General features: G+C 36.0%; 57 protein-coding genes and 4 pseudogenes. 52 read left to right on the top strand and 9 right to left on the bottom strand.

What is annotated here, in order from left to right:
- Window positions 1-803: 803 nt before the first annotated feature.
- Both ACHABW_RS15855 and ACHABW_RS15850 read left to right on the top strand, forming a co-directional pair.
- Window positions 804-1,604, top strand: coding sequence for a hypothetical protein (locus tag ACHABW_RS15855; protein WP_435756557.1), 801 nt, complete (start codon window positions 804-806; stop codon window positions 1,602-1,604).
- A 38-nt stretch (window positions 1,605-1,642) separates the two neighbouring features.
- Window positions 1,643-1,858, top strand: coding sequence for a hypothetical protein (locus tag ACHABW_RS15850; protein ID WP_435756555.1), 216 nt, complete (start codon window positions 1,643-1,645; stop codon window positions 1,856-1,858).
- Here the strand turns inward: ACHABW_RS15850 and ACHABW_RS15845 are convergent.
- On the bottom strand, window positions 1,855-2,037 hold the full coding sequence (locus ACHABW_RS15845; RefSeq protein ID WP_435756553.1) for a hypothetical protein: 183 nt from the start codon (window positions 2,035-2,037) through the stop codon (window positions 1,855-1,857). The genes ACHABW_RS15850 and ACHABW_RS15845 overlap by 4 nt on opposite strands.
- Before the next feature lie 581 nt (window positions 2,038-2,618).
- Between ACHABW_RS15845 and ACHABW_RS15840 the strand changes: the two genes are divergently transcribed.
- Both ACHABW_RS15840 and ACHABW_RS15835 read left to right on the top strand, forming a co-directional pair.
- The gene (locus tag ACHABW_RS15840) at window positions 2,619-3,077 is read left to right on the top strand and encodes a hypothetical protein (RefSeq protein WP_435756551.1); all 459 of its coding nucleotides are present in this window, start codon (window positions 2,619-2,621) and stop codon (window positions 3,075-3,077) included.
- 218 nt (window positions 3,078-3,295) lie between these two features.
- Complete coding sequence (locus tag ACHABW_RS15835) at window positions 3,296-3,445, top strand: hypothetical protein (RefSeq protein ID WP_435756549.1); 150 nt, start codon at window positions 3,296-3,298, stop codon at window positions 3,443-3,445.
- Window positions 3,446-3,813: 368 nt separating this feature from the next.
- Here ACHABW_RS15835 and ACHABW_RS15830 read toward each other — a convergent pair whose 3' ends face one another.
- Together ACHABW_RS15830 and ACHABW_RS15825 are read right to left on the bottom strand one after the other, a co-directional pair.
- Window positions 3,814-4,890 carry a YeeE/YedE thiosulfate transporter family protein gene (locus tag ACHABW_RS15830; protein ID WP_435756547.1) on the bottom strand — a complete coding sequence of 359 codons (1,077 nt, stop codon included), beginning with the start codon at window positions 4,888-4,890 and terminating at the stop codon, window positions 3,814-3,816.
- 524 nt (window positions 4,891-5,414) lie between these two features.
- Entirely contained in the window at window positions 5,415-5,711 is a 297-nt protein-coding gene (locus ACHABW_RS15825; RefSeq protein WP_435756545.1) for a YrhK family protein, read from the bottom strand.
- 380 nt (window positions 5,712-6,091) lie between these two features.
- On the opposite strand from ACHABW_RS15825, the gene ACHABW_RS15820 reads away from it, so the two are divergent.
- From ACHABW_RS15820 to ACHABW_RS15705, 24 genes and pseudogenes are all read left to right on the top strand, one after another.
- Window positions 6,092-6,223: a hypothetical protein gene (locus tag ACHABW_RS15820; RefSeq protein ID WP_435756543.1), complete on the top strand. Its 132-nt coding sequence runs from the start codon at window positions 6,092-6,094 to the stop codon at window positions 6,221-6,223.
- A 96-nt stretch (window positions 6,224-6,319) separates the two neighbouring features.
- Window positions 6,320-7,081, top strand: coding sequence for a PAS domain S-box protein (locus ACHABW_RS15815; RefSeq protein WP_435756541.1), 762 nt, complete (start codon window positions 6,320-6,322; stop codon window positions 7,079-7,081).
- Window positions 7,082-7,802: 721 nt separating this feature from the next.
- On the top strand, window positions 7,803-8,711 hold the full coding sequence (locus ACHABW_RS15810; protein WP_435756539.1) for an NAD(P)-dependent alcohol dehydrogenase: 909 nt from the start codon (window positions 7,803-7,805) through the stop codon (window positions 8,709-8,711).
- 131 nt (window positions 8,712-8,842) lie between these two features.
- Window positions 8,843-9,703: pseudogene (locus ACHABW_RS15805) on the top strand (Rpn family recombination-promoting nuclease/putative transposase).
- Between the two features lie 1,219 nt (window positions 9,704-10,922).
- Entirely contained in the window at window positions 10,923-11,486 is a 564-nt protein-coding gene (locus ACHABW_RS15800) for an NADPH-dependent FMN reductase (RefSeq protein WP_435756537.1), read from the top strand.
- 18 nt (window positions 11,487-11,504) lie between these two features.
- On the top strand, window positions 11,505-13,064 hold the full coding sequence (locus ACHABW_RS15795; RefSeq protein ID WP_435756535.1) for a BCCT family transporter: 1,560 nt from the start codon (window positions 11,505-11,507) through the stop codon (window positions 13,062-13,064).
- Between the two features lie 16 nt (window positions 13,065-13,080).
- Complete coding sequence (locus tag ACHABW_RS15790; RefSeq protein WP_435756533.1) at window positions 13,081-14,526, top strand: NAD-dependent succinate-semialdehyde dehydrogenase; 1,446 nt, start codon at window positions 13,081-13,083, stop codon at window positions 14,524-14,526.
- Between the two features lie 76 nt (window positions 14,527-14,602).
- Complete coding sequence (locus ACHABW_RS15785) at window positions 14,603-15,580, top strand: quinone oxidoreductase family protein (protein ID WP_435756531.1); 978 nt, start codon at window positions 14,603-14,605, stop codon at window positions 15,578-15,580.
- A gap of 27 nt (window positions 15,581-15,607) precedes the next feature.
- Complete coding sequence (locus ACHABW_RS15780) at window positions 15,608-16,300, top strand: GntR family transcriptional regulator (protein WP_435756529.1); 693 nt, start codon at window positions 15,608-15,610, stop codon at window positions 16,298-16,300.
- A 6-nt stretch (window positions 16,301-16,306) separates the two neighbouring features.
- Window positions 16,307-17,458, top strand: coding sequence for an LLM class flavin-dependent oxidoreductase (locus ACHABW_RS15775; RefSeq protein ID WP_435756527.1), 1,152 nt, complete (start codon window positions 16,307-16,309; stop codon window positions 17,456-17,458).
- 18 nt (window positions 17,459-17,476) lie between these two features.
- Window positions 17,477-18,055, top strand: a complete 579-nt coding sequence (locus ACHABW_RS15770; RefSeq protein ID WP_435756525.1) for an amino acid synthesis family protein — start codon at window positions 17,477-17,479, stop codon at window positions 18,053-18,055.
- 1 nt (window position 18,056) lies between these two features.
- Window positions 18,057-18,851, top strand: coding sequence for an alpha/beta fold hydrolase (locus ACHABW_RS15765; RefSeq protein ID WP_435756523.1), 795 nt, complete (start codon window positions 18,057-18,059; stop codon window positions 18,849-18,851).
- Window positions 18,852-18,872: 21 nt separating this feature from the next.
- Window positions 18,873-20,357, top strand: a complete 1,485-nt coding sequence (locus ACHABW_RS15760; RefSeq protein WP_435756521.1) for an aldehyde dehydrogenase — start codon at window positions 18,873-18,875, stop codon at window positions 20,355-20,357.
- Between the two features lie 43 nt (window positions 20,358-20,400).
- On the top strand, window positions 20,401-21,387 hold the full coding sequence (locus ACHABW_RS15755) for a 3,4-dihydroxy-2-butanone-4-phosphate synthase (protein WP_435756519.1): 987 nt from the start codon (window positions 20,401-20,403) through the stop codon (window positions 21,385-21,387).
- An 8-nt stretch (window positions 21,388-21,395) separates the two neighbouring features.
- Window positions 21,396-21,677: a hypothetical protein gene (locus ACHABW_RS15750; RefSeq protein WP_435756517.1), complete on the top strand. Its 282-nt coding sequence runs from the start codon at window positions 21,396-21,398 to the stop codon at window positions 21,675-21,677.
- A 911-nt stretch (window positions 21,678-22,588) separates the two neighbouring features.
- The gene (locus ACHABW_RS15745; protein ID WP_435756515.1) at window positions 22,589-23,092 is read left to right on the top strand and encodes a hypothetical protein; all 504 of its coding nucleotides are present in this window, start codon (window positions 22,589-22,591) and stop codon (window positions 23,090-23,092) included.
- 196 nt (window positions 23,093-23,288) lie between these two features.
- Complete coding sequence (locus ACHABW_RS15740; protein ID WP_435756513.1) at window positions 23,289-23,627, top strand: hypothetical protein; 339 nt, start codon at window positions 23,289-23,291, stop codon at window positions 23,625-23,627.
- Between the two features lie 372 nt (window positions 23,628-23,999).
- Window positions 24,000-24,491 carry a DUF2975 domain-containing protein gene (locus tag ACHABW_RS15735; protein ID WP_110935814.1) on the top strand — a complete coding sequence of 164 codons (492 nt, stop codon included), beginning with the start codon at window positions 24,000-24,002 and terminating at the stop codon, window positions 24,489-24,491.
- 9 nt (window positions 24,492-24,500) lie between these two features.
- On the top strand, window positions 24,501-24,722 hold the full coding sequence (locus ACHABW_RS15730; RefSeq protein ID WP_110935815.1) for a helix-turn-helix domain-containing protein: 222 nt from the start codon (window positions 24,501-24,503) through the stop codon (window positions 24,720-24,722).
- A gap of 59 nt (window positions 24,723-24,781) precedes the next feature.
- Entirely contained in the window at window positions 24,782-25,543 is a 762-nt protein-coding gene (locus ACHABW_RS15725) for an isoprenyl transferase (RefSeq protein ID WP_435756510.1), read from the top strand.
- A 327-nt stretch (window positions 25,544-25,870) separates the two neighbouring features.
- Entirely contained in the window at window positions 25,871-26,137 is a 267-nt protein-coding gene (locus tag ACHABW_RS15720; RefSeq protein WP_435756508.1) for a hypothetical protein, read from the top strand.
- Window positions 26,138-26,345: 208 nt separating this feature from the next.
- Window positions 26,346-26,633 carry a hypothetical protein gene (locus tag ACHABW_RS15715; RefSeq protein ID WP_435756506.1) on the top strand — a complete coding sequence of 96 codons (288 nt, stop codon included), beginning with the start codon at window positions 26,346-26,348 and terminating at the stop codon, window positions 26,631-26,633.
- 132 nt (window positions 26,634-26,765) lie between these two features.
- Window positions 26,766-26,948, top strand: a complete 183-nt coding sequence (locus tag ACHABW_RS15710; RefSeq protein WP_435756504.1) for a hypothetical protein — start codon at window positions 26,766-26,768, stop codon at window positions 26,946-26,948.
- Between the two features lie 120 nt (window positions 26,949-27,068).
- Window positions 27,069-27,314 carry a hypothetical protein gene (locus ACHABW_RS15705; protein WP_435756502.1) on the top strand — a complete coding sequence of 82 codons (246 nt, stop codon included), beginning with the start codon at window positions 27,069-27,071 and terminating at the stop codon, window positions 27,312-27,314.
- A gap of 183 nt (window positions 27,315-27,497) precedes the next feature.
- Here the strand turns inward: ACHABW_RS15705 and ACHABW_RS15700 are convergent, their stop codons facing one another.
- The gene (locus tag ACHABW_RS15700) at window positions 27,498-28,112 is read right to left on the bottom strand and encodes a DUF6944 family repetitive protein (RefSeq protein WP_435756500.1); all 615 of its coding nucleotides are present in this window, start codon (window positions 28,110-28,112) and stop codon (window positions 27,498-27,500) included.
- Window positions 28,113-28,857: 745 nt separating this feature from the next.
- On the opposite strand from ACHABW_RS15700, the gene ACHABW_RS15695 reads away from it, so the two are divergent.
- The 7 genes and pseudogenes from ACHABW_RS15695 (at window position 28,858) to ACHABW_RS15665 (ending at window position 34,229) form a co-directional block, all read left to right on the top strand.
- Entirely contained in the window at window positions 28,858-29,283 is a 426-nt protein-coding gene (locus tag ACHABW_RS15695) for an RDD family protein (protein ID WP_435756498.1), read from the top strand.
- Between the two features lie 775 nt (window positions 29,284-30,058).
- Complete coding sequence (locus ACHABW_RS15690) at window positions 30,059-30,877, top strand: alpha/beta fold hydrolase (protein ID WP_435756496.1); 819 nt, start codon at window positions 30,059-30,061, stop codon at window positions 30,875-30,877.
- A gap of 438 nt (window positions 30,878-31,315) precedes the next feature.
- Window positions 31,316-31,529, top strand: a pseudogene (locus tag ACHABW_RS15685) (hypothetical protein); the annotation flags it as partial.
- Window positions 31,530-31,634: 105 nt separating this feature from the next.
- Window positions 31,635-32,120: an HIT family protein gene (locus ACHABW_RS15680; protein WP_435756494.1), complete on the top strand. Its 486-nt coding sequence runs from the start codon at window positions 31,635-31,637 to the stop codon at window positions 32,118-32,120.
- A gap of 256 nt (window positions 32,121-32,376) precedes the next feature.
- Entirely contained in the window at window positions 32,377-33,084 is a 708-nt protein-coding gene (locus tag ACHABW_RS15675) for a DNA alkylation repair protein (protein ID WP_435756492.1), read from the top strand.
- Window positions 33,053-33,565: a hypothetical protein gene (locus tag ACHABW_RS15670; RefSeq protein WP_435756490.1), complete on the top strand. Its 513-nt coding sequence runs from the start codon at window positions 33,053-33,055 to the stop codon at window positions 33,563-33,565. Before ACHABW_RS15675 ends, ACHABW_RS15670 begins: the two co-directional genes overlap by 32 nt.
- A 10-nt stretch (window positions 33,566-33,575) precedes the next feature.
- Window positions 33,576-34,229 carry a hypothetical protein gene (locus ACHABW_RS15665; RefSeq protein ID WP_435756488.1) on the top strand — a complete coding sequence of 218 codons (654 nt, stop codon included), beginning with the start codon at window positions 33,576-33,578 and terminating at the stop codon, window positions 34,227-34,229.
- 309 nt (window positions 34,230-34,538) lie between these two features.
- On the opposite strand, the gene ACHABW_RS15660 is transcribed toward ACHABW_RS15665, so the two are convergent.
- Complete coding sequence (locus tag ACHABW_RS15660; protein ID WP_435756486.1) at window positions 34,539-35,183, bottom strand: hypothetical protein; 645 nt, start codon at window positions 35,181-35,183, stop codon at window positions 34,539-34,541.
- 469 nt (window positions 35,184-35,652) lie between these two features.
- Between ACHABW_RS15660 and ACHABW_RS15655 the strand changes: the two genes are divergently transcribed.
- The 9 genes and pseudogenes from ACHABW_RS15655 to ACHABW_RS15615 all read left to right on the top strand — a co-directional run.
- A complete protein-coding gene (locus ACHABW_RS15655) occupies window positions 35,653-36,015 on the top strand; it encodes a VOC family protein (protein ID WP_435756484.1) in 363 nt (120 codons plus the stop codon).
- Between the two features lie 368 nt (window positions 36,016-36,383).
- The gene (locus ACHABW_RS15650) at window positions 36,384-37,064 is read left to right on the top strand and encodes a class I SAM-dependent methyltransferase (protein WP_435756482.1); all 681 of its coding nucleotides are present in this window, start codon (window positions 36,384-36,386) and stop codon (window positions 37,062-37,064) included.
- Window positions 37,065-37,112: 48 nt separating this feature from the next.
- The gene (locus tag ACHABW_RS15645) at window positions 37,113-38,204 is read left to right on the top strand and encodes a flavin monoamine oxidase family protein (RefSeq protein WP_435756480.1); all 1,092 of its coding nucleotides are present in this window, start codon (window positions 37,113-37,115) and stop codon (window positions 38,202-38,204) included.
- 43 nt (window positions 38,205-38,247) lie between these two features.
- Window positions 38,248-39,288: a tetratricopeptide repeat protein gene (locus tag ACHABW_RS15640; RefSeq protein ID WP_435756478.1), complete on the top strand. Its 1,041-nt coding sequence runs from the start codon at window positions 38,248-38,250 to the stop codon at window positions 39,286-39,288.
- Window positions 39,289-39,350: 62 nt separating this feature from the next.
- On the top strand, window positions 39,351-40,736 hold the full coding sequence (locus ACHABW_RS15635; protein WP_435756476.1) for a M20/M25/M40 family metallo-hydrolase: 1,386 nt from the start codon (window positions 39,351-39,353) through the stop codon (window positions 40,734-40,736).
- Window positions 40,737-41,205: 469 nt separating this feature from the next.
- Window positions 41,206-41,499, top strand: coding sequence for a PH domain-containing protein (locus ACHABW_RS15630; RefSeq protein ID WP_435756474.1), 294 nt, complete (start codon window positions 41,206-41,208; stop codon window positions 41,497-41,499).
- 239 nt (window positions 41,500-41,738) lie between these two features.
- On the top strand, window positions 41,739-42,176 hold the full coding sequence (locus tag ACHABW_RS15625) for a DUF6376 family protein (RefSeq protein ID WP_435756472.1): 438 nt from the start codon (window positions 41,739-41,741) through the stop codon (window positions 42,174-42,176).
- An 89-nt stretch (window positions 42,177-42,265) separates the two neighbouring features.
- Window positions 42,266-43,824, top strand: a protein-coding gene (locus tag ACHABW_RS15620; protein WP_435756470.1) for an IS3 family transposase whose coding sequence is annotated in 2 segments (ribosomal slippage) — window positions 42,266-42,902 and window positions 42,902-43,824 — 1,560 coding nt in all. Because the reading frame shifts where the segments join, the coding sequence is not laid out codon by codon here.
- Between the two features lie 810 nt (window positions 43,825-44,634).
- A pseudogene (locus tag ACHABW_RS15615) lies at window positions 44,635-44,847 on the top strand (ATP-binding cassette domain-containing protein); the annotation flags it as partial.
- A gap of 90 nt (window positions 44,848-44,937) precedes the next feature.
- Here ACHABW_RS15615 and ACHABW_RS15610 read toward each other — a convergent pair.
- Window positions 44,938-45,069: a DUF4023 domain-containing protein gene (locus tag ACHABW_RS15610; protein ID WP_435756468.1), complete on the bottom strand. Its 132-nt coding sequence runs from the start codon at window positions 45,067-45,069 to the stop codon at window positions 44,938-44,940.
- A 105-nt stretch (window positions 45,070-45,174) separates the two neighbouring features.
- Between ACHABW_RS15610 and ACHABW_RS15605 the strand changes: the two are divergent.
- Window positions 45,175-45,545 (top strand): annotated as a pseudogene (locus ACHABW_RS15605) (fructose-bisphosphatase class III); the annotation flags it as partial.
- 208 nt (window positions 45,546-45,753) lie between these two features.
- Here the strand turns inward: ACHABW_RS15605 and ACHABW_RS15600 are convergent.
- Window positions 45,754-46,383, bottom strand: coding sequence for a cell wall hydrolase (locus ACHABW_RS15600; RefSeq protein ID WP_435756466.1), 630 nt, complete (start codon window positions 46,381-46,383; stop codon window positions 45,754-45,756).
- Between the two features lie 395 nt (window positions 46,384-46,778).
- Here ACHABW_RS15600 and ACHABW_RS15595 point away from each other — a divergent pair, with 395 nt between their 5' ends.
- On the top strand, window positions 46,779-46,943 hold the full coding sequence (locus ACHABW_RS15595) for a hypothetical protein (protein ID WP_435756464.1): 165 nt from the start codon (window positions 46,779-46,781) through the stop codon (window positions 46,941-46,943).
- 130 nt (window positions 46,944-47,073) lie between these two features.
- Here ACHABW_RS15595 and ACHABW_RS15590 read toward each other — a convergent pair whose 3' ends face one another.
- Window positions 47,074-47,937, bottom strand: coding sequence for an SDR family oxidoreductase (locus ACHABW_RS15590; protein ID WP_435756462.1), 864 nt, complete (start codon window positions 47,935-47,937; stop codon window positions 47,074-47,076).
- A 196-nt stretch (window positions 47,938-48,133) separates the two neighbouring features.
- Between ACHABW_RS15590 and ACHABW_RS15585 the strand changes: the two genes are divergently transcribed.
- Both ACHABW_RS15585 and ACHABW_RS15580 read left to right on the top strand, forming a co-directional pair.
- Window positions 48,134-48,574 (top strand): Rrf2 family transcriptional regulator, encoded by a 441-nt coding sequence (locus ACHABW_RS15585; protein ID WP_435756460.1) that lies wholly within the window; start codon window positions 48,134-48,136, stop codon window positions 48,572-48,574.
- 429 nt (window positions 48,575-49,003) lie between these two features.
- Window positions 49,004-49,981: a DUF3895 domain-containing protein gene (locus tag ACHABW_RS15580; RefSeq protein WP_435756458.1), complete on the top strand. Its 978-nt coding sequence runs from the start codon at window positions 49,004-49,006 to the stop codon at window positions 49,979-49,981.
- 72 nt (window positions 49,982-50,053) lie between these two features.
- Here ACHABW_RS15580 and ACHABW_RS15575 read toward each other — a convergent pair whose 3' ends face one another.
- Window positions 50,054-50,185, bottom strand: coding sequence for a DUF4023 domain-containing protein (locus ACHABW_RS15575; RefSeq protein ID WP_110935852.1), 132 nt, complete (start codon window positions 50,183-50,185; stop codon window positions 50,054-50,056).
- 479 nt (window positions 50,186-50,664) lie between these two features.
- Between ACHABW_RS15575 and ACHABW_RS15570 the strand changes: the two genes are divergently transcribed.
- The 4 genes from ACHABW_RS15570 to ACHABW_RS15555 all read left to right on the top strand — a co-directional run bounded on the left by ACHABW_RS15570 (window position 50,665) and on the right by ACHABW_RS15555 (window position 57,636).
- Window positions 50,665-52,605 carry a fructose-1,6-bisphosphatase gene (locus ACHABW_RS15570; RefSeq protein ID WP_435756456.1) on the top strand — a complete coding sequence of 647 codons (1,941 nt, stop codon included), beginning with the start codon at window positions 50,665-50,667 and terminating at the stop codon, window positions 52,603-52,605.
- 127 nt (window positions 52,606-52,732) lie between these two features.
- Window positions 52,733-53,815, top strand: coding sequence for a Gfo/Idh/MocA family oxidoreductase (locus ACHABW_RS15565; RefSeq protein ID WP_435756454.1), 1,083 nt, complete (start codon window positions 52,733-52,735; stop codon window positions 53,813-53,815).
- 1,343 nt (window positions 53,816-55,158) lie between these two features.
- The gene (locus ACHABW_RS15560; protein ID WP_435756452.1) at window positions 55,159-56,661 is read left to right on the top strand and encodes a malate:quinone oxidoreductase; all 1,503 of its coding nucleotides are present in this window, start codon (window positions 55,159-55,161) and stop codon (window positions 56,659-56,661) included.
- Window positions 56,662-56,793: 132 nt separating this feature from the next.
- Window positions 56,794-57,636, top strand: a complete 843-nt coding sequence (locus tag ACHABW_RS15555; protein ID WP_435756450.1) for an aldo/keto reductase — start codon at window positions 56,794-56,796, stop codon at window positions 57,634-57,636.
- Window positions 57,637-57,671 lie beyond the last annotated feature (35 nt).

Below are 57,671 nucleotides of genomic sequence, written 5' to 3'. Positions count from 1 at the left end.
ATATTCCTACCATAAAAAGACAGAGGTATTGAAATAATGAAAGATGCTCCAAATATTTATACGGATAATACATTAGACTGGATTAACTATTTAGTGCGATCACTAACCCAAACTGCTTAGTATGGTGAATCTTAGAGTTTACGATCGAAAAAGTACTTGAGAAAAAACAAGAACACTTGTTCTTTACCTTTAAAAGTGTTAGAATATTCATGTAATTAAATAAAAATGAAAGAGGTGAATATTTGATATGGCAGTTAAACATGTCCCAACCAATATTATTCATAGTGGCGTTAAGGGTGGAACGACAGGATGTGGCTCTAATACTCGTGAACATAGTAGCCACTGGGTTGAAAGTCATTCTAAAATCGATTGTGACAAAAATGGATGCAAAAATTAAAATTAAGCAATTTAGAACGGAGTGCTTGCAACCAAAGTTCTCCGTTCTTACTCTTAGGTAATTATAAAGTATTTAATAATAATAGACTGAAAAAAAACTAATATATAACAGATAGATCCTCACTGCTTCTCCAATTTAAATCTAAGAGAAATTACTATAAAATCATTGCAAAGGGGAATTTTTCATGTAATAGTGCCAGGTAGAGGATAGCTTTAATAGTGTAAGGAAATTTGAGCTATCAAATAGAAAATAGAAATATTATGATGAGATAAGGCCAAGTACAACAATAGTAACCTAACTAAATACATTAATGGATATATAACCCAAGTACTTTTATTCAGTTTGTTGGTACTACATATTTGTCTAGTTTTCTTCGTTTTATTTTAGAAAAAAGAGGAGCAAAACGATGGTTAAATCAAGGTTCTTTCAAGTGATTTTAAGATTGTTAGACTGGGCTGATAAAAGGAAGAAAGAGCTTCACTTTCTTTCAATGACTTTTTTTATCGTTTTCGCAGCTATGATGGGTGGGAATGTATACTATAAATATAGCAAAAACCCTATGTTTGAAAATCCAAGTACCATAGTTGAGCATTTAGCTATCCCTATATTTATTAGCTTGTTTACAATAGCGTTAGTGTTGTTTTTTGGGATGTTTTTCACATCCTTTGTTATGATGGCCCCTTTTAAAAAATTAAAGCTTTTCAAAATGGAATTAGAATTTGATGATAAATATGCAAAAGAAATAATGATAGCAAATCAATTTACATTTATCTCAACAATGTTGCAAAATAATTCTCAAACTATAAAGGAAATGATAAGTGAAAATTCAACTGAGTTAAACGATGTAGTTGAAAAGTTATCGTTAAATTATAAAAGGTTTGTTAATGAATATAACAGTGGAGCCTGTCTTGAAATTGATGTTTGTAAGGAAGAAGATGTGGTTGCAAAACAAGAACAAAAATTATTAGAGGAAATTAAAAGGTCATCATATATCAGTAATGCTTATGTTAATCGTATTTTGAGTGGGAATAATTTAATGGTAGGATTAGTTGAGGTTTCTAAAGAATTAGATAATGTTGTCATTATTACAAGAAGCAATTATGACTATCCCTTTGATCATTATGACAACGAATCATTAGCTAGTGTAATAGAATACTCCATTATTGATGATAAATATGATAACTTTTTTGCCGGAAGACACAGATGAAAGTACGGATGACAGTGGAAATGAGAAGGAATGATGGTATGAAAATATCATCGCATATGATAAAATATCAATTAAAGGAGGCGGTTTTGATGTGTGCACCTTCAAGAGACAAGGAAAAAAAGGTATACACAAAGGATCAAAAAGCCGTTTTAAATAAGTACGGAAAAATACAAAAAGGTGACAATGATAAAAAAAGTACATCAGCAGATTTCTTTAGGAATTTAGATAAAAGAATAAAAGAAGCAAACCGCTAGTAACCTTGCTTGCGGTTCTTTTTATTTTGCGAAAAGGATCTATCTATTGGATTATTAAAAGGAATGACAAAAATTTCTCCGGTTTGAATATTTATGCCTTGTAATGGTCTAGAAGGTTTCATTGATTTATTTGAAGAATATTTGTTTAGTAAATGCTTTAATACTTCATTATTACTCACTTAGTTCACTCCTTTCATCATATATTATGAATAATGTGTAAAACATATTCTTTTATTAAATAGTTAATGTGAGGCAGGGGACGGTTCTCTGCTTCATTTTGTTGTGACTTTGAAGCCATTAATCAAGTTTTTGACATACTGTAAAATATTGAAAATTGTATTGTGGATGTTAAAAGTTCCGTATATAATAAATGATATAGGAATGTATGTTCGATCAAAAGAGTAGGGTGCCAGTGGCAAACTCTACACCGATGTGACGGCAGGGAAAAAATACCGGATTGCCCCTACGATACGTGGTAGAACAGCTACCTTCTAAATAATCTTTTCCTTTTGCCAAATTCGTAGACTTTCCATTTTTAAAACTAAAAAAATTTGGCATGACTTTATCCGTACACCGAACTCTGTAGTCGCTGCATTGCTGTTGAAAATGGGCTAGAAGTAAATTTTATAGTTGAGATGAGAGGATTTAGGAAAGAAATATAACAGCCATAATTTTATATATAGATGACTTATCTTAAAATTATTCTCAAGAACCTAGTGACTCAAAGTGGACCATTTAACAAAAAGTGAGGTGAAAAAAGATGGGGTATAATCATTCATGGATGTTAAAAACACCATTTACAAAAGGATTTATTGAAGATGTAAAAGAATGCATAGAAGATTATCATGATATACTGGTAAATGTTAATATGTCAGAACAAGAAATAAAGTTTGATGGCTTAGGTGAGGCGGGGTTTGAAACATTTTGGTTTAGGCGAACTGTTGGTGGCTGGTGTAAAACCGATCAAAGAGCATATGATGAACCAATTTGTATGATATTGCTATTAGCAATACATCATTTTGGGGATGACTTTACGCTTGGTTCTTCAGGGTTATCCCAGATTACAAAAGACATGTTTCAACAATATCGGTTAAATGACTATTGGCCAGAAGCTTTAGAAAAAGTGAAAGATCAATTTGGATATAGCTTTAAAATAGTACAGGATGATACTCATCAACAAGATACCTGGTATTATGTTAGTTTAATATCCGGAAACTAGATAAGCTTTTTCCATCTACGAACAATAATAGAACCCGAGAAGTCAGTAATTCGAGTCATAAACGAAAGCCTGTAGAGGTGTAAACTTTCTAGGCTTTTTTCTCTTTAATGCCTTATATTTCGCTTCTAATAAAGTAATAAGGTTTACTTTAGTAAAATAAGGTATATTATATTTGTTGAATAGATTATCTTTAAAGAAAAGAAAAGTAGGTGAACAAAGTGGGGAAATATCAATTGGATTCCAAAAGTAAGGTAGCAGTGACAAAGTTTCAAGAAAAACAGAAGCCTGCCAAATTTGATAAGAAGCAGCAACTTGAAAAAATACGTGCTGAGTATTTGAAAAAGAAGCAAAAACAAACAGAGAAATAATATGAATGAAAACATAGGAAGCCCAAAACCTTCCTATGTTTTTCTTATTCGAAATTATTTTTTTGGTGTCAGTGCTTATCATATGATATTCGATTTTTTTATTGATGAAAGGAGAGAGTGGTTTAGTTCATGGATTGGTAATTGTCGGTTTGGTTATAGAAATTGATTTAGATTAAAGGGTGTTTATGGGGAAAATCATAAAGAGTATCTATCTTTTAATAGAAAAGGTACCGACTTTGATGGGATACGTATAATCATTTATAAAAATAATGACAAACATCCTGTGAGATCATCGATCTGCACAGGATGTTTTTGAATTTTTGATTATCTGTTAGGGTACCGGGGAAAAAATGACATACGATATTGACTTATTTAGAGGCTAGAAAAGGAATTTTCCGGCTGATGATATAGGCTGTATAAACCCCGGTTACTGCCATGCCTGTCCAGATCCAGGCATGCAAACTCATGGATGCAATACCACTGAAATAAGCGCCTACGTTGGCTCCCGATGATATAGTCGCTCCGTAACCCATAAGTAGACCCCCTAACAAGGTAATACCCGCCATTCGAATGGTAATCTTCGCGAAACGAAAAAGACCAGCAAGTGCCATCGTAATGAGTGCACCTGTTATTATTCCAAAATTTAATACACTAATACTACTAGTGAAAACGGAATCGGTTAGTTCGTTAACAGGTTCCTGTTCTCCCCAGTAACTCCATGATACAGGATCAAACCCCATTTGATCAGCGAGCTTTGAGCCCCATAAGGTAAATGCACCTGTTACTTTCCAAGGGCTGCCTTGTACCATAAGCACTGCGGCATTTAATAGGGCGAAGGCTGTAGCACCGACCCAGATTGGCCAGGTTCGAAACAGAATTTCCGTCCGATTTGTTCCACGAGGCATCGGTGGAAGGGGAGGTGGTAGTTTCCGTTTTTGGTGTAAATAGGTTCCGATAATAACGGTGGCAAAGATGACGGTTTGAAGAAGCCATGCGCCTGTAAAACCGAGTGGCGTATCTTCAGCGATTGACACAGCTGGTGTATTTGGCAACGTAGTGTTCCAAAAAGCGAAATGTGGGGCTCCAATGGTGGCCCCGATCAGAAAGCCGGAAGCGGTGAAAAGAAGCGCTGTACGGCCTCCTGTCATTTTTCTCATGGCCTGTGGTGCCAGGTTGCTTCCTATATTCATCCCGAATCCGAACAAAAAGGAACCAATCACTAATCCGGTACTGATAGGGGCAAGTGCTCCTTCCGGGTTTTCGCCGAAGAAGGCAGTTTGTGTGCTTATAATAAGAGCAAACAAGGTGGTTGTAATCAGCAGCTTCTGCATGTGTCCACGAAGCATCTCAGTATTACCGTCCTCAAAAATCTGTTTGTAGACGGAAGCAAATCCATAGTTCGTATGAAATAAAGTATATCCAATAAGAAAACCTAGAAGAAGCAACAAGACAAACTGCCAGCCGGAATGTATGTATGAAAATACCAGCAGAGCTCCGCCAATTGAAAGGATGAACCAGACAATGGGATTCTGCGATGGTGGATAAGAGGGACGAGTAGTTTGTTCTTTAGACACAATAATTATCCTTTCTGTGTGAATATATCACTTTTGCCTCATGAATTTATGCAGATGAATATAGTCTGTTTAATGTATTTAATAAACCAAACTATCACTCTATGTATTTACAAATATAAGAGATTTTAAACTTCCGATTTTTCTTCTAGAAAAATCACTGTAAGAATTTCGATTTAAAGAAAGCGAACCACTAAAAAATAGAAATGAGGATTTAACAAGCGAGGTATTGAAACTCAGAAGAAAATATGCCAATTTACTTGAAGAATCATCAATTGACTAAAAGAAACCTCTATTGAATATTATTCAAAGAGGTTTCTTTTTGCCTAAATTAGCATTATTTTGTGCTTCTGCAGTTTTAAGAAATTCTAAGATTAACGAAGTCATGCATCTGCTGATCAATCAATAATAGATTCTTGTTGCTGAGCTTCGTCCATTTTTTGTTGTTCAACCATTATATTTTCTTTTATGCTTTGAATAGACCGAGCAGCTAATATTAAGCTTCCCGTTAAATAAAGTATGGTCCCAATAATAACAGCAAAGCCTAAGAAGTGAAGGAGACTTCCGAATAAAAAGGAAAACGCGATTAGCACGTCGTTGACTGTTTTCAACAGCCTGCACTGTTTTTTAAAAACAATCCGGGAAGTTCCACATCTTATATCTAACATATCTTCCTTATTCTTGATGCTTAGCATGTCAATTCCTCCTTTATGAAGACATCTTTCGCGACGGAATTACACTATATATGTTGTATTACGCGGAAATTAACTAGTTTAATTTGAATAGAACCTATTATATCTTGAATAGTAATGTTATCTGCTTATATCTTGATAATTACCGAATTTTCTAACGCTAAAACTCTATATAAATGAAATTAATTTAATATTAATAAACAGTAATTCAGTGTAATATTTTCAAAGACATTTGATAAGATGCAGGGGACGGTTCTCTGCTTCATTTTTGTTGTGTGAATGATGTAATATTTCTTGTTTTAGACATACTGTCATATATCGTAAAAAGGATAGCACTTATCATTGCCGATCCTTTGGATGGAGACCATGGTGGAGTGCTTCGAGTGACAAACTTTGATGGGGAAGCAGAGATAGAACTTCTAACAGATTCCCTCGATGGATATTCAATTCATTTTGTTGACACTGTGGTAGTGGCAAAAAACGGTTTGATTCATTTTTCTTTGGCAGTATGTTAATCAACAAAATTGTATAATCCTTTGCCTTATTGAACAAAATTCTTCTTCTTGTGTATAACGACAAAATGATTTACTCTTTGTTTAGGGAGTGATAGCATGAGTGAAAATATTGAAGGTATTAATTACAAAGAAGTAATTGAATATGCGCTTGATCCGCTAATTGTTCATTCGCAATTGAAGATAATATATATAAATGAAGCAGCAGAAAATTTTTTTAGAGCTTCAAAAGACGAGATCATTGGGGCAAGTCCTTTGGATATCTTTAAAAGCACCTCTAAACCCGCGATTATAAAAAGAATATCTGGGGCTTATAGTGAACCAGCAGAGCTTATTGAAGAAACGATCTATAGAATGGATGAGACCTCCGTTGATGTTGAGTTATATTGTCATCCTATCAAGATAGGGGAAACAAAAGCCATTCAAACTTATGTAAAAGATATCACAGAAAGAAAAAAACAAGAAAAAGTACATAATGAAATGAATGTACAAATAAATGAACTAGCCACGAAAATTGTACCACTTTTAGAAGGCATTGCTGTACTTCCATTGTTAGGAGAAATAAATTCGGATAGGGCAAATATACTTTTAGAATTAGTACCGGTCAATGTTCAAGAGCAAAAGGTAAGCTGTTTGATTATCGATTGTTCAGGAATTTATAAAATTGACCATTTAGTTATGAACTTTTTTTCTGAAATTAACAGTGTACTAGAATTACTTGGGGTAAAGTGCGTTTTGACTGGGGTAAGGCCCCAATTAGCTTTAGAAGCAGTTACATTTGGCCTCAACTTAAAAAACGTCATTACTTTTCCCGATGTTAAGAAAGCCTTATACTTTTTAGGGGTAAATAATACAAAGTGAAGTGATTAATCGTGATTTTGCCATCCCGTAAACTCTCGAAAAATCGTTTTTTAGATGTTGTAGGTCTTTAAATAATAAACAATATAAGAATGTATGTTCGATTACAAAGTTTTTTACTTAATAACAAAAAAGTATCCATCATAGCTAGCAGATTTAAAGGTACTTTGGTAACTTTTTATGATATGAGTATGAGAGAAAAGTGATTATATTGATTATAACCACAAGAATGTACCATCTCTACCATGTTTTTTACCAGCAGTTGCCACGAAATTTACCACTTGCTGTCAACACGTTTACCAGTAGAAAAACGCCAAGGATTTTGAAATGAAAAGCCTAATCCTCTACATTTTTAACTGAGGGATTAGGCTTTCACTTTCAGTCTTCCCTTTTGGGTTCTAAGCTCTTCAAGACAGCGATTCTTTCTGAATGGCTGTTTTTTGGTTTAGATAAGTTTCTTGAAAGATTTAGGAAGATCTAGAGGTTTGATTTGAATGTAATCTTTACTTGTGCAAGTCTTAAAATAATAAGGATTTTTAAAAGATTTATAGAAACTAAACTAATGAAACTAGTCAGGGCATACAATTTGATTACGGCCACCGTGCCAACCACGCCATCGTTTTTACCATTGAATTAATTTGAACTGATGTAGGTAGTACATGTATCAAAGGGTGATGGTGTCACGCATTTAATGAAGAAAGATTATGTTCAAGGAGGGGAAAGCATGAGAGCAGTTGTATATACCAAATACGGCTCACCCGATGTTCTTCAGCTGAAAGAGGTAGAAAAACCTTCACCCAAGGACAATGAAATACTGGTGAAGATATTTGCGACTACAGTAACAGCGGGGGATTGGCGCCTGCGAAAGGCCGACCCATTCGCTGCTAGACTTTACAATGGTCTCATCAGGCCAAAAAAAGTAACCATATTAGGGTTTGAGTTAGCTGGGGAAGTTCAAGAAGTAGGTAAAGCTGTGGAACGATTTAAGAAAGGTGATCATGTTTTTGCGTTCTGTGGTATTGGCTTTGGTGCATATGCCGAGTACAAATGTTTGCCTGAAGATGGAGTAGTGGCCATAAAACCGGAAAATATGACTTATGAGGAGGCCGCCGCTGTTCCTACTGGTGGAATAACTGCCTTAAATTTTCTTAGGAAAGGTAAAATTACGAGTGGAATGAAGGTTCTTATTTATGGAGCTTCTGGAAGTGTAGGTACTTATGCGGTGCAGCTTGCCAAATATTATGGTGCGGATGTAACAGGGGTATGCAGTACCACGAATCTTGAAATGGTCAGAGCTATAGGAGCCGATATGGTCATTGATTATAAGAAACAGGATTTCACAGCAAAGGGAGAAAGGTATGATTTAATCTTTAATGCCGTTGGGAAAAAAATATCAAAAATATCAAAATCAACGTGTAAAAAAGTGCTTCGCGCAAATGGAAAATATGTGAGTGTAGACATGTCACATAAACCTCGTGTGGAAGATCTAAACTTCCTCAAAGAGCTCATTGAGGCTAGTAAAATCAAACCGGTCATAGATAGAAGCTATACGTTGGAACAAATTCCCGAAGCTCATAGCTATGTCGAACAAAAACACAAGAAGGGGAACGTAGTCATAACTGTCAGGAAATGATGCCGGGGACGGTTCTCTGCTTCATTTTTGTTTTGTGAATGAAGCAATAAATCAAGGTTTTTAGATGTTGTAAAATTTTGAAAATTAGTATTGTAGATTTTAAAAATCCCGTATATAATAAACGCATGGGAATGTATGTTCGATCAAATAGGAGGGTGTTATTTAAGGAGTTATTGTCCACGTATTTTGAAGAGTTTATGATTGCATTTTTTCCTGACGCTTATGAAGAGATTGATTTCAAAGACGTGAGATTTCTATCAGAAGAAATCTACACCGATGTGACGGCAGGGAAAAAATACCGGATTGACCTTTTAGCAGAGACGAGGTTGAAAGGAGAAGAGGCCCTGATTATCGTTCATATGGAACCTCAAAGCTATGTGCAAAAAGAATTCAGTGAACGGATGTTTAATTATTTTAGCCGATTGTATGAAAAATATCGACGCAAAATCCTCCCAATTGCCATTTTTAGTTTTGAAACGATTCGTGATGAAACTGCCTCCTTTCAGATAAACTTTCCTTTTGCCAATATCCTAGATTTTCAGTGTTTAAAACTGGAACTGAAAAAACAAAATTGGCGCGATTTTATTCGTACGCCAAACCCTGTTGCCGCTGCATAGCTCTCCAAAATGGGCTATACTAAAGATGAACGAGTTGAAGTAAAAATAGAGTTTTTACGAATGATTGTAAAAATGAATATAGATATGGCTAGGCAAACGCTAATCACCGGTTTTTTTGAAACGTATATAAAACTGACGCCCCCAGAAGAAGAAAAATTAATGAAAGAGGTGAAAAAAATGGACAAGAAGGAAGGAGAGAAGGTCATGGAAGTAATGGTTTCATACGAGCGGAAAGGCATGGAGAAAGGAATTGCATAAGAAAAAGTATCTGTAGCAAAGAATATGCTAATAAAAGGAACAGATTTGGAATTCATTGTTGAAGTGACAGGCCTTAAGAAAGAGGGAATTTTGAAATTGAAAGAGGAAATCGATTGAAGCAGGTTTTCTGCTTCTTTTTATGTTGAAGACGCTGGAAGCACCGACCCTATGAAAGTAAAAAAACTTGTATAATGAGGTTTTCTTCATAAAGTATAGCAACTTGCTTGGATGCAATCAACGGACACTAGTAAGTAAAGTAAGTAAAGTAGCTAAATATATACATACTAACTCTTATGATTACTGGATTTCCTTTCAAGAGGAAAATCATTAACTTGTCAGACTAAAAATTATATACATATCATCATTTATCAAACAGAAGATGGTGATACTAAATTAGAAGTTCCTATAAAAAATAAAACCGTTTGGATGACGCAAAAAAACTATTTCGGAATTGTATCAAAAAGTTGTTAAAACGATTAATGAACATATAAAAAAATTCTATAGTGAAGGTGAACTTTATGAAACTTCAACTATTCGGAAACCGAATAGATCAACTGAAGGAAAACAAGAAATTGAGAGAATTAGAGCCTAATGGCTAAATGGATTACTCAAGCTTTTACCGGTTGAAAGTAGGATTCTCTGGCTCTGGTTGTATATGATTGAAGCAAAGAATAGTCCCTGAGATCCATGTGAAAGTGAAACAGTGATTCTAAATGAATTGCTGTTTTTTTCGGTGCAATCAATGTCTCGAAAGGGTAAAAAGGTTGTCGATCAAACACGGTTTTAGAATAAGTAACTTCCCCCCACGTTACGGACATATGTTTGGTGTAGTGTATATACTAAATGATATTTGAAAAAACTATTATTTCAGAAAATAATCAAACGAATAAATAAAAGAAATAAGATTAATTACGAAGGAGAAAAACGATCATACACGATAGAGCTGATTACAAATTTTTTCGAAGTATTTATTTAGCATTTTTCTCGGACATTGTTTATTGATAGGTTGATAATCTATTAACAATTTCAGTGCCTTGGAAAAAATTACTGATGAAACAGAAAGTGAAATTTATAAAAAAACCTAAATATATTGCACAGTATTGCGAGTTCACAGAATAAAATCATATTGGAGTTTTTAGACACTTGATAGAATTATATGAAAAATCATTAGTTTATAAACATTTATTATTCAAAATATATTGACAATATAAAAAGAGTATTGTAAATTAGAATCACTGGTATGGTACATGCAACATGCTGCAATTTGCATGTGAATGAGAGTCATTACTTTTTCTGAGGAATTACGTAGAGACATTAAAAAAGGAGATGGTTATTTATGAGATTACTAGGGATATCTGGAACAATTGTAGGGAGTAAAACAGAAATTGCAGTAAAGAAAACTTTGGATAATGTGAATAATTTTGAGTCGGAGATTGAAACAGAATTTTTAAACCTAAAAGATTACGACTTACAGTTTTGTGATGGGAGAGACCCTTCTAATTACGAAGGGGATACTAAAAAAGTAATTGATAAAATATGCGAAGCGGATTGTTTTGTCATCGGTACTCCTGTTTTTCAAGGTTCACTTACTGGAGCATTAAAAAATCTTTTAGATCTTCTGCCAGCCAGTGCCCTTAGACACAAAGTGGTTGGATTTATAGCAACTGGAGGTACTTTCCAACATTATTTAGTGATTGAGAATCAGTTAAAACCTATAGCTGGTTATTTTAGATCCTATGTAGCTCCAAGTTGTGTTTATCTTAATGATTCTCACTTTAGTGAAAGAAAAGAAATTATAGATGAAGATATTATAAAGAGGTTGGATGAATTGGCCAAAGAACTAATTTTTATGCAAACAAAACTGAAAAAAGAAGATATAGGGCTAGAAGTAAGTAATTAAATTTTAAGGAGGTATAAAGTGAAAAATACAAATTTCAGAAAAAGTGTTGACTGGCCAGTTTTTATTATAAGTGGTGGATTATTGGTTATTTTTGTAATTATGTCTCTAATCACTACTGATGGAGTTGCTAATTTTGTAAACGCTTCCTTTAGTTTATCTATAACATATTTTGGCGCTTACTGGCAGCTGCTATTATTAGGAACCTTCTTTGTAGGTCTAGTTTTAGCGTGCTCGAGGTATGGTAAAGTTCGACTGGGAAATACAGATAAACCTAAAATGAGCTTTTTTAAGTGGTCATCAATAATTGTGGTTTCAGGTTTAGGTGCGGGTGGAGTGTTTTGGGCTGCGGCCGAACCTATGTATTACTTTATGGAGATTCCACCTATGCATGAAGGTATAACGGCGGGAACTCAAGAAGCGGTTGCTGTAGGAATGTCTCAAAGTTTTATGTCCTGGGGGTTTACTGCTTGGGCTGTATACGGAGCAATTAGTGCGATAATCATTATGTATGCTCATTACAATAAAGGGTTAAAACTAAAACCACGAGCATTACTATATCCAATATTTGGTGAAAAGATTGAGAATAATAAATGGGGGGCAGCAACAGATATATTTTGTATTATAGGAGCCGTTGCTGGAACTATAGGTACCGTTGGTTTTTTTGGCTTTCAATTTAGTTATTGGTTAAATGATATTTTTGGAGTGCCAGACGTATTACTGACTCAATTGCTTGCAGTTGGCGGCTTAATAACAATTGTAATTATTTCTACCATTACAGGAATTGAAAAAGGAATTCAATTCTTAAGTAGAGTTAATGTCTGGATGGCAATTTCAGTTGGGGCCTTTATATTAGTAGTGGGTCCAGGTGGTTTCTTAATTGATACTTTTATTTCTTCATATGGAACCTATCTCACTGAATTTATCAATATTAGCACTTTTCGCGGCGATAATGATTGGTCAGGTTACTGGATGTTATTTTTCTTCGGATGGTTTATTGGTTTTGGTCCCTTAATGGCAATTTTGGTTGCAAGAATCTCACAGGGACGTACTATTCGAGAGGTGTTTTTTACTGTTTCTATCGTAACTTCATTGGCATCTCACCTTTGGTTTACCATTTTAGGTGGAAGTGGTATCTTCTACGAGCTAGGTGAAACTGGTTCGATCAGCGGCCCTTTGTTCGAAAATGGACTTCCTGCTGCCATCATTGCTATTGCGAACCAGTTACCTTTAGGCGGGATAATGGTTATAGTTTTTCTTGTGTTAACTGTTTCTTTTGTGGTCACAACTGCTGACTCCATGTCCTATTCCGTATCTATGGCTGTAACGGGGGAAGGAGATCCACCCAAAATAGTGCGAGTATTCTGGGCAGTCATTATAGGTGCGATATCTGTTATTTTAATAAATATTGGAGAAGGAAGTATTAGTGCGTTGCAATCATTTATAGTGGTCACAGCTGTTCCAATTTCTATTATAATGTTACCTTCCTTATGGCATGCTCCAAAAATTGCGAAAATAATGGCAGAAGAACAGGGCATAACAAAGACAAAACAAGATGATTACAAAAAAAAGACTAGTTAATAATGGAGGATCCTATATGTATACAAAAAAAAGTACAATAACAGGAAGAAATTTGATAAATGGAGAATGGAAAAATAATGAATTACAAACATTTAATGTAACCAACCCAGCAAACGGCGAGATAGTAGGAACTGCTCCTAATGCTAGTGAAGAGCATGTAACAGACGCTATTGAAGCAGCACATAAAGCTTTTGGAACCTGGTCAAAAAAGACAGCTTATGAGCGAGGAGAAATCCTTGAGATATATTATAATTTAATTCTAGCAAACAAAGAAACATTAGGTGAGATTATTACATTGGAAATGGGAAAACCTTTGAGAGAAGCTATAGGAGAGGTAGAATATGCAGCGTCTTATATTAAATGGTACGCCGAACAAGGGAAACGTATTTATGGAGAAATAATTCCGCCCCATATTGGAAATAAGAGAATGCAAGTTTGGAAAAGACCTGTTGGTGTCGTAGTAGCTATTACACCTTGGAACTTTCCGGCAGCGATGCTAACAAGAAAAATAGGACCGGCATTAGCAGCAGGGTGTTCTGTTATGATTAAACCGTCTAGTGAAACCCCGTTAACGGCTATAAGATTAGTAGAGTTAGCGGAAGAAGCTGGTTTTCCTCCGGGAGTGGTTAATTTAGTGACCGGTTCTTCTTCCATGATTTCAAATACTGTTTTCAATCATAAAGCAGTAAGTAAAGTTACTTTTACAGGGTCAACAGAAGTAGGTAAAAAATTAATGGTGCAGGCATCAAATCAACTTAAAAAGTTGTCGTTGGAGCTTGGAGGTCATGCTCCGATGATTATTTTAGATGATGCTGATATTGATAATGCAGTAGAGGGGGTCCTTTCCTCGAAATTTCGCAATGCAGGCCAAACTTGTATATGTGGTAATAGAATATACGTACAGTCAGGCATATACGAGGAGTTTATAGAAAAGTTTTCAGCACAAGTGATGAAACTAAAATTGGGCAATGGATTACAAAAGCAAACAGATATAGGGCCATTAATCAACCATTCTGCATTTGAAAAAGTCGAAAGACAAGTGAAAGATGCGGTACAAAAAGGGGCAAATTTAGTGTGTGGAGGAAATGCCCAAGAAGAACTTGGAGAAAATTTTTATCAGCCTACTGTTTTAAGAGACGTCAATCATTCTATGTTAGTGATGAACGAGGAAACCTTTGGTCCAGTGGCTCCAATTCACCCATTTAACTTAGATAGGGAGGCAATTGATTTTGCAAATAATTCACCTTTTGGTTTAGCTGCATATGTCTTCACAGAGAGTGTAAGCCGAGGAACACATGTGATCGAGAACCTGGACTATGGAATCGTAGGTTGGAACGATGGAGCCCCGTCAGCCGCGCAAGCTCCTTTCGGTGGTATGAAAGAGAGTGGACTTGGTAGAGAAGGAGGTCATCAAGGAATTGAAGATTATTTGGAAAGTCAGTATATATCTATCAAAGTATGATTGACTCATACATGAAAAGGAGTTATGATTAAATTAACTTGTATGGTACATGCAAGGTACAGTTAGGAGGGATATCTTGAAGGCAATTGTAGTTTCTGAATTTGGGGACCCGGATACATTAATATTAATAGATAAACCAATTCCAAAAGTGAATGAAAACCAATTATTAATCAAGGTAAAAGCAACAAGTGTAAACTATGCTGATATTAAAATGAGAACAGGGAGTTACCCAGGGGAAAAACAACTACCTTTTACTCCAGGGTTAGATGTAGCTGGCATCGTTAGTGATATAGGAAAGAATGTTGAAAAATCCTTTCTTGGCCAGAACGTCGTAGCTTTTCCTTCTGAGGGATCATATGCAGAATATGTTATTGTCGAAAAAGACATGGCTTTTCCGATTTCATCAAAGATAAATTTCGAACAAGCAGCGGCTTTTACGCTTGCTTCGTTTGTAGCGTATGACCTTGTTTCCAATGTCGGAAAACTAGCCAAAAACGAATCATTGTTAATCCACTCCGGTAGTGGAGGTGTAGGCACATATGCCATACAGTTTGCAAAATTATTAGGTTGCCAGAATATCATTGTGACAGTAGGAAGCTCGCATAAAAAAGACTATGTTAAAAAAATAGGAGCACACCACGCTATACACTACCAAAAAGAAAATGTTAAAGAAAAAGTTTTAGAAATAACTGATGGAAAAGGTATTGATCTTATTTTTAATTCTATTGGAGGTGATACATTTCATACAGATATGAGTTACCTATCATCTTTTGGGCGTATCATTTACTATGGAAATGCCAGTAATGAAAAGGTAAGTATGGATATTGATCAGCTTTACCCTAGTAGTCGATCTGTCATTGGTTATAGTTTTGGAAAAGTTAGAAAAGAGGATCCTAGCAGAGTTGCCAATATAGCTGAAAAGATACTTCCATTATTAGAAAATGAAAGCGTTAAACTATTGACTCCGAAAGTTTTTCCAATAGAAGAAGTCGCAAAAGCCCATTCTTGGATGGAAAGTCGGAATCATATGGGTAAAATTGTCATTACGATGTAATACGTTAGATATTATTAATTGAAGGAGGTGTTTTCCATAAATACTATTTCCACATTAAGCATTACAGGTCAAGTTGTAAATGCTATTCGAACAGCTATTGTGACAGGTGAATATGAACCTGGAAGGAAATTAAGCGAAAGTAATCTATCCAAGTTTTATGGTGTTAGCCGTACTCCAATTAGGGAGTCTTTAAAACAATTAGAGCGTGAAGGTTTAGTAGAAATTATTCCAAGAGTGGGAACTTGCGTATCAAAACCTACAGAGACTGAATTGACTGAATTATTTACTGTTAAAGAGTCTTTGGAAGGTTTAGCTGCAGGTCAATTAGCAAAAAACATCGATCCAAAGATCATTGAAAGATTGGAAAAAATTGTTCAAGATATGGATAGTGCAGTAGAAAATAAAGAAAATAGTTTATATGTTGAAGCAAACCAGAATTTCCACAGTACTATCGTAGAAGGAGCGAACAATTCCAAGTTAACTTATTTACTAAATTTACTTTTAAATCAGTTGCCCTACCAACAATATGTACACTTAAGCATTGAGGTACCTAATAGATTGGAAAAATCGTTAGAAGAACATCATTCAATATTGAAAGCAATAAAAAGCGGAGACTCTGAAAAAGCAGAAAAGGTAATGCGTAAACATGTGAAAGCAAGTGGTGTTCAATTAAAGAAAGGAATCGGAGACAAACTTTTGAACAAAACAAAAGGGGAGTGACTTACATTGAAATTTGGAGTTTTTGCTAATCTAACAGGTAGAGGCCGTCATAACGAATTTAATAAAGTCCTGAATGAAGCACGAGAAGAAGCCGTGTATTGTGACGAAAATGGTTATGAATCAATTTGGTATACAGAGCATCATTTCGGTCATGAGGGGAATGAGTTAATTCCTAATCCTATATTGATGGGGGCTGATATTGCAGCAAGAACTAAGAATATTAGAATAGGTCAGGCGGCAAATGTTATTACCTTTTGGCACCCACTCCGATTAGCGGAAGACATTGCTTTGTTAGATCAACTAAGTAATGGACGTGTAGATGTTGGATTAGCCCGTGGATTATACGGTCGTGAAGCTGCGAACTTAAATACGCTTGCTGATCCGACGAACCAAGAGCAAAATCGGGCTATTTTTGAGGAAACGATTGAAGTTTTACGAAAAGCCTGGTCTAACCAATTTTTCTCACATAAAGGTAAATTCTATGAGTTTCCACCAAAAGGTCTAAAATGGGAGCACCCAATGAGTCCGCCATCAGAGGAATTTATGGATATGGAAAAAAAGGAAATTAATAAAATTTCCGTAATGCCACCTCCGTATCAAAAACCACATCCACCACTGTGGCAAACCATTGATTCACCTCGTTCTATTGTAAGGGCAGCGGAACAAAGAATAAATGGTATATTTTGGATGCCTACTGTTAAGGAATTAAAAAAACGTTTCGAACTTTATCAAGAAACAGCTTCTCAAGTAGAAGGAAAGGATAAACTTCTTGGTGAAGGACTCGCATTAGTAAGGGATGTTTATGTTGCGGATACAATGGAGCAAGCGCGTGAAGATGCTGCAGAAGCTGTTTTAAATAATTATCGTTGGATTTGTCATTGGAGAGGTCTTGGTAACTTAATGGACCCCGGTGAAGAAGTAAAACCTGACCAAGAGTTGAACTATGATTTCTTGCATAGTCGTAATCTATTATTTGGTACACCAGAATATGTGACAGAAAAAATTCAAGAATTGAAAGATGAATTAAATTTAGATCACTTGTTATTATGGGTCGATCACAACGGACTATCTCATGAGAAAAAAATGAAAAGTTTAAAACTCTTTACAGAGAAAGTAATGCCAAATTTTGTTAACGATAATCAAAAAGTAAAAATATAAAGATAGAGGTGGAGCATAATGTTAGAAGTAAGAAAATTATTCACAGCAGTAGAAGAAACTAGAATTGAAGGCGGTAAAAAGGTAGATTCACCAATCAAAATGGCAGCATCAATGGCTGTTATAAAAAATCCATGGGCTGGGCAGGGATTTGTTGAAAACTTGAAACCTAAGATTGATGAATATGCTCCAGAGCTCGGTAAACTATTGGTCCCAGAACTTCTTAAAGTACTTGGCAGTCCAGATGATATAGAAGCATTTGGGAAAGCTGGTGTTGTCGGTGTTGATGGTGAAATGGAACATGCAACTGCGTTTATTCATACCCTTAAGTTTGGTAATGTCTATCGGGACGCAGTTGAAGGGAAAAGTATACTAAGTTTTACGAACAAGCGTGGCGGACCAGGGACTGCAATAACTGTACCAATGGTTCACAAAAATGATGATGGAAAAAGATCTCATTTTTTGACATTTGAAACCAGTATAAATGATGCTCCTCGGGCGGATGAAATTATCGTTGTAATTGGTGGAGCTACCGGTGGTCGCCCACATCCAAGAACAGGTGATCGCAAAACAGATATGAAAGAGATGGGTTTAATATAGTATGCCTATCATCGGCCAAGGGTTTTCGACAACAAAATATGTAGCGCAGGGAAGCGGCCAACCTGTGATATTCATCCATGGCGTGGGTATGGACCACGCCATGTGGGAATATCAACAATTGTTTTTTGCACCGGCTTATCGGGTGATAGCATATGACATGATTTGTCATGGGGAGTCTGACCAACCTACTAAAGATGTTAATATCGTAGATTTTGCTCAACAATTAAAGGATTTAATGGAATTATTGGATATTAAGGATGCTCATATCATCGGTTTTTCCATGGGAGGAATGGTAGCTCAGCAATTTGTTCTTTTATATCCTGAAAAAGTGAAGACGCTTACACTTATGAATGTGGTAGCTGATCGAAATGAAGATGAACATCAGGCAATTCTTAGAAGAGTCCAACAAGTCAAACGAGACGGACATCTTACTACTGTCGATAAAGCAATTGAACGTTGGTTCAATCCGAATTACATCAGTGAGAATCCTAAAGTAATTAATAATGTTAAATCTAGACTTCAGCATAATGAGCACCATTCGTATTTGAAGGCGTATAATGTATTTGCAACATCAGACCAGGAATTGTGGCCGCAATTAAGTCAAATCACAAAACCTGTGTTAATCCTCACAGGAGAGAATGATGTAGGTTCGACAGCTGAGATGGCTAGAAAAATGGATATGCGCTTACCCCAATCAGAATTAGTAATTATTCCTAAGTATAGGCACATGCTGCCAATAGAAGGTGGTCATATCGTAAATGAAGTGTTATCTACATTTTTGGCAAAATACACATAATTTTTAAAGGAGGTAATCACCGTGGCAAATTTAAAACAATACAACATGTACATTAATGGGGAATGGTCTCCCCCTTCAAATGGTAAGTATTTTGAAAGCTACAATCCGGCAACAGAAGAACCATGGTGTCAGGTTGCAGATGGGCAATCGGAGGATATTGACCGAGCGGTAAATGCTGCTTATCAAGCATTTCAAAACCCGGAATGGGCAGGACTTACTTCCACACAAAGAGGTCATCTTCTTCGAAAAGTAGGAGATCTGTTATCTGATAATGTGGAAGAGCTTGCACGTTACGAAACGAGAGATAATGGTAAACTCTTTCGAGAAATGAAAGGACAACTGAGTTACATGCCACAATTTTTCTATTATTACGCAGGACTAGCCGATAAAATTCACGGGGATACTTTGCCTATTGATAAACAGGACATGTTTGTTTTTACAAATAGAGAGCCGCTGGGGGTAGTTGCTGCTATAACACCTTGGAATTCCCCACTATACTTAACGTTCTTAAAACTAGCTCCTGCACTTATTGCTGGAAATACGATTGTTATTAAGCCATCGGAGTATACTTCGGCTTCGATATTAGAATTCATGCGGATTATAGAAAAAGCTGGCTTCCCACCTGGGGTCATCAATGTAGTTACGGGCTTTGGACTAACAGCAGGAAGTCCGTTAACATCACACCGACTCGTAAGTCGTACTGCTTTTACAGGGGGAGTTGAATCTGCTCGTAAAATTGTTCGGAATTCTGCTGAAAATTTGTCAGCGCTATCATTAGAGTTAGGGGGGAAATCCCCCAATATCATTTTTGATGACGCGAACCTTCATAATGCGGTAAAGGGTGTAATTGCTGGTATTTTTGGGGCTACAGGGCAGAGTTGTGTTGCTGGATCACGTTTGTTTGTTCACCAAGATATTTATGATAGTTTCGTAGAAAAACTGGTTGCGCGTGTGAAGGAAATCAAGGTTGGTGATCCTATGAATGAGGAATCTGAAATGGGGCCTGTGGCCACAGCTGCACAATTGGAAACGATTGAAAGTTACGTGTCGTTAGCTACTGAAGAAGGAGCCCGTTTAATTACCGGTGGAAAACGTCTAGGTAATTCCGGAACCGGTTGGTATTATGAGCCAACAATTTTCGAACATATTAACACAAGTGACCGTGTTATGCAGGAGGAAATTTTTGGCCCTGTGCTTAGTATTATATCGTTTGAATCTGAAGAAGAGGTTATTCAAAAGGCAAATGATAGTAATTACGGATTAGCGGCTGGTATATGGACAAAGGATCTTGGAAGGGCACATCGTTTAGTAAAAAAAATTCAAGCAGGAATTGTCTGGGTCAATACGTATCGTAGTATTTCGCCAATGGCGCCCATCGGAGGATCTAAACTAAGTGGTTATGGTCGAGAGGGCGGGATCGAAGCCGTTTATGAATACACACAATCAAAAACAGTCTGGATAAACACATCAGAGGAATCGATGGAAGATCCATTTAAAATAAGATAGATCATTGAACTAAAACATTTTGGACAAAAGGGGGGGAGTAATAATGTCTTCCATTCAAACTTTATCTAAGCAGTTGCAACTTGGTAGGCTTGTCATTGTAACAGATGATTTCAATGAAAACGTGTCTTATTTTGTCGGTGATATTAATACTATAGAAGCAGAGAAGATTAACTTTATGATAAAAAAAGGCAAGGGGCTCATTTATGCATGCATCAGTGAGGAAAAGGCAAAACTGTTGTCGCTACCTATTATGGGAGAAGGTGGTGAAAACAGAAAGAAATTTACAGTTTCTGTGGATCATCAGACAGTAACTACTGGAATCTCGGTACAAGAACGGACAGATACAATAAAAGCTCTTAATAATGATCAAACTCAATCGTATGAATTTAATAGACCAGGTCATGTGTTTCCGCTTATCCATACTAAATATGGACTGTTCAACAACCGAAATATTGCTGAGGCTGCATCTGAATTAGTTCGATTTTACAGGGAGAGTTATGAATCCAATGCTTATATATGTGAGATATTAAATAACCAAGGTGATATTGCAAACGTTGATGAGATAAAGCAGATTGCTTTAGAAGAACGAATGGAACATATAACGATGAGTAAATTATTGAGTTTTAAAAAGCCACAAGTAATAACATCATTTAAGGGCTTAACAAAGTCGATTCCTTATGTGAATAAGACACATGCATTTCCAAATACAAATGTTACGATGAAGAGCCAGGATACTTGTTTACAATGTGGGGTATACGGAATCATCGTAAGAACTCAAAACAATACTCATCAAGGTATCATGCATGTTAATGAAACTGATCATGATGCAGCAAAAAAAGTGTACGATATATGTTTATTAGATTCTCTTAACTCTTTGGACTATGAACAAGTAGAAGTGGAGGTTAAATTTTACTTGCGAGATTTACGAGTATTTGCTTCTTCTTCTATTGATGATTTAGTTGTTCGTTATCGATATGATTATGATCATGCCTTGCGACTTTTTAGAATCATAGAAGAGAAAGTGAGGTGATCTTTATAATGTATGATACTCAAATGAAACTCCCACACTATCCAGATCTACATTTTGTTAATTACTGTTGTAATATATATGGTATCAACCGTGGGGTCTATAATGTTATCGACCAGTGGTTTTTTGATAAAGGTATAGTAACTATTGTTGAGAGAAGAGAAATAATAATTACATTTTTGAAACGCGTGCACTTTGATACTTATCCTGTAAGGTTTGGTCATGGGGGATTGAAAGACGCCTTAGTTAATTTTTATGAAAAATATAATTTTCAGACAGCCAATACAATATGAAAAAAACATACTTATAAGGTTCCAAAAACATCTTGCTGTATTTTTCAGCTAGATGTGACTAAAAACTTAGTCCTGCAATCCTAATTAACGTTGAAATGATTAAGTAAGGAGGAGTTAACCAATGAATACTTACCGTTCAGTTGCTATGAAATGGTTGGTCGAATTAGGGGTTCTTATATACAAAAGTGCATATTAATAATAAGGGTTATATATTGATAAAAATTACGAAGTGAATTTAAAAAACTTTTTCACGCTTTGTGAGGCAGGGGACGGTTCTCTGCTTCATTTTTATTGTGTTAATGAAGCAATAAATCAAGATTTTGAGATGTTGTAAAATTTCGAAAATGGGTATTGTAGATTTTGGAAGTCCCGTATATAATAAATGGTATAGGAATGTATGTTCGATTAAAAGGGAGGTTGCCAGTGGCTATTGACCATGATCGTTTATTTAAGGAATTATTAACCACATACTTAGAAGAGTCATACTATCATTTGTTCATGATGCAATGGAATTAAACAATTATTTTAAGGATATATAATAGATTCCCTTAACCTGATAAGAGATCTAATCCGTGTCAATTCCCTGGGAGATAAACACGAGGATTCTCTTATTACAAAAGTGAAGGGCAAAGTGGGCAGTGGACCAGCTTAATCCCGAGTCTCTCCCAATCTCACATTCTCCTCGCAACTAGAACAACATGCCAAACTAGAACCGTCCCTACTGCATTTATACCTGTTTAAGGATACGAAGAATACTTTTGTCCCATTTGAGAAGAATCAGTTACTAGAAAAAATAGTATCATTCTGTTGAAAAATTCCTATATTTTAACATATCAGATATTGGGGGTGAAATTAACTATAACAGATTTATTTGCTTGATAATTGTAAAAAAATTAAAAGGAGAGTTGCGAATGGGATTAGATATGTATTTATTTTCATTAGCCAGAATTGAAGGGATGGATTATGTTGAAATCCATTCAGTTAACATGCGTTTAAGAGAACTAGAAGAAAAACAAAATGATATTTACCAAAAAGTGAAACCACACATTAAACACTTTGAAGAATTCGACATGTCGTGGAAAAGTTTGATGGAAGAAGTAGCCTACTGGCGAAAAGCAAATCAGATTCACAATTGGTTTGTTGAAAACATTCGTAATGGAGAAGATGACCCTTGTTTTACTGAAATAGTTACAAAACAAAACTTGGAAGACCTTTATAACTTATGTTTAAAGGTTTTAACAAACAAGAAAAATCCTCAAGATTCTTTACCAACAAGGCCTGGCAGTTTCTTTGGTTACTATGGCTATGATGACTTCTATTACATGCAGATTGAAGAAACGAAATCAATAGTAGAAAACCTCCTGGATAACTTCAATTTTAAAACCCACTATTTAATGTATCAATGCTCCTGGTAAAACTACACTTACCCGCATCCACACAATCATTTGCTACCACCTTTTATCATCTCTTTTCAAACAAATCATGTATAAAACAATGTCTCCATAGCATCTTTGGCATTCATTTTTATGAGAAAAAGGGACTCGGTACCGTCGTCTCGCAGGGGTATTAAGGTACCTTTCGTTCCTGACTTTTTGAAAGGAAGGGAGATATATGGAAATTAAAAAAGCAATAGAAATTATCACACTTTTAACAAATGGCGTTGACCCGCAGACTGGAGAAGTATTTCCTCAAGAAAGTACCTACCAAAATTCAGATACTGTAAGAGCTCTATTTTTGGCGGTGAAAGGATTAGAAAAAATGGATAAAAGTGATAAACGGCAGAAAAGGCTGCCTGAAAATGCAGGAAAAGGGTGGGATGAACAAGAGGAAGAATTACTGGTTAATGCCTTTGATAACGGTAAAACCACTAAAGAACTGGCCGAGCTTCACAAAAGAACAAACAGCTCAATAAAAGCCCGATTAGTTAAGGTAGGGAAAATAAAAGAATAATGAGTCTCTGAGGCAGGGGACGGTTCTCTGCTTCATTTTAGTTGCATTAATGAAGCAATAATTCAAGTTTTTGAGATGCAGTAAAATATCGAAAATTGATAAAAGATTGATTTCAATGACGAGAGATTTTTTCGGAAGAACTCTACACCGATGTGACGACAGAGAAAAAATGCCTGATTGACCTTTTAGCAGAGAAAAAGTTGAAAGTTTGTTTAGAGAAAAGAGCATTCTTTTGTAATAAAGAATGCTTTTTTCTGTGCTTAATAATTATCAATTCAATAAAAAAAATTAAATTGTTGATAAAAATTTATTGCGAAACGATAAATAAATTGTTAAAATCAAATTTATAAATAAATAAGTGAGGTGTTTTTTATGAAACAGGGTTCAACCATCTTTTTAAAAATAGCTGTTTTTCTTATTGGAATACCGTTTCTTGCTATATGTATCTTTTTGTTGCCACAAATAGCGATTGAAGCTTTTGGAGAAGCAAAAAATGGTGCAGAGTTGGCTTATGTGGTATTTGGAATCTTAATTGTTATGTATGTATCCATGATCCCGTTTTGCTATGCATTGTACCAATCATTTAAACTTTTAAGTTATATCGATAAGAACAAAGCATTCTCGGACTTATCTGTAACAGCACTAAAGCGTATAAAAATCTGTGCCATCACAATAAGTGGCTTGTTTGTGATAGCCCTGCCACTTATTTATATCATTGCGGAGTGGGACGATGCACCGGGTCTTATATTAATTGGAATGGTGATTATTGGTGCTTCATTGGTTATTGCAGTCTTTGCTGCAGTTCTCCAAAGACTTTTACGGGAAGCTATTCATATAAAATCTGAAAATGATTTAACGGTCTGAGGTGATAAAATGGCGATTATAATCAATATTGATGTGATGCTTGCTAAAAGAAAAATGAGTGTAACAAAACTTTCGGAGAGCGTTGGTATAACAATGGCCAACCTTTCTATTTTGAAAAATGGAAAGGCAAAGGCGGTTCGTCTATCAACTTTAGAGGCGATTTGTAAGGCGTTGGATTGCCAACCAGGGGATATTTTAGAATACAAAAGTGACGAAGAAACACAAGGGTAATATAGTAGGGATAGCGGAGAGTAATTGAAAAAGACAACAATATTTTGAGGGGATAAAAAATGGCAATGAAAATTCCTTTTTTCAATCAAAAAAAACAGGAAGAATCCTTCCATTATTCGGAAGATAATACACCGGAACATATAGCGATAATTATGGACGGAAATGGACGTTGGGCACAAAAGCGTGGAAAGCCAAGAGTTGCTGGCCATAAAGAAGGATTATCTGCTGTCGTAAAAATTGTCAAGGCAGCTGCTAAATGCAAGGTGAAAATTCTGACTCTGTACACATTTTCTACGGAAAACTGGAAACGTCCAAAGTCCGAGATAGACTTTATATTGAGACTTCCCAAGGAGTTTCTACATTTTTATCTCCCAGATATTATCTCCAATAATGTACGCATTAAGGCAATCGGTAGTATGGAAGATCTTCCTGATAATACACGTGAAGCGATACAGTATGCTATCGACTCTACCAAGGATAATGACGGTCTTCAGCTGAATATTGCGCTCAATTATGGAAGCAGACAGGAAATTGTGATTGCTATGAAAGAAATGTTTGCCGATATAAACGATGCAAAATTGTCACTTGATAAAGTAGATGAACAGCAGTTTTCAGGATACCTATATACAGCTGGTATGACAAATCCCGATCTGCTTATTCGAACAGGCGGGGAAAAACGCCTAAGCAATTTCCTGCTCTGGCAGATGGCCTACACGGAGTTCTTGTTTACCGATGTACTGTGGCCGGATTTCTCCGAGAAGGAATTTAAACATGCGCTTGAAGAATACCAGCAACGAAAAAGAAGGTATGGCGGAATATAATGAGGCAGGGGACGGTTCTCTGCTTCATTTTTTGTTGTGTGGATGTAGCAATAAACCAAGTTCAAATTGAGGATGAGTTCAATGTTTTCTCAAATAAAATAAATTCAACGCCACGCCATATTACTTTGATATGGTGTGTTTTTTGTCGGAAGAGATTTTATTAGTTTGCATTTGCTACTTTATCAGAAGTAGAAATTTGGATATATATCCCTTTAGTTAAACAGTTATTTGGAAATTGATGTTAAACTAATGGTGTGATTCCTGTGCTCAAGAAAATGTATTTTTCTTATTGACCGCAGCAGAATTATTTAATAAGAAGTGAGGTGGATGGAAATTTCTAATGAAAATATACTGCTATATATAAATATGGTATTGGGTTCAATTGCGATGGTTATGGTTGCACTAGGTATTATGAGATATTTCTCATTGGTGTATGATTCACAAGGGTATGGACTAACGTTTCTAGGTTTTGTATTTCTTAGTAATTATGTATTCTTTTTAGAAAAGAAAGCTGGAATTGATAACAAAATTATCTGGATAAAGTCAATTATTACTGCTGTAACTTTTGGAATTTTAGCCTACATTTTATACTAATAAAAAATGAAATTATTCACATAAGTTGGCGTTAGCATAAAAAGCTGACGATAATTTTATTAAAATACTGGGAGTTTACTCAATAAAGGATTATAAGCTCAATAACAAAACAAATAAAGTTTAACCTGTTATCTTATAAAAACAGTAGTGAGGTGAATAAAATTGACTACTTAACTACTGTTTAATCTTCGAAGGAGGCGGATGTTTAATGGATTTTAATTTTTCTTGGATGGTGTATAAACTATTAGAGTTATTGCTTATCATTTTATTTTTAATTACGATTACATATTTTGTTAGAAGACAACATTTGAAACGCCCGGTACAATATACGATCATTGCCGGTTTGTTAGTACTATCTCTCGTTTTTATTCTGTCGAGTTTCGGTTATCATTTTAATATCGTCTTAGGCTTTATTGAATGGACTACCAAATTTGTTTTACCTTGGCTTGTTTTGTATTGGTTAGTCAGAGCAGTAAATATATATGAGAAGAAATGATGCAGGGGACAGTTCTCTGCTTCACTTATTATGAAAGCGATCAATCATGTTTTTGCCTACTGCAAACTCTGAAAATCGTATTTTTATAAGTTTTAGGTCCCGTAAAACTGTTTTATTGATAGGGGGGATTTTTTGTATTCTTTAAAGTTTTGGCTTACTTGGGTTGTTGGTGTAATTACAGCTGGGTTTATAATTAGCCTATGGCAAGGCGGAGAAGTAGATTGGGGACATATTGTCACTATGAGTATAGCTGGTCTTATAGGTGTACTTATTGCTTCAGGAATAAAGAAGGTTTTTAAAAAGGATGAAGACTAAAAACTACTGAATATGAAAACTTCTATTGTAGTAAAGGAAGTACATAGTTGAGCTAACGAGCAGAATACCCAAATAATGATTATTAGATTATCTATTACATTTAATAATGGAGGTGTTGGAATGGAAATGAGGAACTTTATACTTCATCGAGATATACTTTCAGTTGAAGTAACAATAGATAAAAAGGATTACATTATTGGTGTTCAGTGGAAAGCACCAGAAAAACCATATGGTGATACTTGGTCATTAAAGTCTTATTCAAATAAGGAAAATGGAAACAAAGATTTATCAAAAGAGCAAATTAATGAGTTTTTAAAAACTATCAATGCTAATTGGAATTGGAATATGGATGATTTTTTAAAATAAGTTGTTAAGTTAACGGAGCGGGTGCGTTAGCGCTGGAAGTCATCGTTTCTGCTATGACGTTAACGGGAGGATAGTGAAATAAAGTAATCATTGAAATGTGCATAATAGATTCTTGATACTAGCTATCAATAGCACTGAATATTAATAACTTTTGTGTAAATCTCTGTATATAAAAGACGTTTTCTAATTATTTAACACATAAGTTTTTCGTTGCTCATACTCTTCTGTAACACTAATAGCCACTAAAGTTGTTCCAATCGACTGTAACCATCCGCCTAAGACAGCTAGCAGTTGAGCTATTTCCTCCTGAGAGTATAATTTCTTGTATTCTCCGATTGCTTCTATTAACGCGCCAACGGATTGTACCTTGAGACCTAATACCTTTTTAGGATGTTCTTTCTCTATTGCGATTAAATAGGCACCGATTGACTGCATTGCATTTCCAATAATAGCAATCTGCCTATTTTCAATATCTTTTAAATCTTTTTGTTGTAAGTTTTCAAAAAGATTTTTTGGATTAAGAATATCTTTTTTAAATTCTTTAGGAAGTTCCCTTGCATTTATATAAGCAACTGTACTTGCTCCACTTGCAATTAACCAGTTTCCAACCTCCGCCTGTGGATTGTCTTCTAAAATAGCTACAAGAGCACTCCCTACGCCTTGACCACCTTTTCCAATTACTGATAATTGTTGCCCTATATAATGATTTTCAAATAATTTGTTTGTTTGTCCGATTGCACCAATAGTAGCACTAACAGCCCCAATCCAATTGCTAATGACTTCTAATGAATTTGCCACAGTTATCTACCGCCTTTTAGAAAAACTCTTTATAATGGTTTATGCGAATCATTATTAAAAAGATTGTACTATTGATGCAGGGGACGGTTCTCTGCTTCATTTTGGCTGTTATTATGAAGCGATCAATCGTGTTTTTACCTAACTGTAAACGCTCGAAAATTCGTTATTTAGATATTGTAGGTACGTAAATTGTAAACAATATAAAAATGTATGTTCGCTTATATAAAGTAAGAAGTGTTTAGTGGAACGAGCTTTACAAGCTGTTGTGTCACAATCGGGGGACATTTCTTTAACAAGGAATGCTTTTTTTATCCAATAAAAAGGAAATTAATGTTAAAATTAAAGGTAAGATAAGAAAGTGTCCTTCATCAAGAATTGGTGAGGTTTTTAATATAGAAAACTATCTATATTTAGCTATAAAAGGGGGATTCCTTTGAGTGTTGAAGAAAGAAACATTAACTTTTTGAAAGAGTATCATGGATAAAGAAAATTCTGGTTCTCAAATCATTATTCTAGGAAAAGGTACATTTACAATAGTTTTACAAGAAGACGATTGTTGCAGATGCAGCAGCTAATCCAGAGTTGAAAGTAATGATTCGAGAAAGTGTGAAAGATTACATTGAAGGAAGAACCATAACGACAAAAGTGTTAAGATAATCACTATCTTCAAAGAATTTCTACGAGTGAAATCCAATCAGGTATGAAGCGGAGAACCGTCCCTGCTTCACGAGAGGAGAGTGTCAATATGGAAGTTACTAATCCAGCAGGTTTTCAGAACAGATTTTTAGCGAGTTTTTTAGATTTTATCATTATATTTTTGGTGACAGGAATTATCTCATATTTTCTCTATGGAATATTCTATAATAGTGACAAAAATTACCCTTCTGACATATTAGGATTCTTCTATACTTTGTTTTTGCCTGTTTTATGGTCTGGGTACACAATAGGAAGAAAAATGGCAGGAAATCGTATAGTTAGAATGGATGGGAAAAAGGTTGGGATCGGCACAATGATATTAAGAGTTATCGTAGCAACAATTGCCTATACTCTCACACTAGGAATTGGGCTGATTGTAAGTGCCTTTATGGTAGGGATACGAGAAGATAAACGTGCGATTCATGACTTTATTGCACAAACTTATGTGACAACAAACCCACCTACGAAAAACTAAATAGTGGAAGATGCCAGTTAAACAAACGGGGAAATCTTTAGTTTAGCAAGCATTTTAAAATAACTATAAAAAATGGGTTAGTTCTTTTACATGCCATTTTATTTTTGCAAACCAAAAGCACCACAATTGTGGTGCAAATAGAGATATACTTTCACCACATTACCAAGTGTAAAAATCCATTTCGGGATACATAACGAAACTCATGAGAGTTATTTTTTAGAAACTTTTCTTCGGGAACAACCATCACATACCGCTATATCCTTTTCTTGATTTCTTTCTAACACTCTTTTACATTTCATACAACGCTGTAATTGATTTACTTTTTCTTGTTCTCTAATTAGTTTACTATAACCGATATATATCATCTCCTTTATTTATCTTATTCAATAACCGGAAGTTGAATTCCTTTAAATTATATATGCAGGGGACGGTTCTCTGCTTCATTTTTTTGTTGTCATGAAATCCAATCGTATTTAAACTGTTGAAAGTCCCTTAAAATGATCACAGCCATTGAAATGTAACATACTAGATAATTTTCTACTTAATGAAAAAAAGTATTAATGGATGAAAAACTGATTACTATTTCTTAATGAATAAAGCTAAACCCATGGTTTGTAATTAAAAACATTATATTGTTTTGCCAAATCGATTGGTTCTCAATACGAGCAATTTATCCGGAATAGGGCAAGATAGTGAAGTAAGGCTCTGGAACTAACAAGGTATTTTTGTGTTAAAATGATGTACTTATTAAGCATAGTGAAAGGTGGTAAGATTCATGGAACAACATAAACTAACCAAGAGCTTTTCCTCAACATATGGAAAAATAAATTATGATATAAAAGGTGATGGACCCTCCGTTGTGCTCGTACATGGAACCCCTTGGTCTTCTTTTAATTGGAGACATATTATTCCTGCACTTAGTCAGTGGTTTACTGTGTACTACTACGACCTTCTTGGATATGGTTATTCTGAGAAGGGTGATATAGATGTCTCATTAGGAGTTCAAAATAAAGTACTTTCTGAACTACTTGAATTCTGGGAATTAAAAAACCCAATGATGATTGGACATGACTTTGGTGGGACAACTGTCTTAAGAACTCATCTTTTAGAAGAACATAATTTTGAAAAAATAATACTCATTGATCCAGTAGCAATAGCACCTTGGGGGTCACCTTTCTTCGCCCACGTAAACAAGTACGAATCCGCGTTTCAAGGGATACCTGAATATATACATGATGCAATGGTTTCGACGTATGTTCGGGGAGCAATGTATAAAGAGATGGACAATGAAACCTTAAATGGGATAAAAGATCCCTGGTTAGGCTCTATTGGACAGCAAGCTTTTTATCGTCAAATAGCACAAGCGAGTCAAAAGTATACTGATGAAATTGAACCTGTTTACAGCACGATAAACAAGCCAGTATTAATTATATGGGGAGAAGAGGATACTTGGGTACCCATTGAAAAAGGTCAAAAATTACATGGAAAAATTAAAACCTCAAGTTTTGTTTCTATACCAAGAGCGGGCCACTTAGTTCAAGAAGACCAACCAAGTATTCTGTTATCTTATATTTTGAAGTTTCTTGTTAAGTAGGTACCATGCAAAGTTTTAAAAAACGGGAATCTATAAGGAAAAATCAGCACGTAGACTTTATTAGACAATGAACGTTTCAAAGATTAATCAATTAGAGGGCGCAACTTTGGACTAAGAATTGCGTTCTTTTTTGTGTATAGAGGAACGTTCTTATGTATTTCATTTAATTGACATTGTGAAAATTTTCACTTAACTTGCTGTATTCATCGAACAAATAAAAAGCAACTATGAAAAAACACAATATTCCAACTACAGAACGTTTGTTCGTGTTACAATGTTAGTATGTAATTTATTAACATTTGAGGTGGTTACTATGAAATTAAAAATATCAACATTGAGGAACGAATGGAACATTATCGTGTAAATGGTTTAAGTATTGCATTGATTGAAAACGGCCAAATTAGTGGAACTGAAAACTACGGATTACTTAGAAGTCATTCTATAGATTATTATTTAGATGCATTATCACAAGTCAGAGAAAATACATTAACCTATTTGAAATCGAAAAAAGATAGTTGGTTATTTTGAAGAGAATAAATGGGTTAATGGTGTTTCTTATAATAATTACTATTTATGGTTTCACGTAATGGAGGACGAAATTAGCCATCGTGGACAGATTAGAACAATTAAAAAACTGCTGGAAAAAAGCTAAACTTAGATCAGTTAAAGAGGAGCAAGAGCTGAACAGGTATTTTATTAAACTATTTTCTTATGATCAGTAGCTATAGTGACGTACATAGAATAGGAGGAGAAGTATGTGCGAGAAATAACCTTGTCTAATGCTAAAACAGTAGAAGTAGAGTGTTTAAGTTGTGCGTTAACAAGTGGACTAATCGAACCAGATGGTAATGTGGTCCTAGAAACTGAGTATTTCCACGCGCATCAAGATGTTGCATATCCCATAAAAGGGCTAATTATATTAGCTTCTAAACGGCATGTCAAATGTATTGATGAATTAACAGAAGATGAAAAGATAGATTATATTAAGGTTTTATCAAGGATTAGGAAGGCTCAAAGAGATATTTTAGGAATTGATTATGTTTATTATTTTTATAACGAAGATACATCTCATCATTTCCATACTTGGATGGTACCAAGATATGATTGGATGTATGAATTTGGTCGCTCTGTCGAATCAGTAAGGCCTGTTCTACTCCACGCTCGTAATGAAATGAATAGCGAAGAAAATATTCAAGAGGTAATGGAAGCAATTAAGTCTTTAAGGAAAGAGTTAAATACATAAGTTTGTATGCCAAGAAAGAGTGTAATTCTGAAGTGAGGAATTGTGCTCTTTCTTTGTGTATAGGGTCATTTATTGGAATTAAACTTCCAAATATACTGGATATTTATGTTAGAATTGGTGTAAGGTTTTATAGAATGTCTTTTGTTAAAGTGGCAAAATACTAAGATTCGATAATGATAAAATATCGGTGTATGAGACTTAATACATAAACTAGTTGGTTACAATTAAAAAGGAATAAGGAAGGAAGTCTAAAACTATGGATTTCGAAACAGTTATGCAGGAGCTAGAATCTCTTGGTAAGGAACGAACGAAAAAAATGTACCTATCCAATGGTGCTCACGAGCCTCTTTTTGGCGTTGCTACAGGTGCTATGAAACCAATCGATAAGAAAATAAAAATAAATCAACGTTTAGCTGAAGAACTTTATGCTACAGGTAACTATGATGCCATGTATTTTGCAGGTATTATTGCAGATCCAAAAGCTATGACTGAGTCGGATTTTGAGCGTTGGATGGATGAAGCGTATTTTTATGTGCTATCTGATTATGTAGTGGCAGTAACGTTATCAGAGACAGATATTGCACAAGACGTTGCTGATAAATGGATTGCAAGTGGTGACGAGCTAAGAATGTCAGCGGGTTGGAGTTGCTACTGCTGGCTTTTAGGGAACCGCCAGGACAATGAATTTGCCGAAAACAAGATTTCCGCTATGCTTGATAGTGTGAAACATTCTATTCATGATTCGCCGGAAAGAACGAAAGTGTCTATGAATAATTTTATTTACACCGTGGCGACTTCCTATTTACCACTGCATGAAAAAGCTGTTGTGACCGCTAGGGAAGTAGGTATAGTAGAAGTCAAAAGGGATAATAAAAAACCTAGTTCCCTAAATTCATATGAAAATATTCAAAAACAAATAGATAAAAAGAGGCTTGGTTTCAAACGCAAGCATGTTAGATGTTAAGTTACACTTATTATCTCAAGAGTTGATACCTAATATTAACGATCTAGATAATGAGCCAAAGCAAGTTGTTTTAAATCATGTTAATACTTGTACAGAATGTCAACGTTTGTATTCACGAGTAGTTGATTTTAAAGAGAATTTCCCGGAATCTTCTATTGCTGAAGATGTTCAGACCAAACCACTTAAAAAGTTAGTCCAATTCAACAAAGGACTTAAATTACTACTTGTAGCTGTTCGATTCATCATTCTCTTTTACATCATTTTCACTAGTATCGATTTCTATGTGTGGGAATCATCACCGATGGCAGCTATCCAATATATTCAATCAGGTATATTCTTATTTTATTTACCAGCAATCATATTTTTACTAGTTTTCACCGCAACATTCTTTAATAGAAGATGGTTCTGGTTTTCTTTAGCTACAGATACAATGGTTATATTATTTTTTGTTTATGTATTAAAGTTATTTACATCTTTATAGGGGGATTTTTATGTATCAGATCATGTTATTTGGTATCTATTCTGGATTAATTATTTTCATATTTACGTTTATAGCATCGAAAAAAACCGGTAGATTTTACTTAGCACCGTTAACTACTTTTTTTGCTGCAGTCGCTGTTACCGTTTACGGTTTTACAGTCGTAGGAGGATTTGGGGGAATGGGGTATGGATTTTTGGGATTGAGCATTCTCTCTGTTGCAGTCGGAGGAACGTTGATTTTAAAATTATTAGTACGTAAGGTTGATAAAAAAAGGTTGAACAAAATAGATAAGGGAAGTCTTGTCGTGTTACCAATCATACTGTTGACATCCATTGCCTTAATCATTTATTTAGAAGACAATTATTGGATTATTGAGAAGGGAGAAACCCCTTTTGTTGAAGATGAAACGATGGCAAAAAACTATTATAGAGTTTCTACAATTTCCGAGGGAAGCAAACAAATTTTTCTATCATTAAACAATGAATATCTAGGTAAAGAAATCGAGGTGGAAAAAGTAAGTAAATGGGGGGCAACTGAAATCACGGTACAAATTGTCGACGGTGATAATCAAAATCACCGACCTTATATTATGATAGGAGTCGATGAGATAATTGAACCTTTAAAGGTCCAAACAACGGATGGGGTTATTTTTGATTCCAATTAAATATAACAGATATAAAATCATAATAAAATTCTCTACCCTGATAACGGCCATCGGAATGTATATATCTGTTATTATTTTACCAACGATGGCATCAAGATTACCGCTTGATACCACCGCATTTACCAATGAGATAACATCAAGGACGTGCGGATATACACTTTTGTGAATTATGAAGCATCAAATTCCTCCAAACTTTTCGTGAGAAAAATTTACATTTTCTTCAGTTAACACAGCACCCCCTTTCTCTACCTATTAATCTACTTTTTAGAAGCTAGATCCTCTGCGCCGTTAATCCATGAAAATGTCTAACTAAAACTCTTTCCCCCATTCATCATCTAAAATTTCGCCATTTTCAGCTATATACTCCAAAATAACTGAACCATGTTGTAATTCTTCTTCGTTTTTTAGGTGAGATATAAACTCATTTAGAATTTTTCCGTCCTCATTGGTCCTTTTTCGGGGAACAGAAATACGAATAGTAGGTGCAACATCAAACTCTATATAACTTCTAGGATTAAGAGGGTCAATACCTAATTCTTGCCCTATATTTTCATTAATAAAGAAAACAAAGGAATCAGTTGAATTTCCAAAATTTTCTCTAATAAAAGGATGTATTTCAGTTTCTAAATCATCCGCCCATTTGTCAGCAATGTATGTGTCAACCATTTGGTCTGTTTCATCATTATGATAAACTAAAAATTGTGTGTTCGTTTTCTTATCTCTAACCTTAGCCGCATATTCAAATTCAAAGTTCCCCATATTATCATACAAAGTATCATATATCTCGAAGCTATCATTAAATTTGTCTTCTAAATACTGCTCTGCTTGGATATTTACTTTTTCTTCTGCATCATTATCTGGTTTCATTTCTAACACAAAGACAGCTACAAGTAGTGCAATTCCTAACAAGATGACACCCAAAATACCAAGTGTAATTTTAAAGTATTTGTTCAAAACATCTTCTCCCTCGTATAATAATTTACCGTAAAAACGCACTATACGTAGTAAGAATACAAACCTTCACATTTACTATTATCATATTAACATAAATTTCCCAATTCATTTTCAAAGACATGGGTTCAACAATTTGAACGGTTTCGTGAAGATTTCTTTTAGTGAAAATTAATAGCTCTGAATAATATTTCAACTCCAAAAACAATGGAACTTTAACTCTGATTGCTCATGACTTTGTAAAACTACTACTGTATCATAGAGAAATAAGTGTCCCATTCTCAATTGGGCAAATTGATTGAAATTCTATGCATGAAGGGATGGTAATGTTTTCTTCATCTTTCCGATCCCTAAACTGAACTGGGTATTTATGTTAATATTATTATAAGGTTTGGAAGAAATATACTTTAAATTTCAACATGTTCATCGATTCATTAATGTATTTTTACGCTTAACTATGGGAGGAAATTTTATGATTATTGGTTTGCATCACGCACAGATAACTATTCCTAAAGGTGAGGAAGAGGAAGCTGAAAACTTTTATTGTAACGTATTAGGACTAAAAAAAGTTGAAAAGCCTGATTCTCTAAAAGGACGCGGAGGTTTTTGGTTGCAAGTTGGTGAGACACAGGTACATGTAGGAACAGAAGAAGGGTTTGACCGACTGACTACGAAAGCCCATTTGGCCTATCAAGTAGAAGATGTTTCTTATTGGAGAGAGATATTGGAGGGAAATGGCATTAAGGTTTTAGATTCGGTTCCTATTCCTAATTTTGAAAGGTTTGAATTTAGAGACCCATTTGGAAATAGAGTAGAGATTATCAAGGTAACTTGAATGGACTAAATATGTACATATATAAGAAAAACATTTTTGTATTTGCAAGTTGTGTTGCAAGAGGGACTTTCAATGTGGAGATTTATTGATGATTTAGCTGGAGCTCTCTGTACGATATTTTTAAATTTATTCATGGTCAATTAGCTATTTACTTGCAGGGATGATAATCGTTGCAGTTCCAATGTATCTGATTGTTTTGGTAGTCGGTTACTTTCAGTAATTTAACACAAAAAAGTGATTGCTCCACAAAGGGTAATCGCTTTAGAACACTTAATTTACGAGTAGATTAGTGAAAACCATTTTCCATTTAAATGATGAAGCAGAGAACCGTCCCCTGCATCATAGATCTAGAAGAAGGATGTGAGAGAATGAGCTCTTTTGATTGGCATAAAGAAGCAAAAAGTCTTTGGGATGAGAAGGCTGACTTTTGGAATCAAAGCAGCGAAGGAATGTGGGAAACTGGTAGCCGAAAGTCTATTGTTCCCTTTGTTCAAAAGCACTTCCCTAAAGGTACTTTTATAGCAGATTTAGGTTGTGGGGATGGATATGGGTCCTACAAGTTGGAACAGGCTGGATTTCAAGTGACGGGCGTAGACTTATCGGAGGAAATGATTGAAGCTGCAAAAAGAGAAGAGAGAAATAAGCGGGTGAATTTTGTACAAGGTGACCTAACAACATTGCCGTTTGAAGATGAAACGTTCTCAGGGTTAATGGCAATTAACTCGATCGAGTGGACAGAACATCCTTTAAAAGCATTAGATGAGATGCACCGAATAGTAAAAAAAGATCATTTATTGTGCTTAGGAATACTAGGACCAACAGCAGCACCACGAGCGAATAGCTATAACCGGCTTTATGGGGAATCTGTCATATGCAATACAATGATGCCATGGGAATTCGAACAATTAGCACAAGAAAACGGCTGGGAAATCATTGATGGGGAAGGTGTCTTTAAACAAGGAGTCGACGAAAAAACGATCTCCCACTTTCCAAAAGAACTTAAACAATCACTCACATTTATGTGGTTGGTCATGTTAAAGAAATTATGATTAGAATAATAGCTACATATAGAACACACAGCGATTGGAGGTATGAATATGAGTGATCCTATTATCATTGTTGGGGCTGGTTTAAGCGGCCTTCGTGCGGCTTCTTTGCTTACTTCAAAGGGTATCGAGTGTTGTGTACTAGAAGCAAGAGGGCGAATTGGAGGCAGAGTTTTAAGTGAATCTTCCGTGGACAGGCCTGACATTGGTAAGTTTGACCTGGGACCAACATGGTTTTGGCCACAGAAGGAGCCTATTATTTCTAGTCTAGTATATGAACTTGGTTTACGGACTTTCGTTCAGCATACCGATGGAGATATCCTTCTCGAGCGATCTCAACGTCAACCTCTTGAGCGACATAAGCTACCAGAAGGAGCTACCCAAAGTTCGGTTCGGCTTAGTGATGGAGTTCAGTCCCTTATTGACGCCGTAGCGGCAACTCTTCCCCAGGGGTCGGTTGAATTAGGAACGATTGTGACAACAATAAATATGGATGAAGCAGGAAAGCTAAGTCTTGAAGCAGACCTCGCTGATGGAAAGAAGAAAAGTATACGTGCAAGAGCTGTGATCTTAGCATTACCGCCCCGTATTGTGGCGAGTCGCATAGCCTTCTCCCCACCTCTCCCCACCGAGCTTATGACGAGTTTACAAGACAAGCCCACGTGGATGGCGGGACAGGCCAAGGTGGTTGCGATTTATCATCGTCCTTTTTGGCGAGAAGACGGACTATCCGGCCAGGTTATGAGCTGGGCAGGTCCCTTGCAGGAAATTCATGATGCATCACCGGATTCAGGATCCGGGGCACTTTTTGGTTTCTTTGGAATATCCGCAAAGATGCGCCAAGAGCTTGGTGAAGAAAGAGTTCTCGAAATTGTCGTTAATCAGTTGACACGTCTCTTTGGATCGTTAGCTGAAAAACCGATTTCTCTCTTATACAAGGATTGGTCTATTGACTCTGAAACAGCGGTTGGCGAAGACTCCGCACCGATTAGCGATTTTCCCAACTATGGTCAACCGGCAACTTTTAGTTCGTGGAAAAAGAAAATCATTTTTGCCGGGACGGAAACCTCTTCAGAACATGGGGGGCATCTTGAAGGAGCACTTCAATCAGCTGAACGTGCAGTTTCCGAAGTGATGGAGTGAAGCAGAGAACCGTCCCCTGCTTCAAAGAGGAGGTAATTTTTATATGAAATACACTAATATGACTTTGGAAGAGTTAGAAGAGGCTGAATCTAATCTCGAGCAAAAAGGTCCAGATGAGGTAAAAGATGGGCATTTCAGGGAGCGGATTAATTTATATGAGGCCTACTACCGTAAAGCGTATAAAAAGGGAAAAATAAGTCATGATCTGAATGATATGAAGTATACAGAGTACGTAAAAAGCAAGCTGCTAACTGATCTCATTAAGTTCGGAACTTATATGAAAATGTCCTATCAGAAGAATGATATAGATGCGTATACTGCGTTAAAACGAGCGTTATCATTAGATCGGAAAAATCCAGTAGTAAATTACCGCCTTGGTTTTATAGCGTACAAACGTAGAGATTATCATGATGCAAGCGGATTTTTTCAATCTGCAATTGATGCACATAGTGATAAAAACACGAAGACGTGGTTATTAAACTCCCAGCAGGTGTATCACGCTCATTTGTATTTAGTGAACAGTGCCTTATTCATTGCCAAACAGACAAATGAACGTTTGAAGAAACTGCCTGAAATAGAATACCGTGTTCTGGATAGTTACGATACGTCCCCGTTTTATGATGTGATTAATGAGAATGAAACGTACTTAACCAACCATGCTTTTATGATGAGGACAAATGAAGAAACCAGATATTGCTCCAAGGAAAACTGTGATGACTTTTACGAAGAAGGCTACGTTGAGAATCACATGATACTTTATTTTTCCGATCGCTCGGAATCATTAAGCTTTAATGGAACGAAAGAAGTCGTTCTTACTGATTTTGCGGACTTACTTAAAAAGTTTTTGTTACATAGTTCTTCTGACAATCCTTTGTCACTGGAAGAAATTTTCGAGGTTTATGGGATTTCGCAAACGGAGAAAAATACTTATATTCAACGAATCCGTCGTTTAAGACGGAGATTAACAGAGTTGGGTATTCCTGAAATCATTATTACAAGTTCTAAACGGAATGTCACTTCTTATTACTTTGACGGTTCTGTGCCGTTCACGATCATGCAGCGTGTAGGGGAAGTGACGGACTGATGACAGGTGTGTCATCGCAACTTTGAGATACTAGGTTTACAAATCAAAGGGAGATGATGCACATGAAATTTTCAACGTTATTTATTCGTCAAGGATTCAATGTTTCAGAGAGAGAAGAAAATGTATTTGACTGCGGGTATGAAAGTGAAGAAAATATTGCGTTTTTAATGAAGACTTTGGATGCTGGAAATGTTTCGTATGACTGTAATGGGTTTTTGCTAAACTTGAAGGATTCAGAGTTCGCGGAAAAAGAATGGCTTACGTTACTTGATGTTCGGGGGCGAGGCCGGACAGAATTAGTAGATACACAACCATGGAAAACCCGGCTTCGTATTGAGAAACTAGATTTGTATATTAGCGGGATTGTCAACGAGTTGATTCGGCTTGGTTTGTATACAGGTTTCAGTTGTGATGGCCATGGAGTACGAGCAGCATCGGTATATCTGCTTCATGAAGACGATTTGGAAACGGCTTCGGAGCTGCTGTTAGCATGCGGGATAGAGAAGGTTCGTACGAATGGGAAAGAATTGAAGTTACATGTAACTCACATCTCGAAGCTGCTGGATGTGGCAGAGAAGCTGCATCAGATTAAAAAGGAATGGCTCACGGAAGGGCTAGAGTTTGTGGAAAAGCACTTATTTCAAGCTAAATTAGAAGATGTTCTTTCTATTAATGGCGTGAGCGGAGAAGAAGAGAGGATTCGCCAGTATGTGAAAGAAGAGTTAACCAATCTAGTGGATCATATGGAAGTCGATGTAAAAGGCAATATTTTGGCTCAACGATCGTATCGAAGTGGGAATGGTCCTACGGTTCTATTAAATGCTCACTTAGATACGGTGGAAGAACTGGTAGAGGGACGAGAAATTATCAAGAATGGTCCGATTTGGTCCAGTAGTGAAGGAATTCTCGGGGCAGACGACCGAGCAGGGGTTTCGATTTTACTCGAAATGGCTAAATGGCTCGACGGCTCAAGCTTTAACGGAAAGGTCAAATTTATTTTTACGGTAGAAGAGGAAATCGGACTTGTCGGGGCCAGATCTTTGGAAGAATCATTTTTATGGGATGTGGATGCGGCTATTGTTGTGGACCGCCGTAATACGACAGACATCGTTGTTTCTTGTGGAGGCTACATTCCTTTCTGTCATGAAAACTACGGGACGTTTTTTGAATCAATTGCGGAAGCTCATGGTTTAGGGACTTGGAAATCCGTTGCTGGTGGAAGCAGTGATACACGGATTTGGGCAGAGCACGGCATTCAAAGTGTAAACTTATCTGCAGGCTATAGTCACGAGCACACGGATGATGAAATTCTCGATGTGGAGGCTTGCTTTAACACGCTGAAACTCATTCAAGCTGTTTTTACTGAAAGAATCGAGCTTAGAAAAGTGTTAACTAGAATTACTCATTTAAATCAAAGAAGTGGAAGAGCACCAGGGGAAGTAGGGTGAAGCAGGGGACGGTTCTCTGCTTCACTTACAGGTCAGAATTTGTATAATTCTTGATTTTTAAAGGTTGTTATATGCTTTCGAACAGAGGCGGCGAATCCGTTCCAGGCTGCTGCTTTTCGAGGGAGTCACCGCCTTCGCTTGTTCGAGTTATTTGTTCAGAAGTCAATTAGACAACCTTTTTACATGGTTGGTTTTTAGTTGCTTTTTCAGTGCCCGACGCAATGATACTAAAACGAACTTTCGGGAGTGGTAATAACCAAGGATAAAAATCGAATATACGAAGAATTAGTTAATTACATGAATGAAGGGATATATTTAAATTTATCCCATTTTATAGTCCTTCGATGATATAATTGTACCGGGTATTAAGAAATGAAACTGGAGAGGATGAAACGTAAATGGCGGAAATAAATTCTATTATGTCTTGGACGTTTAGTGGAGAAACATCGATTCAAATGAAATTAATGAAGTGTTAGTAGAAGGCGAAGTCCCAGAAATAGCTTATAAAACGGTTCGAGATGTTGCGGTAGTGACTAATAAAAGGTTTATTATCGCTGACAAACAAGGGCTTACTGGGAAAAAAGTTGAGGTTTATACCATTCCATTTAAATCAATCATTATGTACTCCAGTGAAAATGCGGGAACACTGGATTTTAATTCGGAGCTTGAGCTTTGGACAAAGGCTGGCACTTTCAAACTGAACCTAAGTAAAAAGGTTGATATTAGAAAACTAGATCGATTAATAGGAAAGTATGTTTTATAAAATGAAGGTTTTCTTTTAAAGCAACGGAAAATTTGATAATAGTACATATTATAAGGGTCTCTTCTCTTGTCTGTGAGAGAATGGATCCTTTTTTTCTTTTTATCGTTGTATATATTGGAAGCAGAGAACCGTCCCTTTGTTTGTCAGCATGATGCTTAAAATTATTGACTGTTTTCTGAAAATAGCTTATATTTAAGAATGAAATGTATATTCGTATACGATTTCAAAGGAGAAATAGGATGAAAAAAATTATGTTTATACTATTCACTTTTTCTATTGTTATCCTTAGTGGATGCTCGGTTCTTGAAGAAGTAAATAGCTCACTGAATTATGCAACTGAATCAACAGATTATATTAATGACTTACAAACATTTGGAGAGGAAGCATCTTCACTTGTCCAAGACGCTGCCACAGATCCTGATAAAAAAGCTGAATTAGAGGGTAAAATAACAGACCTCGAGGCAAGAATCAAGGAATTTAATGAAATGGAAGCACCGTCGATTGCTACTGATCTTCATGAAACGGTTGTTGAAAAAAATGACCAAATCCTTGAGGGGATTAATACAGCAAAGGAAAACGGCGAACTCTCAGTTGAAAAACTAAAGGATACAGAAATTTTTAAAACAATAAATGAAATGACTGATCTAATAGATCAAATAAAGCAACTTGAATTGTAAGGTGAAGCAGGGGACGGTTGATATGCTCCCCTTTAAGTAGACAGATTAAAAAACAAAAAATCTGGATACTTGAAGGGGTGTATTTTTTTATGTCTAAAAGAACTTTTTCAGCAGAAGAAAAGTTACGAATTTTGAAGGCTTGTGAAAATGGAGAGTATTCCTTGTATGAAGCTTGTTCCGTTCATAATATAAACTATTCATCCATTTCGAGATGGAGGCAAACTTTTGAAAGATATGGGGTTGATGCCCTAACAAAGTCTTCATCTAATAAAAAGTACTCTAAAGAGTTAAAACTGGCTGCTATTCAAGATTATAAATCTGGTCTATATTCCCTTCGGGAGGTTGCTAGAAAGTATGAAATATCAAATGATGGCGTGTTGTTTAGATGGATTAAGAAGTATAATAGTCATAGAGAAATAAAGGCAACTGCGAGAGGGATGAGCCAATCTATGACTGAAAAAAGAGCTACAACGTGGGAAGAACGGTGTGATATTGTTTTGTACTGTCTCTCAAATAATAAAGACTATCAGAAGGCAGCAGAAATATTTGAAGTCTCCTATCAACAAGTATATCAATGGATGAAAAAGTATGAAAACGGTGGAGATGAGGCACTTAAAGATAAACGTGGAAGAAATAAGTTAGAACAAGAGCTCACACCAGAAGAAAAGATGAAACAGGAAAATAAAAAGCTAGAAAGAGAGAATGAACGTTTACGAGCTGAGAATGAATTCTTAAAAAAGTTAGAGGAACTCGAAAGGAGGCGGTATTAAGCTACGTCCGTTCTGAAAAGAAATATCTGGCCATTCAGGAGCTTCGTGAGAAGGAAAACTTCTCTATTATCCTACTGTGTGAGGTCGCAGAGGTTTCCCGTGCCGCTTACTATAAATGGTTAAATCGAACACCTTCCGCTCAAGAATTACAAAATAAAGAGCTTTTAGACGCAATGAAAACACTTCATGAAAAGGTCGATGGCATCTTTGGTTACCGTCGAATGACGATGAATATGAGTCGCAAGTTTAAACAATGTTTCAATTATAAGAGAATTTACCGATTAATGAGAATTTCTGGCTTACAATCTGTGATACGAAGAAAAAGAAAAAGCTATGTTCGATCAATTCCACAACACGTTGCAGAGAACGTGTTAAACCGAGACTTTAAAGCTGATAAGCCAAATGAAAAGTGGCTAACAGATGTAACAGAATTTAAATACGGTAAATCGAAAAAAGCTTATTTAAGTGCCATTCTTGATCTCCATGATGGCTCGATTATTAGCTATGTCCTTGGTCACTCTAATAATAATCCACTGGTGTTTAATACTCTTAAACAAGCGCTTGTCGTTTCACCTGGAGCCCGTCCACTCCTTCATAGTGATCGTGGTTTCCAATATACATCCCATGGTTTTAAACGGATGATCCTTAACGCAGAAATGAATCAAAGCATGTCTCGAGTTGGAAGATGCATTGATAATGGTCCTATGGAGTCTTTTTGGGGAACCCTTAAATGTGAAAAGTACTACCTCAACAGCTACGAATCGTTTGAGGATCTTTCTTGTGCGATAAATGAATACATGTACTTTTATAATTACGAAAGACTTCAAAAACGACTAAACGGCCTCAGCCCCCTTGAATATAGGGCTAAAACCGCTTAAAACATTTTTATTATTTCCACTGTCTACTTGACAGGGAGCAGTTCAGGTTCTCTGCTTCTTTTTTTGTGCTTAATGAAACAAATTTAATTTTCTTAAATTTCATGTTTCGCAGCTTTTGTACCCACATACAGGTCGATACTAAATTCAAAACTTATGTTTATTTCATTGATTTCTTAGTAATTTCTTCTAACTTTTAACTATCACACAGAAATTTTTCACAGTATTCTCCATTAACATTTTACGAGATTAGTAATATTTTTTAGCGTCTTTTTTCGTGTAGAAAAATTTGCTTTCATTACTTCGGACTGTGTTTTGTAAAATAATTTCCACATCAAATAAAATTGGTTTATGGATAATCTTCGATAACTTATCAGTTATTAATTCTTTTAATAATAAAAATTAATTTGAAAATTATGGCAGATAGATATTGTGGATGTTAAAAATTCAGTTTATAATAATAAATAGGAACATACGTTTGAATGAAGGGGAGATACCAATACTGTTGATTATGATTAACCAATATAATCATACTTAGTTGGTTTCTTTAATTTCTTTAACTCATTTCTTCCTTTAGATGGAGAGTAAATCATCCTCTAGTCTGTTAATGAGATGTTGATAAGTTGATATAGTCTATTTATAGAATTTTAAAAGGTGGCATGAAGTAATAAGCGAACACATAGAATTCCCTCTATACAGAGGAGATTGTTTGTTCAGAATAAAATTACTTAAAAAAATATCAGGTCACCCAATACTTCTACAATTGTTGATTCTTCCAAGACCGGTCAATGAATTGTTGAAAGGATGAAAACAATGAATAATACAAAAAAATACGAAAACAATACGGAATTGGCCATTCAAGCTACTGGTCTCGTTAAGAAATTTGGTGACAATTTTGCAGTTGATGGTGTTGATTTAGAAGTACGGAAAGGAACAGTCTATGGTTTCCTCGGACCAAATGGTGCAGGTAAGACCACGACTATCCGCATGCTGGCAACTTTGCTGCAAGTTGATGGCGGATATGCCAATTACTAACTGGTAGCTGTTCTCTGCCTTATTTTGTGGAGTGAGACAGAGAACAGTTCCTCAATAATTGCTGGATGTATCTAAAGAGAATCACTTATTCGTGCTGAGCTGCTTGCTAGGTAATTTACGATTTGCATGTGCTTTCCCTTGACGCTTTTCATTCTGCTTCGCTTTTTCCTGCTTTTCATGTAATTTTTCTACGAACTCATGTGTATCATCCATAAGAAACCCTCCTTATCAGAACTTGTTGTTCACATCTTCTCTGGTTCAAGCAAATGATCAAATGCCTCACAAGAATACTCATTAGAAAATGATTGTTTTGCAACGGTGAATCCAGATCAGGGCCGTATTATTAATGGGCACACACCTGTCTTAGAAATAAGTGGAGAGAACCCTATAAAAGCAAATGGAAAAATGATTGTCATTGATGGTGGCTTTTCGAAGGCTTACCAATCTAAAACTGGAATTGCGGGGTACACCCTTTTATATAACTCCTTCGGTATGCAGCTTGTTGCCCATAATAAATTCACTTCAAAAGAAGATGTTCTTAAGAATGGGACAGATGTTTTATCCGTTAAACGTTTAGTCGATAGAGAAGTGGAAAGAAAGTAATGGAAACCAATAATGGCGAGAAAATATTACAACAGATATCTGACTTAAAACATTTAATGGAATACCGTTACCGGATCGACCAGTGAAGCAGGGGACGGTTCTCTGCTTCATTTTAATAGCTGTTGCAATAACTTTAATATTTTTTGAATTTCTACTTATCGGACTAAGTGATGCTATGTAATTGATTCCACGTATCACTAAATAACAAGCCCTACGCAGAAAATATTTAAAGAGTCAGTTCCGAAATGAGATTATATGAAAAGACGTCTCCCTGAAGTGGAGACGTCTTATGCCTTATTCTAAAAATTCGTGGTCGTCAATTGTCGTAACAACTGTCATTTTTTCTAACCAACGTGAAGTAGCAGTGGTTGAATTCCAGAAGTACAACGCTCCATCCACAAGGTTAGTTCCTTCCAACGCTTCTTGCACGGCAGCTATGGTATCTGCGTCTGGACTGTTTTTAATAGTCCCTGTTGCGTAAGGTTCAAACTGTCGTTTTTGCGTAATCACTTCATAGACATTGTCAGGAAACTCGTTACTATCTACACGGTTCAACACTACTTCTGCTACTGCAACCTTGCCTTCGTATACCTGACCACGTGCTTCTGCATGTACAAGGTGTTCTAGTAGATGACGGTCATCGGTGCTTAAGGTTGCCCTTTGTGTTTCTACTCTGTCAATGCTTACTGATTCCCATATTTGATTACTAGGCGTATCCGTATGCAATGAACCAGATACAATAAATGGGTTAAATTTGTCTAGGTTGTCCAATTCAACGCTGTGACGCTTTTTAATATAGTTGATCGTATCCCCTTCGATTACTTGGGACGAATTTTCGTCTTGATAATTGAAACTAGCCGTTGTTGAGGTTGGTGCAGTAAATGCTAGGATGCCCGCTAGTAATAGTCCTATTAATTTTTTCATATCTCAGATATCCCTTTCTATTAACCTATTAGCCTGTGAATAGCTGTGTCCATGCGTTATCATCGTACCCTACGTCAATAGCCATAAAGTCATCGTTTACAATGTTCTTCCTTTGCCCCTGTGAATTTATCTCACTATCACAATTGGCTATTGGAGATTTATTTTCTTGAACTCTACAGTAACGCACGAAACACGTAAGGGTAACCCCTCAAATTATTCCACCTTATCTAGATCTTGTCGGAAAAATAGAAGATTAAGAGATAAATTAAATGTCTAAATGGTCTTAAAAGTAGGAAGCAGGGATAGGTTTGGAATTTATTATTTAGGTCACAGAACTTAAGAAAGAGGAAGTATTGAAGATGAAAGAGATTGTTGATTGAAGAAGGAAACGGCATATGAACTATACAAAAACCAAGAAAGCCGAGCTAAGACGAGAATTTGAATGTGGAGACGAAGAGGAAAAAGATTGTTTCTCGTTATTAAGAAAAGGCGTGGATACTAAAATCATTGCTGAATCTGTTGAATTGTCTGAGGGAGAGATAAATATAATAGAGAAGTAGAGTAGTTAACATATTGACTTGGAGGTAATCTTTTATTTTTTCGAATTGGAGTTGTGTGAATCTTATATATCAAAACCGACCTTTCTAAGTAGGAAGGTCGGTTTTAAAATACGTTAATTATGCTGATTTTTTAAGAAAGACCTTTAACGATTTGAGGTAACCTCTCACTAAGTGGTGTTGCTGGTCGCCCAAGAAGTTTTTCGAAATCGTTGCTTTCAATTGATAATGAACCTGCACGAATGCTTTTCTGGATGTCAACAAGAAAAGGTAAGAGGAATTCCGGCACGCCAGCACCTTTCATAATGTCCGCGTAAGCAGTATCATTAACTTGCTGTACTGGTACTTCTTTACCCAAAACAGTGCCGAGTTTAGAAGCGAATTCTTCTTGAGTTAGTAACTTACCGGATAGCTCGTAGGTAGTGTTTTCGTGCCCGGTTCCAGAGAGTACCGTTGCCGCAGCCTCAGCATAATCTTGTTGTAATGCCCAACCTACTTTTCCATTTCTGGCTGATGTCACCCATGGAGCTCCAGCCATTACGCCTTGAATACTTGAGGTTTCATTCTCCATGTACCAGTTATTGCGTAAGAAAGAATAAGGAATGCCTGTTTTTATAATTATTTCTTCAGTAACTTTATGCGTGGATGCAAGGAAGTTTTCGCTTTCTTTCGCATTTACTATGCTTGTATAAGTAATAAATTTAACGCTGGCACGCTCTGCAGCAGCTACCGCATTAGCATGTTGCTTCGTTCTGGTTTCATTTTCCCCATCTGTAGAAATAATTAAAAGTCTGTCAATACCTGAAAAAGAAGAATCCAGTGTTTCAGGGTGGTCGAAGTCTCCTTGACGAACCTCTACTCCACGTGCTTGTAATCCTTCAGCTTTTTCCGGGTTCCGAACACTTACTGCAAGTTGGTCTACGGGGACAGTTTTCAATAAAGTTTCTACAACTTTCGTGCCTAATTTCCCGGTTGCTCCTGTTACTAGCATTTTCATTTTGTTATTCCTCCAATTTATGTAATATGATATTAAGTATGTTACCTGTATCCATTTAAGATACCTGTATTCATAATAGATACTCATGAGCGTTTTGTCAATAAATGAGTTATAATAAACCTTTATTCTTCTTATGGATTTTAAGGTATAATACGTTGTATTCAAAATTGATACAAAATTAGGTAGGTGAATGAATATGTCCATCAGTAGTCGTTTTACCGTTGGCGTTCATATATTAGCTCTTATTGAACTTAATAAAGATGGGATCAGTTCATCTGAATTTTTAGCAGGAAGTATAAACACGAACCCAAGCTTGGTAAGAAAAATTATCGGAATGCTGAAAAAAGTGGGAATTGTGGAAGTTCGCCCCGGGGTAGCAGGGGGGAAACTTGCAAAAGATCCATCTAATATAACATTATTTGATGTTTATAAGGCAGTCGATGTGGTGCAGGAAGAAGAATTGTTTAGTATGCATGAAAATACACATCCTGATTGTATTGTAGGCAAGAATATTCAAAACTCAATTGCTCCTGTCTTGTCAGCAGCACAATTAGCCATGGAACAGGTACTTGGAAGTGTAACCATTGCGGATGTTATAAAGGATATAGTTGAAAAAGAAACGTATAACATACAGTAATTTTTTCATTAATTCAGACATTCTTGAGGAAGGAATGTCTTTTTTTACAAGGCAAGAAAGAATGAGATGACAGCTATCTTTACACCATACGCATCAAGGGAGGGGTGTCCTTGATGCTTAAATGATGGTGGCGAAAGATCACGCTGTATTTAACAAAAGACGCTTTGCGTTTTTCTTAAGTTTTTTTATCATTAACCATAAAGGTTACATATGCTGCACGTTATAAATAATTGTTGGTTTGTAAGAATTCGCGAGATCCCGCAGTGACACTTTGTTACAATGAAAGGTGTTTTCGTAGTTCCACATAGTTATTTTAACGATAATTGCTCTAAATTATCGCTTTTGCAGGATAATAATAATTGTTGAAAGTAATTAAATTAGGAACTTAGATTCACTTATTTCGAAATAATTTATAAAGGGGTGTAAACGATGAATGAAATTTTAACAAATGAACTTAGAGATCAATATTTAAATACACTTTCGCCGGAACAAACAGATTTTATTCGAAATCATGTAAGACGTGGGAAAAAGACGATTTTTGCGAATTCTATGGCAAAGGATAAAGGAATTGTTCTTCCAGAAGATTTAGACAGCGAGGAAATTGAGCATTTATTAGAAGACTGGGTGTTAATTGATTACATTGATAATGGTTTTGTGAACCCAGATACCCCATGCGAATGTGGCAGGCCTCTTCGATATCAATATATTGTAAAACACAACAAATCAAACGAACAGAGGACATTTGGAATCAATCACTTTGAAGAACACACAGGGTTACCATCAAATATCGTTAAACTTATTAAAAGTGGGTTCCAGACAATTGAATACGAAATGGATGAGTTATTAGTTAAAATTTTTAACAATTGGAAGATAGAAGAGGAAGTACCCTTTACTCTGGATGAAGATTATATTTACCCAAAAGATTTCCAAAAACATTTGGATGCGAATGTCCCCTTATTGGATCGGCAAATAAAAAGAGTGAAACAGGAAATCCTGTCATTAAGTTCAGGACCAAAAAGAGAAGCTACGGATAGAGAATTCGAAGCAAAGGATACTCAAAAAATTATTCCATTTTATGCAACAGAAACTCAAGAACCAGATCCTATTAACTTGTTTAGCGAAGAGGAAATGCCTTTACCTAAGAAAGAGAATGACTTGAAGCCGTATGCGCTTGCAAGTGAGTATAGAGACGCGGTGTTCGGATACTTAACGGAAGGGGTTACGAGTACTAGAATAATCTGTGAATTATTAATGAAGAACTATCATGCTCCTTCTGAGAGATATTACTCAGGAAGACCTAAAATATATGTTAGCGTATGTTTTTACTTGGATTTATTAGTAAGTAAAGAGAAGGCAGTACATATAGGCTCTCTTAATCTCGACGACCGCTATTATAAACTAACGTGATGCAGGGGACGGTTCTCTGCCTCGGTTTTGTGGAGTGATGCAGAGAACCGTCCCCCTGATTCCCTTGATTAGTCATTTATTCGTGCTATGCTGTTTACTTGGTAATTTACGATTTGCGTGTGCTTTACCTTGGCGCTTTTCATTCTGCTTAGCCTTCTCCTGCTTTTCGTGCAATTTTTCTACGAACTCATGTGTGTCGTCCATAAGAACCCCTCCTTATTTAGGCTATATATAGTCTGATGCTACGTATTTCAGGAATCACTTTTTTGCTATCTCACATATTATTATGTGGTTTTTTCAACCTATTATACGAAACGACATATTTTACATTTATCAGGTGGGAAAAGAATCTATATTTTGTAATTATAAGTAAGTAATCAGGTCGAATTATCAAGTAGTACGACTCTGGTAGGACGATTCATGGCGCTAGCTAGTATGCGAGGAACTGTGAGGTATTGGGCAATTTGGCACTGAAATATTAACAAAATTTGATTCATTCAGAAAGTAAGCAGGGATTTAACGTCTTTGTACAGAAATCAGAAACAGGGAAAGGTTTTCTGCTTTTTAGAATTATACTGGTACAAGTTAAACTTATTTAAAGTTGGAACGTAATTATTCTTGTTCAGTAAGTTCTTTATTTTTCACATTTCTCAGGATAAATTGAATATTGGGGGGTTCAAGAAATGGATACAAGCTACTTAGATTTACTTGCAAAAATATATGATAAAGAGAGTAAAGTTGTTACTGAAATGATTAATCTTGAGGCCATTCTGAATTTACCAAAAGGAACGGAACATTTTGTCAGCGATCTTCATGGAGAATTCCACGCATTCCAGCATGTGCTAAGAAATGGATCGGGAAATGTTAAGACGAAGATTAATGATCTGCTTAAAGATGAACTTTCTGATGATGAAATAAATGAATTTGCTACACTAGTTTATTATCCAGAAGAGAAATTGAAGCTTATAAAAAACGAAATGGAAAATAGTCAATCGCTCAATCAGTGGTACAATAAAACCATTGAACGTATGATAAATTTGGTCCTTTTTGCCTCATCAAAGTACACTCGAACAAAGGTAAGAAAAGCTTTGCCGAAGCAATTCGATTATATTACTGAAGAGCTGTTGTATAAAACGGATGAATTATCGAACAAGAAAAATTATTATCATAAAATTGTGGAGCGAATCATCTCACTAAGGCAAGTAGACAAGTTTATTGCTGGCCTGGCTTATACAATTCAGAGGTTAGTTGTCGATCATCTTCATGTTGTAGGGGATATCTATGACCGCGGGCCTCAACCGGATAAAATTATGGATACACTTATCAATTATCATTCCGTTGATATTCAATGGGGTAACCACGATGTCCTATGGATTGGGGCTTATTCTGGATCAAAGGTATGTTTGGCTAATTTAATTCGAATTTGTGCTAGATACGATAATCTTGACATTATTGAAGATGTCTATGGAATTAATCTCAGACCTCTTCTGAATCTAGCCGAAAAATACTATGATGATAACCAAGCTTTCCGACCGAAAAACAATGCATCAGAAGAAAATATATTTGAAAATGAACAATTGCAAAAAACAAAAATACACCAAGCAATTACAATGATTCAATTCAAACTAGAAATGCCAATCATTAAGAGAAGACCAGATTTCAATATGTCTCGTCGGCTTGTACTTGAGAACATTGATTATGAACAAAAAATTATCACGCTTTATGGGGAAGAATACTCATTAGAAAATGATTGTTTTGCAACGGTGAATCCAGATCAGCCTGATCAGCTGTTAGAGGAAGAAGAACAAGTCATGAATAAACTGCTGTTCGCTTTCCAGCACTCGGAAAAATTGGCTAGACATATGAAATTTTTCATGAAGAAAGGCAGTCTTTATTTAAAGTACAATGGGAACTTACTCATTCATGGATGCATACCGTTAAATGAAGATGGTACCATGAAGGAAATGGTAATTAAAGATAAGTCGCATTCTGGAAGAGAGTTACTCGATATTTTTGAGTCATATTTACGCTACAGTTTTGCGCATCCTGAACGAACCGATGATCTTGCAACAGACATGGTGTGGTATTTGTGGACTGGTGAAAACTCATCTCTTTTCGGTAAAAAAGAAATGACAACCTTTGAAAGATATTTTATTAAAGATAAGATGGCTCATGTAGAAGAAAAGAACCATTATTACTATCTTCGTGCAGATGAGGAGGTTTGTCGTGAAATTTTAAAGGAATTTGATCTTGATCCAGATCAGGGCCGTATTATTAATGGGCACACACCTGTCTTAGAAATAAGTGGAGAAAACCCTATAAAAGCAAATGGAAAAATGATTGTCATTGATGGTGGCTTTTCGAAGGCTTACCAATCTAAAACTGGAATTGCGGGGTACACCCTTTTATATAACTCCTTCGGTATGCAGCTTGTTGCCCATAATAAATTCACTTCAAAAGAAGATGTTCTTAAGAATGGGACAGATGTTTTATCTGTTAAACGATTAGTCGATAGAGAAGTAGAGAGAAAGAAAGTAATGGAAACTAATAATGGCGAGAAAATATTACAACAGATATCCGACTTAAAACATTTAATGGAATACCGTTACCGGATTGACCAGTAACAAAAGGGTACCAGGCACTTCTTATGGACAACTGTCCATGGATTGTATCTGGTACTCTTTTTAAAAGATAAGAATGTATATAATAAAAGACGCTTTGCGTTTTTCTAATAGAAAAGAGGGTATGAAAATGTGCAAAAGAACCAGTTTTAGTATTATAGGTGGAGGTGGCTTTCGCGCTAATTATTTTTTACGAATAGCAAAAGCACTTCCTGATCTATTCCGTGTTAGTGGAATGGTTGTGCGAAATGAAGCGAAAGGAAAAACGTTGGAGCAGCAATGGAATATTAGGACTTATCGAACCCTGCTAGAACTTTTAGAAGAAGAAACGCCAGATTTTGTTGTCGTTTCTGTTAATCCGGAAGCATGTGCCAATTATTTATTACAATTAGCCGAACTGCAACTACCAGCTTTAGCTGAAACTCCTCCAGCACCAGACTTAGAAGGGTTAATATTACTACATGAAAACTTGACTACTAAGGGGGCTAAAGTACAGGTAGCCGAGCAATATCCTTTTCATCCCATCCAACAGGCTCGGTTATCGATGATTAACTCAGGGCGTTTAGGAAAGGTGACAGAAGCAACCGTTTCGATTTCTCACTTTTACCATGGTGTAAGCTTGCTAAGAAAAATGTTACATGTTGGATTTGAAAATGCTGAAATAAGCGGAAAACAATTTCAATCTAGCCTTGTTCATGGGCCAAGCCGGGCAGGATATCCAACAGAAGAAAAAATAACAATTGCACCCCGTGATCTTTGCTGGATTGATTTTGGCGACAAGCTTGGTATTTATGATTTTACACAGGATCAGCATCGTTCTTGGATTCGTTCCAATCATCTATCTGTAAGAGGTGAGCGCGGTGAGATTGATGATAATCATGTAAATCTGTTAAAGGACTATAAAACACCATTACATATTGATTTGAAGCGTATTAATAAAGGAGAATTCGAGAATCAAGAAGGCTATTTTTTATATGGCATACTAGCTGGCGAAGACTGGGTCTATGAAAATCCTTTTATTCCAGCACGATTATATGATGATGAAATTGCAATCGCCACTTGTTTACTAAAAATGGCTGATTATATACAAGGAGGACCTAGTTTTTACAGTTTACGGGAGGCTTCTCAGGACCATTATCTAGGTATGATGATGAAAAAAGCCATTGAAACCGGGGAACGAATCAAAACAGTTCACCAGCCGTGGAGTAAATAATGCAGGGTAATGCAGGGGACGGTTCTCTGCTTCATTCTGTGAAGATCTAATTATCCCCAGTGAAACGCCTGTAATCTCCGCTTTTTACTAGTTGGTTTAAAACAGTGAGTAATAATACAACTATAGATAAACATACCCTTTATGTAACAAGCAAAATTAGGGGAGGGGTATATGCTGAAGAGCTTGGATTTGCAAATGATTTCTTTCGTAGGAATTTCCTTATTACAAGACTATTGGATTTATTACCGATTACCCCGTATTTATTATTACACAAGATGATGCAGGGGACGGTTCTCTGCATCATTTATTGAGTCAATTTTACCTAATAGTCTTGAAGAAGGCAGGGAGAAAGGAAACACTATGTAGTAATAATATGCTTTGAAAAGGAACAGAATTGGAATTCATTTCAGTAGGGAAAGGAGTTAAGAATGAGGAAGTCTAGAAGTTAATAGAGGAATGTGTATTTCTCTTTTTCTATGATATACCGGTAGTACTTATGTTTCAGAAGATTGTAGACTGACTAAAATGTATTCCTATAAAGAGATAAGAAACGATTGCCCTAGCGAATGGACAATCGTTTCTTATCTCTTTATGCTTATTTTACTGTTGTTTTAGTTTGTTTTCTTTTACTTTTCTGCTCATGTTGATGAATAGCCCAATACAACTCTTCATCAGTATATAGGGACAATTTAATATTTTTCATGTGTTATCCCTCCTTTGTTCTTTGTAATTACAAGTATAGACCAAGTAATTGGAAGGATGTTCGATAGCGTTAGGTTTTATAACAGAGAAATTTGGATGGTGGGGATGGTTGCTTCTAAAATATAATTTTGGCTTTTGAACAGAGACGTTCGAATATCCTCTAGGCGGCTACTTCCTGTGGGTAATGCTTCAGCCTCCTCGGACAACGATCGTGTTGCGTGATCTCTGGCGTAGCTTTTTACCGTTAGAGTCTTATCCCTTGGCTTCTTAGAGGTTAAATTAAGAGAGGGTTAAGCGAGCATACGCCTCTTTTTTAAAACTTGGCACTTTGGAAGCAGAGAACCGTCACTGTGATATAGTATGATTATCAAAAATGATGTATAATTAAATATAGTAATGTGAATACAGTGGATATTCTTTAGTACATAGTGAGCGCTTAAGTTCATCTATTCACAAAAATAAAAACTATCATTTTGGTCCATATAATCATTAAGGTTGCTGGTTTTGAGAGTGATATTATCATATAATAGTATATATATTATTCTATAAATAAATGATATGGTTAATTGTGACAAAAATGGTGTTTCACTAGGTCACACTTAGCTAAGTGTGACATCTATATAGGGGAAAGGTTGGTACAAATGAGCATCAGAGAAACAGAAACAGACGTCATTTTAATCGGCGCAGGAATTATGAGTGCTACTTTAGGGACACTCTTAAAAGAATTGGTACCCGAGTGGGATATTAAAGTGTTTGAAAAGCTGGCAAACGCTGGTGAGGAAAGCTCAAATGAATGGAATAATGCAGGAACAGGACATGCGGCACTTTGCGAGCTTAACTACACGGATGAAAAACCGGATGGTACTATAGATATCAGTAAAGCTATAAAAATTAATGAACAGTTTCAAGTTTCCATGCAGTTTTGGTCTTCCCTTGTAAACAACAAACTAATACAGAAACCACAGCAATTTATTATGCCATTGCCTCATATGAGTTTAGTGCAAGGGGAACAAAATGTTACCTTTTTAAAGAATCGTTTTAAAGCATTATCAGAAAACCCTCTTTTTAATGGGATGGAATATTCCGACAACCCTGAAAAACTGATGGAATGGATTCCACTTATTATGGAAGGACGCGCATCCAAAGAACCTATCGCGGCGACGAAAAGCGAAGCGGGAACAGATGTTAACTTTCGAACCCTGACGCGCATGTTATTTAACAACTTAGAGAGTAAAAATGTTAAAATGAATTTTAAGCATATTGTAAGCGACATTACCCGCACCAGCGAAGGCTTGTGGGAATTGAAAGTTAAAAATTTGGAGAGCGGTACTGTCGAACGTCATACGGCAAAATTTGTGTTCATCGGTGGCGGTGGAGGCAGCTTGCATTTACTGCAAAAATCCGGTATTCCAGAAGGTAAAAAAACGGGAGGATTCCCTGTAAGCGGATTGTTTATGGTGTGTAATAATCAGGAAATTATAGCGCAGCATCATGCAAAAGTTTACGGGAAAGCTAAGGTTGGTGCTCCGCCAATGTCTGTGCCGCATCTTGATACAAGATATATCGACAACAAAAAAACGTTACTTTTTGGACCATATGCTGGCTTCTCACCAAAATTTTTAAAATACGGGTCAATTTTTGATTTGTTAACGTCCGTAAAGCCGAATAATGTATTAACGATGTTAGCGGCAGGCGCAAAAGAGATGTCATTGACCAAATATCTGATTCAGCAAGTGATGTCATCGAAAGAACAGCGCATGGAAGACTTGCGTGAGTTTTTCCCGAACGCTAAAAGCGAGGATTGGGATTTAGTAGTAGCCGGTCAACGTGTACAAGTTATCAAAGATACCGAATCTGGAGGGAAAGGGACACTTCAATTTGGTACGGAAATGATTACTGCCGCTGATGGTTCCATTGCAGCGTTACTTGGCGCTTCTCCGGGTGCTTCAACGGCCGTTCATGTCATGCTTGAACTACTCGAAAAATGCTTCCCGCAACATATAGAAGAGTGGGAACCAAAAATCAAAGAAATGATTCCTTCTTATGGCTTGTCACTAATGGAAAACCCAGAGCTTCTGAAGGAAATTCAAACTTCAACAGGGGAGTCGCTAGGACTAACCGAAAAAAAGCCAGTGTTTAGTTAATAGTTGAGGAGGCAGGGGACGGTTCTCTGCTTCTTTTTTTCTGGATTTTGAAGCAGAGAACCGTCCCTATGTTTGGATTTATTTAGATATAAATGGTAACCTTAATTTACTAGTGAAGGGGAGTGATTTGTAATGAGTATTGCTGTACCGGAGATTACACTTAATGATGGCCTGTCTTTGCCAGTTATGGGTTTTGGTACATACAAGTTGAACGGTAATGATGGAGCGAATGCCATTCACAGTGCCATTAATAAAGGGTATCGACTGATTGATACTGCTTATAACTATGAGAACGAAGGAACAGTAGGGGAATCCGTTCGACGCACTTCTATTCCAAGACATGAATTAAGAATTACGTCTAAATTACCTGGCCGATATCAAACCTATGATAAAGCTGTGAGTACCATTCAAGAATCCTTATATCGAGCTAATCTGGATTATTATGATTTATATCTCATTCATTGGCCTAATCCTCAACAAAATAATTTTATTGAAGCATGGCAAGCATTAATTGATGCTAAAAAATGGGGACTGATTCGATCGATTGGTGTTTGTAACTTTTTACCTGAACATTTAGAACGGTTGGAAAAAGAAACTGGTACGAAGGCGAGTATTAATCAAATTGAATTACATCCATTTTTCAACCAAGAAGATCAAAGAAAGTGGCATGAAGAGAATGATATCAAAACGCAATCTTGGAGCCCGTTGGCTCACGCAAATGATGTTTTGACCAATGATACACTTAAAAAAATTGCTGACAATCACACCAAGTCGATTTCTCAAGTTATTTTGCGCTGGCACTATCAACTTGGGGCAATCTCAATTCCTAAATCAGCTTCACCAATTAGACAGCTGGAAAATATATCGATTTTTGATTTTTCATTAGATGAAACAGAAATGAGTATGATCGCAGCATTAACTCGACAAGATGGCAGAATTAACAATCAAGACCCAGCCGTTTACGAGGAATTTTAAGTGAAATACGGGGACGGTTCTCTGCTTCATAAAAT

It is taken from the genome of Salipaludibacillus sp. CF4.18, assembly GCF_051262595.1.
Taxonomy (GTDB): domain Bacteria; phylum Bacillota; class Bacilli; order Bacillales; family Salisediminibacteriaceae; genus Salipaludibacillus; species Salipaludibacillus neizhouensis.
Note: the sequence above shows the minus strand (reverse complement) of the source record. Positions and strands in the feature narration are given on the sequence as shown.

Bases quoted from the DNA above. Each gene is read 5' to 3' on its own strand.
- ACHABW_RS15730 (WP_110935815.1), top strand. From the start codon at position 24,501: ATGGCGATTATAATCAATATTGATGTGATGCTTGCTAAAAGAAAAATG.
- ACHABW_RS15690 (WP_435756496.1), top strand. From the start codon at position 30,059: ATGGAACAACATAAACTAACCAAGAGCTTTTCCTCAACATATGGAAAA.
- ACHABW_RS15745 (WP_435756515.1), top strand. From the start codon at position 22,589: ATGGGATTAGATATGTATTTATTTTCATTAGCCAGAATTGAAGGGATG.
- ACHABW_RS15645 (WP_435756480.1), top strand. From the start codon at position 37,113: ATGAGTGATCCTATTATCATTGTTGGGGCTGGTTTAAGCGGCCTTCGT.
- ACHABW_RS15840 (WP_435756551.1), top strand. From the start codon at position 2,619: ATGGGGTATAATCATTCATGGATGTTAAAAACACCATTTACAAAAGGA.
- ACHABW_RS15585 (WP_435756460.1), top strand. From the start codon at position 48,134: ATGTCCATCAGTAGTCGTTTTACCGTTGGCGTTCATATATTAGCTCTT.
- ACHABW_RS15725 (WP_435756510.1), top strand. From the start codon at position 24,782: ATGGCAATGAAAATTCCTTTTTTCAATCAAAAAAAACAGGAAGAATCC.
- ACHABW_RS15765 (WP_435756523.1), top strand. From the start codon at position 18,057: ATGCCTATCATCGGCCAAGGGTTTTCGACAACAAAATATGTAGCGCAG.
- ACHABW_RS15625 (WP_435756472.1), top strand. From the start codon at position 41,739: ATGAAAAAAATTATGTTTATACTATTCACTTTTTCTATTGTTATCCTT.
- ACHABW_RS15695 (WP_435756498.1), top strand. From the start codon at position 28,858: ATGGAAGTTACTAATCCAGCAGGTTTTCAGAACAGATTTTTAGCGAGT.
- ACHABW_RS15755 (WP_435756519.1), top strand. From the start codon at position 20,401: ATGTCTTCCATTCAAACTTTATCTAAGCAGTTGCAACTTGGTAGGCTT.
- ACHABW_RS15810 (WP_435756539.1), top strand. From the start codon at position 7,803: ATGAGAGCAGTTGTATATACCAAATACGGCTCACCCGATGTTCTTCAG.
- ACHABW_RS15815 (WP_435756541.1), top strand. From the start codon at position 6,320: ATGAGTGAAAATATTGAAGGTATTAATTACAAAGAAGTAATTGAATAT.
- ACHABW_RS15855 (WP_435756557.1), top strand. From the start codon at position 804: ATGGTTAAATCAAGGTTCTTTCAAGTGATTTTAAGATTGTTAGACTGG.
- ACHABW_RS15770 (WP_435756525.1), top strand. From the start codon at position 17,477: ATGTTAGAAGTAAGAAAATTATTCACAGCAGTAGAAGAAACTAGAATT.
- ACHABW_RS15595 (WP_435756464.1), top strand. From the start codon at position 46,779: ATGAACTATACAAAAACCAAGAAAGCCGAGCTAAGACGAGAATTTGAA.
- ACHABW_RS15560 (WP_435756452.1), top strand. From the start codon at position 55,159: ATGAGCATCAGAGAAACAGAAACAGACGTCATTTTAATCGGCGCAGGA.
- ACHABW_RS15590 (WP_435756462.1), bottom strand. From the start codon at position 47,937: ATGAAAATGCTAGTAACAGGAGCAACCGGGAAATTAGGCACGAAAGTT.
- ACHABW_RS15850 (WP_435756555.1), top strand. From the start codon at position 1,643: ATGAAAATATCATCGCATATGATAAAATATCAATTAAAGGAGGCGGTT.
- ACHABW_RS15715 (WP_435756506.1), top strand. From the start codon at position 26,346: ATGGATTTTAATTTTTCTTGGATGGTGTATAAACTATTAGAGTTATTG.
- ACHABW_RS15555 (WP_435756450.1), top strand. From the start codon at position 56,794: ATGAGTATTGCTGTACCGGAGATTACACTTAATGATGGCCTGTCTTTG.
- ACHABW_RS15580 (WP_435756458.1), top strand. From the start codon at position 49,004: ATGAATGAAATTTTAACAAATGAACTTAGAGATCAATATTTAAATACA.
- ACHABW_RS15750 (WP_435756517.1), top strand. From the start codon at position 21,396: ATGTATGATACTCAAATGAAACTCCCACACTATCCAGATCTACATTTT.
- ACHABW_RS15635 (WP_435756476.1), top strand. From the start codon at position 39,351: ATGAAATTTTCAACGTTATTTATTCGTCAAGGATTCAATGTTTCAGAG.
- ACHABW_RS15600 (WP_435756466.1), bottom strand. From the start codon at position 46,383: ATGAAAAAATTAATAGGACTATTACTAGCGGGCATCCTAGCATTTACT.
- ACHABW_RS15675 (WP_435756492.1), top strand. From the start codon at position 32,377: ATGGATTTCGAAACAGTTATGCAGGAGCTAGAATCTCTTGGTAAGGAA.
- ACHABW_RS15655 (WP_435756484.1), top strand. From the start codon at position 35,653: ATGATTATTGGTTTGCATCACGCACAGATAACTATTCCTAAAGGTGAG.
- ACHABW_RS15705 (WP_435756502.1), top strand. From the start codon at position 27,069: ATGGAAATGAGGAACTTTATACTTCATCGAGATATACTTTCAGTTGAA.
- ACHABW_RS15800 (WP_435756537.1), top strand. From the start codon at position 10,923: ATGAGATTACTAGGGATATCTGGAACAATTGTAGGGAGTAAAACAGAA.
- ACHABW_RS15735 (WP_110935814.1), top strand. From the start codon at position 24,000: ATGAAACAGGGTTCAACCATCTTTTTAAAAATAGCTGTTTTTCTTATT.
- ACHABW_RS15570 (WP_435756456.1), top strand. From the start codon at position 50,665: ATGGATACAAGCTACTTAGATTTACTTGCAAAAATATATGATAAAGAG.
- ACHABW_RS15640 (WP_435756478.1), top strand. From the start codon at position 38,248: ATGAAATACACTAATATGACTTTGGAAGAGTTAGAAGAGGCTGAATCT.
- ACHABW_RS15720 (WP_435756508.1), top strand. From the start codon at position 25,871: ATGGAAATTTCTAATGAAAATATACTGCTATATATAAATATGGTATTG.
- ACHABW_RS15740 (WP_435756513.1), top strand. From the start codon at position 23,289: ATGGAAATTAAAAAAGCAATAGAAATTATCACACTTTTAACAAATGGC.
- ACHABW_RS15650 (WP_435756482.1), top strand. From the start codon at position 36,384: ATGAGCTCTTTTGATTGGCATAAAGAAGCAAAAAGTCTTTGGGATGAG.
- ACHABW_RS15565 (WP_435756454.1), top strand. From the start codon at position 52,733: ATGTGCAAAAGAACCAGTTTTAGTATTATAGGTGGAGGTGGCTTTCGC.
- ACHABW_RS15665 (WP_435756488.1), top strand. From the start codon at position 33,576: ATGTATCAGATCATGTTATTTGGTATCTATTCTGGATTAATTATTTTC.
- ACHABW_RS15825 (WP_435756545.1), bottom strand. From the start codon at position 5,711: ATGCTAAGCATCAAGAATAAGGAAGATATGTTAGATATAAGATGTGGA.
- ACHABW_RS15575 (WP_110935852.1), bottom strand. From the start codon at position 50,185: ATGGACGACACACATGAGTTCGTAGAAAAATTGCACGAAAAGCAGGAG.
- ACHABW_RS15790 (WP_435756533.1), top strand. From the start codon at position 13,081: ATGTATACAAAAAAAAGTACAATAACAGGAAGAAATTTGATAAATGGA.
- ACHABW_RS15610 (WP_435756468.1), bottom strand. From the start codon at position 45,069: ATGGATGATACACATGAGTTCGTAGAAAAATTACATGAAAAGCAGGAA.